This is a genomic window from Pseudomonas sp. H3_E04 (assembly GCF_054668915.1).
In genome coordinates this window covers 3,456,518-3,513,057 of the sequence record NZ_CP162797.1, presented here as the reverse complement: position 1 = coordinate 3,513,057, position 56,540 = coordinate 3,456,518, and the positions used below count along the sequence as shown (strand labels likewise).

The window sequence follows — 56,540 nt, the reverse complement described above, 5'->3', positions numbered from 1 at the left end:
GAAGTCGACCCCACCGATCAACAGGCCGATCGGCGGCATGATCACGTCGCCGACAAACGACGAAACAATCTTGCCGAACGCTGCGCCAATGATGATACCGACGGCCATATCGACCACATTGCCTTTGACCGCGAAGGCCTTGAACTCGCTAAGCACGCCCATAGTTATTTCCTTGTTACAGATGAGTTTGGTGTTGGCAGTGTAATTCAGCGAAACGCCTCCTGCGCGAAACACCTTCTTACAATGCCCGTTTTTATCGACACATCAATTGACGATTAGTTTGCAAAATGCCAGCAATCGCGCGCGAAATACGCGGTAAAGCGCTGATTGCACAGCCAATTTCCTCAATCATGGTGTTACGTTCTTTCTATTTATGTTCAGCGGCACAGGCCTCTAGCCTTGGTGTGGCGCACCTGGATGCGCCCAATAAAACCAGAGGAACCTGATATGACATCCATTCCTGGACTGGGGGCTTTTCCCCATCGCCGCACCTTCGGTGTGCTGACCGCCAGCCTGCTGACCTTTTCAGTCAATGCCGCTCCGCTGACTCGCGATAACGGCGCTGCGGTCGGTGACAATCAGAACTCGCAAACCGCTGGCGCCACCGGCCCGGTGCTGCTGCAGGATGTGCAGTTGATCCAGAAGCTGCAGCGCTTCGACCGTGAGCGCATCCCCGAGCGTGTCGTGCATGCACGCGGCACCGGCGCCCACGGCACCTTTACCGTGACCAATGACCTCAGCGATCTGAGCAAGGCCAAGGTATTCGCCGCCGGCCAGAGCACTCCGGTATTCGTGCGCTTTTCGGCGGTGGTGCACGGCAACCACTCCCCGGAAACCCTGCGTGATCCGCGCGGCTTCGCCACCAAGTTCTACACCGCTGACGGCAATTGGGATCTGGTCGGCAACAATTTCCCGACCTTCTTCATCCGCGATGCGATCAAATTCCCGGACATGGTGCACGCCTTCAAGCCCGATCCACGCACCAACCTCGACGACGATTCACGCCGGTTTGATTTCTTCTCCCATGTACCGGAAGCGACCCGGACACTGACCGAGTTGTATTCCAACTACGGTACGCCGGCCAGTTATCGCGAGATGGATGGTAATGGCGTTCATGCCTACAAGCTGATCAATGCAAAAAATGAAGTTCACTATGTGAAGTTTCACTGGAAGAGCTTGCAGGGGATTAATAATCTGCGGCCAAAACAGGTTGGCAAAGTTCAGGGTCAGGATTACAGCCATATGACCAATGACCTGGTCAGCAATATCAACAAAGGCAACTTTCCGAAGTGGGACTTGTACGTGCAAGTTCTCAAGCCGCAGGATTTGTCCAAGTTTGATTTCGATCCATTGGATGCAACCAAGATCTGGCCGGGTATTCCCGAACGCAAAGTTGGACAAATGGTCTTGAACCGCAATCCGGCGAATGTATTCCAGGAAACCGAACAAGTGGCCATGGCGCCGGCCAACGTAGTTCCGGGTATCGAGCCTTCGGAAGATCGTCTGTTGCAGGGTCGAGTGTTCTCTTATGCCGATACGCAGATGTATCGCCTCGGTGCCAACGCATTGCAATTGCCGATCAACGCACCGAAAACCGCAGTGAACAATGGCAATCAGGATGGTGCGATGAATTTTGGCGCCAGCCAGTCCGGCGTCAACTACCAGCCAAGCCGCCTGCAACCGCGTGAAGAAACGCCAGCGGCGCGTTACAGCCAGTCGGCGCTGGCGGGCAGCACCCAGCAGGCGAAGATTCAGCGTGAGCAGAACTTCAAGCAGGCCGGTGATCTGTATCGCTCGTACAGCAAGCAGGAACGCCGCGACCTGATCGACAGCTTCGGCGGCTCGCTCGCCACCACCGATGACGAAAGCAAGCACATCATCCTGTCCTTCCTGTACAAGGCCGACCCTGAGTACGGCAGCGGTGTGACCGAAGTGGCCAAGGGCGACCTCAGCCGTGTGAAAGCGCTGGCGGCCAAACTGACCGACTGATAGCGATGCGGCGCACGTGAGGGCTGTCCCGCCTCGCGTGCGCTCAAGGAGAGCCCGATGCGTATGTTTCTTTTAGGCCTGGCCGCGTGCCTGTCGCCCCTCACCTGGGCGGCACCGGTCGAGCAAAATCCCGAGGCGATCAAGGCGCAGTTGCAGGATTATTATTTCGACGCTGCCCGCCGCGGCGACGTGCCGATGCTCGAGACCTTTATCGAATCCGGCTATTCCCTTGATACCCGCGACAGCAAGGGTTACACCGCGCTGATTCTGGCGGCCTATCACGGTCAGGCGCCGGCGGTTGAGCGACTGTTGGCAGCGGGCGCGGACGCCTGTGCTCAGGATCAACGTGGCAACACGGCGCTGATGGGCGCGATATTCAAAGGCGAGTTGCAGATTGCCCGGCGCCTGATGGCCACCGATTGCAGCCCCGACCAACGTAACGGCGCCGGACAGACTGCGGCGATGTACGCCGGGCTGTTCAAACGTCTGGAATTACTTGATGCGTTGAAAGCCAAGGGCGCCGACCTTGATGCCGAGGATCCGCTGGGCAACAGTGCCGCGCGTCTGGCCAGCGGCGAAATCCGTACTGCCGCGCCGCGCTGATCGGCGATGGCTGCGTTATCATCGCGTCTTTTGTTCCGGGGGTTCTGATGGCCAAGGCCAAGCGCATGTACGGCTGCACCGAGTGCGGCGCAACCTTTCCCAAGTGGGCCGGGCAGTGCGGCGAATGCGGTGCCTGGAACACCCTGACCGAAACCATGATCGAAAGCGGCGGCGCCACGGCACCCACCGGGCGCACCGGTTGGGCCGGGCAGCAGGCACAGATCAAGACGCTCGCCGAAGTCAGCATCGAAGAAATCCCACGTTTTTCTACCGCCTCCGGTGAGCTTGATCGCGTGCTCGGCGGTGGTCTGGTCGATGGCTCGGTGGTGCTGATCGGCGGTGATCCGGGGATCGGCAAGTCGACCATTCTGCTGCAGACCTTGTGCAACCTGGCCAAGAGCATGCCGGCGCTGTACGTCACCGGTGAGGAATCCCAGCAGCAAGTGGCCATGCGTGCACGCCGTCTCGGCCTGCCGCAGGATCAACTGCGGGTGATGACCGAGACCTGCATCGAAACCATCATCGCCACTGCCCGCCAGGAAAAGCCCAAGGTGATGGTCATCGACTCGATCCAGACCATCTTCACCGAACAACTGCAATCGGCGCCGGGCGGCGTGTCCCAGGTACGTGAAAGTGCGGCGCTGCTGGTGCGTTACGCCAAGCAGAGCGGCACGGCGATTTTCCTCGTCGGCCACGTCACTAAAGAAGGCGCGCTGGCCGGTCCGCGTGTTCTGGAACACATGGTCGACACCGTGCTGTATTTCGAAGGTGAATCCGATGGTCGACTGCGTCTGCTGCGGGCGGTGAAGAACCGTTTCGGCGCGGTCAACGAGTTGGGCGTATTCGGCATGACCGACAAGGGTCTGAAAGAAGTCTCCAACCCGTCGGCGATTTTTCTCACCCGCGCTCAGGAAGAAGTCCCGGGCAGTGTGGTCATGGCGACGTGGGAAGGCACCCGGCCGATGCTGGTAGAGGTGCAGGCGCTGGTCGATGACAGTCATCTGGCCAACCCGCGTCGGGTGACGCTGGGGCTGGATCAGAACCGATTGGCGATGTTGCTCGCGGTGCTGCACCGTCATGGCGGCATTCCGACTCACGATCAGGATGTGTTCCTCAACGTGGTCGGTGGTGTGAAGGTGCTGGAGACCGCTTCGGATCTGGCGTTGATGGCGGCGGTGATGTCGAGTTTGCGCAACCGGCCGCTGCCACATGATCTGCTGGTGTTCGGCGAAGTCGGCCTGTCCGGCGAAGTGCGCCCGGTGCCGAGCGGGCAGGAACGTTTGAAGGAAGCGGCCAAGCACGGCTTCAAGCGCGCGATCGTGCCGAAGGGTAATGCTCCGAAGGAATCGCCGGCGGGGTTGCAGATCATTGCCGTGACGCGCCTCGAGCAGGCCCTCGACGCACTCTTCGAGTAACCACAATCCCCTATGTAGGAGCTGCCGAAGGCTGCGATCTTTTGATCTTGAAACAAAATCAAAAGATCGCAGCCTTCGGCAGCTCCTACAGGGGGCAAGTCAGATTTCGATCAGCGCACCCAGTTCGCGCTCCAGCTCGGCCTCATCCGCCAGATTCAGCTCGATCAGCCGCCGCAGGCGCTGGATCGATTCCAGGCTGATATGCCGGCAGATGAACCCCAAATGCCCGTTCTCCTCGTGAGCCAGATGCACATCCATTTCGATATCGACGTCTTCGCTCAGATGAATGTCGACGACGAAGTCCTGCTCTTTGTCCCCCAGCCACGGCTCCGGTCGCTCGATCAGCAGGCCCTTGAGCGACAGGTCGATCAGTTTGACCGGCCAGATGTACTCGCCCTGTTTCAGCTCGGTTCGGGCATCGAACGCAATACGTTTGAAACGACGTCGATTGGCAGGGTGCTCACTCATGGCGCAATCCTCATGAAGGTTCGCTGACTATAGACCGCGAATGCGGGCGCCAGCCAATCGCTCAAGCGTCTAGACCTATGTCGGGGTATGGCCTTTGGCGCCGTAAGCGCTAAACTCGGGGTGGCTGTCTTTCTTGTCCACCCTGGCTGGAATAATAAAATGAAAAATAATAATAGCCTGCTGCGCCACTTACCCTGGCTCGTGCTGGCAATCGTAGGAGCGTGCGCCCTGGGCGTAGTGGCATTGCGCCGCGGCGAGGCGATCAACGCCTTGTGGATTGTGGTCGCTGCCGTGGCCATTTATCTGGTTGCGTACCGTTACTACAGTCTGTTCATCGCCAACAACGTGATGCAACTGGATCCGCGTCGGGCCACCCCCGCCGTGCTCAACAACGATGGTCTGGACTATGTGCCGACCAACAAACACATTCTTTTCGGTCACCACTTCGCGGCCATCGCTGGCGCGGGGCCGCTGGTCGGTCCGGTGCTGGCGGCGCAGATGGGGTATCTGCCCGGCACACTCTGGCTGATTGCCGGTGTGGTGCTGGCGGGCGCGGTGCAGGACTTCATGGTCCTGTTCATGTCGACCCGACGCAACGGCCGTTCCCTGGGCGATATGGTGCGTGAAGAAATGGGCCGCATTCCCGGGACCATCGCGCTGTTCGGCTGCTTCCTGATCATGATCATCATCCTCGCGGTGCTGGCGCTGATCGTGGTCAAGGCCCTGGCCGAGAGCCCGTGGGGCATCTTCACCGTGATGGCGACCATCCCGATCGCGATGTTCATGGGCATCTACATGCGCTACATCCGCCCGGGCCGCATCGGCGAAATCTCTGTGGTCGGTGTGTTGCTGCTGCTCGGTTCGATCTGGCTGGGCGGGCAGATTGCTGCCGATCCGGTATGGGCCAAAGCCTTCACCTTCACCGGCGTGCAGATTACCTGGATGCTGGTCGGTTACGGTTTTGTCGCTGCATCGCTGCCGGTGTGGCTGATCCTGGCGCCGCGTGACTACCTGTCGACCTTCCTCAAGATCGGCACCATCGTCGCCCTGGCGATCGGCATCCTGATCACCATGCCCGAGCTGAAAATGCCGGCGCTGACCCAGTTCGTCGACGGCACCGGGCCGGTGTGGAAGGGCGGTCTGTTTCCGTTCCTGTTCATCACCATCGCCTGCGGCGCGGTATCGGGTTTCCACGCGCTGATCTCGTCGGGCACCACGCCGAAGCTGCTGGATAACGAAACCAACGCCCGCTACATCGGTTACGGCGGCATGCTGATGGAATCGTTCGTGGCGATCATGGCCATGGTTGCCGCTTCGGTGATCGAGCCGGGCGTGTACTTCGCCATGAACAGCCCGGCAGCAGTCGTCGGCAGTGACGTCGCTTCGGTGGCGCAGGTTGTCACGAGCTGGGGCTTTGCGATTACGCCGGAAGCGCTGCAAGCGGTTGCCCATGACATCGGCGAGACCACCATCCTGGCTCGCGCCGGTGGTGCGCCGACCCTGGCGGTCGGTATTGCGCAGATCCTGCACAGTGTCCTGCCGGGTGAAAACACCATGGCGTTCTGGTACCACTTCGCGATCCTGTTCGAAGCGCTGTTCATCCTCACCGCTGTGGACGCCGGCACCCGTGCCGGGCGCTTCATGCTGCAGGATCTGCTCGGCTCCTTCGTACCGGCGCTCAAGCGTACTGAATCGTGGGGTGCCAACCTGATCGCCACCGCCGGTTGTGTGGCGATGTGGGGCTGGTTGCTGTATCAGGGCGTGATCGATCCACTGGGCGGCATCAACACCCTGTGGCCATTGTTCGGCATCTCCAACCAGATGCTCGCCGGTATCGCGCTGATGCTCGGCACCGTGGTCCTGATCAAGATGAAGCGCCAGCGCTACATCTGGGTCACCCTGTTGCCGGCCACCTGGCTGTTGATCTGCACCACCACGGCTGGCTTCATCAAGCTGTTCGACGCCAACCCGGCGATCGGCTTCCTGTCCCTGGCCAAGAAGTACAGCGATGCGCTGGCCAATGGTCAGGTGCTGGCACCGGCGAAAAGCGTCGAGCAGATGCAGCACGTGATCTTCAACGCCTACACCAACGCCACACTCACCGCGCTGTTCCTGTTCGTGGTCTTCAGCATCCTGTTCTATGCGCTCAAGGTCGGCATCGCCGCCTGGGGCAAAAAAGAGCGTACGGATAAAGAATCGCCATTCCAGGCCCTGCCGGATGCGTAACCAGAGGATTGCACCATGTTCAATGACCTGAGTCGCCTCGGTAAATACCTCGGTCAGGCCGCGCGCCTGATGGTCGGCATGCCCGACTACGACACCTACGTCGAGCATATGCAAACCAAACACCCGGACAAACCGGTGATGAGCTACGAGATGTTCTTTCGCGAACGTCAGGAAGCCCGTTACGGTGGCAAGGGTGGGCCGAAGTGCTGTTGAGCTGACAGCGCAGAAGTTGAGGTAATCCCCTGTGGGAGCGAGCCTGCTCGCGAATACGGAGTGTCAGTTGATGAAGGATTTGACTGATACACCGCTTTCGCGAGCAGGCTCGCTCCCACATTTGTTTTTGTGTTCTTTTCAGGAGATCGGGTTTTGTCTTCTCCCATCCCGGTAACGGTACTCAGCGGTTTCCTCGGCGCCGGCAAGACCACCTTGCTGCGCCATTTATTGAAAGCCGAGCACGGCCTGAAAATCGCCGTGATCGAAAACGAATTCAGCGACGCCGGCATCGACACTCAGTTGCTGGGTGATGAGCCGGTGCAAGTCATGACCTTGGCCAACGGCTGCGTCTGCTGCACCATTCACACCGACTTGACCAAGGCGCTGTACTTGCTGCTCGAGCGCCTGGACAGCGGCGAGATCGCCTTTGACCGTCTGGTAATCGAATGCACCGGTCTGGCCGATCCGGCACCGGTGGCGCAGACGTTTTTCATCGACGAAGAGCTGCGCGAGCGTTACCTGCTCGACGGCATCATCACCTTGGTCGACGCGGCCCACGCCGACGTGCACCTGACCCAGACCATCGCCCAGGCGCAGATCGGTTTCGCTGATCGCTTGCTGGTGAGCAAGACCGATCTGGTCGACGCAGCGACATTCGACGCGCTGAGCGAACGCCTCACCCGAATCAACCGTCGTGCGCCGATCCGCGTGGTCGAGCATGGCAACATCGATCTGGCCGAACTGCTGGATGTGCGCGGCTTCAACCTAAACGCTGATCTGGGCGGCGGTTTGAGCCTGCGTCCGGTGAGCAAGGCGCCGTCGATCGATCGCATCTCCAGCCTGGTGCTGCGCACCGATCAGGCGCTGGATATCGATCAGCTCAGCGAGTTCATGAACGAACTGCTGGAAGAGCACGGCAAGCAATTGCTGCGCTACAAAGGCGTGCTGAACATTGCCGGCGAAGACCGGCGGCTGGTATTTCAGGGCGTGCTGAAACTCTATGGTTTCGACTGGGACACCGAATGGGCCGAGGGCGAGACGCGCGAGAGTGTGATCGTGTTTATTGCCGATGACTTGCCGCAAGAGAAGATTCGGGCGGGGTTTGCCAAAGTAGTGGCGGGCTGATGAGGCTGTGTTGTCATTGATGGCCCCTTCGCGGGCAAGCCCGCTCCCACAGTGGATTGCATTCCTCCTGACAGAATGCGGTCCACTGTGGGAGCGAGCCTGCTCGCGAAAGCGATCTAGCCAGCAGCACAATGCCCATGGTCTGAACCCAGCAGCATCTGCTCAAGATGATCCAGATGCCGATTCATCAACATGCCGGCCTTGGAAACATCACCTCGCTCCACTACCTCAACCAACGCCACATGCTCTTGCCACGCGCAGCAGCTTCGCGTCGGGCTATCACTTCGCGCAATCGCCAGCGACGTCAACGGCACCAGACTGCGCAGAAAATGCGCTAACGGCACATTCTCTGCCATTTGCGCCAATAGCAGATGAAACTCCCCAGACAAGCGAATCGCCGCCGCGCGCCGATCCTGCTCGACGGCGCGCTTCTCGCGTTCGATCAATGTACGCAGGCTAGTCAGTTGATCTGCACGCGGACGCTGACACGCCAACCGCACCAACGTGTTCTCGGCCAGCCGTCGCGCATGTAAGGTCTGCCGGATCAGCTCCCGATCAGGCGCGGCCACTCGCGGTCGATGATTGGCGCGCAATACCACGATCTGCTCATGGGACAATTGCGTCAGTACCCGCCGCACATCAGCGCGGCCGGCGCTGAACATCGCTTGCAGACTGTCCTCGGTAAACCGGCTGTCTTCATCAATACGCTGCTCGAGAATCGCGTCGAACACTCGCGGATACAGATCCTCCGTCGGCGTGACCAGGCGAGAGACGGGCAGGGCGGTCGAATGCGCATGCGAGGCTGAAGCAAAACTGTTCATGGCCGTTCTCCTGGCAGATCAGTTGGGCAGGTTGTCATCCGGAATATTCAGCTCGATGCCCATGCGCTGGCCTTCGCGCAGAATGTGCCGGCGCATTTCGGTGCTGGCCTGGGCGCTGTTCTTGCTGCGGATCGCGCGAACCACAGCTTCGTTTTCTTCCAGGCGTTCGGCCAGATGTTCCGGTGAATTACGCAACACTTCGGCGCTTTGCTTGAGCGCGTTGCTGGTCTGCTGTACCACGCTCTGGAAAATCGGGTTGGAGGTCAGCGTGAACAGTTCTTCGTGAAAAGCGATGTAGGCACTGACTCCGGCTTCACTGTCACCGGCCTCGAGGGCTTCGCGCATGTCCATCAGGGTCAGGCGCAACTGGCCGACTTCCTTGCTGCTGATCGATTGCGCGACCAGCCCGACAATGAACGGCTCAAGGGTGTAGCGCAGTTGCAGCACGTCTTCGAGACTGGCGCCGGCTACCGCGCTGTCGTGGCTCTGGCTGTCACTGAGTTGCGCATCGAGCACGATCACGCCTTTGCCCGGCATCGAGCGCACCAGACCAAGGGTTTCGAGGACGATCACCGCTTCGCGCAGGCTCGGTCGGCTGATGCCCAGTTGTTCGGCCAGTTCACGCTGGCCCGGCAGCATATCGCCGGAGCGCCACTGGCCACGGGCCAACGCGGCGCGGAGTTTTTCCACCACTGAGTTGACGACGGTTGAAGTTGTAATCACGTATTGGCTCCCTGCGCCGTGCCTGCGCATTGGCAGGCACGGCACTCATTCAGAATTCTTTGGCCGCCGCCTGAGCGACGGTTTTTCGCGGTTGAAAGTTATAGCCCTGCTCGCCGTTGAGCACCTTGTTCGCGCGCTGCACGTCGATGTCCTTTTCCCAGCGGGCGATGGCCACGGTGGCGACGCAGTTGCCGATCAGATTGGTCAGCGCCCGGCCGATGCCCATGAACCAGTCCACGGCCAATACCAGCACCAGACCGACCACCGGAATCGCCGGGATCGCCGTCAGCGTCGCGGCGAGAATCACCAGCGCCGAACCGGGAATGCCATGGGCGCCTTTGGAGGTGATCAGCGAAACCAGCAGAATCGTCAGCAAATCGGTCATCGCCAGCGGTGTGCCGGTGGCATTGGCGATGAACACGATGGCCAGGGTCAGATAGATCGAGAAACCGTCGAGGTTGAACGAGTACCCGGTTGGAATCACCAGACCGACCGTCGAGCTGCCGATACCGAGGTGTTCGAGCTTGCGCATGATCTGCGGCAGCACGGCGTCGGAAGAGGCGGTGCCCATCACGATCAGCAGTTCTTCACGCAGGTACTTGAGCAGCGGCCACATGCGCAGACCGGAGACGCGCATCACCAGACCGAGGATCAGCGCGACGAAGGCGATGCAGGTCAGGTAGAACAGACCGACCAGACTGCCCAGGTGCTGCAGCGAATCGAGGCCGTATTTACTGGTGGTGAAGGCGATGGCGCCGAACACGCCGATCGGCGCCAGACGCACGATCATGCCCATGATGCGGAAGATCACGTGGCTGAGTTCGTTGATCAGCCGCGAGATTCCCGAAGCGGCTTCGCCAACCAGATTCAGCGCACTGCCGAACAGCACCGAAAACAGCAGCACCTGCAGAATATTGTTGTCAGCGAAGGCACCGATCACCGAGGTCGGGATCAGGTCCATCAGGAATTGTGTAGTGGTGTGCATGTGCTGGCCACGCTCGGCGAGGTCGCCCATGTCGGCGCTGGAGAGTTGCTCCAGATGAATGTTCGCGCCGCTGCCAATGCCGGTGCTGAAGGCGAACACCAGGCCGATCACCAGAGCGATGGTGGTCAGCACTTCAAAGTAGATCACCGATTTGAGGCCAATGCGCCCGACCTTCTTCAGATCGCCCGCGCCGCTGATGCCGCTGACCACCACGCAGAACACGATCAGGCCGATGAGCATCTTGATCAATTTGATGAAGCCATCGCCGAGCGGTTTCAGTTGGGCGGAGTATTCAGGAAGGGTCAGCCCGCAGACGATGCCGAGCATCAGTCCGAGAACCACTTGGAGGAAGATTGAACGCGAGCACCATCTGAGCATGGGAGGAATCCTGGTCGGTGTCCTGGCTGCCGTGCGCGTGGCGCATCAGATTCAGGACTTAATTATTGTGGTCTTACCGGTATGTCCAGTGCAGGCGCAGTCTAGGCTTGGTTTTTTCCTGATTACAAGGGGGAAACATGAAATTGGCATGACCGGTCTGACCAGTGGCCAAAGCCGCGTAGGCGCTGCCGAAGGCTGCGATCTTTTGATCTTGTTTTTAAAATCCAGATAAAAAGATCGCAGCCTTCGGCAGCTCCTACAGGTGAATTGCAGGCGAAAAAAAACCGGCCAATCACTTGGCCGGTTTTTCATGCTGCGGATTTAACGTCGCATCAAGCGCCGTATACCGGCAGTTTCTTGCAGATGGCTTTGACTTTCTCGCGAACGGCGTCGATCACCGCTTCGTTGTTCAGGTCAGCCAGGATGTCGCAGATCCAGCCGGCCAGCTCTTTGCACTCGGCTTCTTTGAAACCGCGAGTGGTGACAGCCGGAGTACCGAAGCGCAGGCCGGAAGTCACGAACGGCGAGCGTGGATCGTTAGGCACGGAGTTCTTGTTCACGGTGATGAACGCTTTGCCCAGTGCGGCGTCGGCGTCTTTACCGGAGATGTCCTGCTTGATCAGCGACAGCAGGAACAGGTGGTTTTCAGTACCGCCCGATACCACGTCAAAACCGCGCGCGATGAACACTTCGGCCATGGCCTTGGCGTTCTTCACCACTTGTTGCTGGTAAGTCTTGAACTCAGGCTGCAGCGCTTCCTTGAAGCAGATCGCTTTAGCAGCGATCACGTGCTCCAGTGGGCCACCCTGGGCGCCCGGGAATACTGCGGAGTTGAGCTTCTTCTCGATGTCGGCATTCGCCTTGGCGAGGATCAGACCGCCACGTGGACCGCGCAGGGTCTTGTGGGTGGTGGTGGTCACGACGTCGGCGAACGGTACCGGGTTCGGGTAGACGCCAGCGGCGACCAGACCGGCGACGTGAGCCATGTCGACGAACAGGTAGGCGCCAACCTTGTCAGCGATTTCGCGGAAGCGCGGGAAGTCGAGGATCTGCGAGTAGGCCGAGAAACCGGCGACGATCATTTTCGGCTTGTGCTCGACCGCCAGGCGCTCGACTTCGTCGTAGTCGATCAGGCCGTTGGCGTCGATGCCGTACTGGATGGCGTTGTACAGCTTGCCCGAGGAGGAAACGCTGGCGCCGTGGGTCAGGTGACCGCCGTGTGCCAGGCTCATGCCCAGAATGGTGTCGCCAGCCGACAGCAGCGCCAGGTACACCGCAGCGTTGGCTTGGGAGCCGGCGTGCGGCTGAACGTTGGCGTAATCGGCGCCGAACAGTTCCTTGGCGCGGTCGATGGCCAGTTGCTCAACCACGTCAACGTATTCGCAACCACCGTAGTAACGCTTGCCCGGATAGCCTTCGGCGTACTTGTTGGTCAGGACCGAGCCTTGAGCTTCCATCACCGCTGGGCTGGTGTAGTTTTCCGAAGCGATCAGCTCAATGTGTTCTTCCTGACGCTGAGCTTCTTGCTCCATGGCGGCAAAAAGGTCGGCGTCGTACTTGGCAATAGTCAAATCACGGCTGAACATGGCGGTCCTCAAGGATCGGGGGCAGAAAAGGGGGGCATTCTAACCCAACCGCTTTTGGATGACATATGAAACGACATCATGTCGCAGACAAGCGGCGTTCATGACAGATGTGCGGTGCTTTTACCGGCCTCTTCGCGAGCAGGCTCGCTCCCACATTTGAGATGCATTCCCCTGCTGCAATGCATTCTCCTGTGGGAGCGAGCCTGCTCGCGAAGGGCGCGCCGCAGATGTTCAGTCGAACATGAACAATGCGTCGTTACAGAACTGCGCTGCAAACCGTCCCGCCGGCATCGGCCGACCAAACAGATATCCCTGCACCTCATCGCAGCCATGCTCGCGCAGGAAGTCCAGTTGCTCATGGGTTTCCACGCCCTCGGCGATCACCGCCAGGTTCAGGCTGTGGGCCATGGCGATGATGGCGCGGGCGATCTGCGCGTCCTGTTCGCCGGACGGCAGCCCATCGACAAAGGTGCGGTCGATCTTCAGCACGTCGATCGGGAATTGCTTGAGGTAGTTGAGCGATGAATAACCGGTGCCGAAGTCGTCGACCGCGATGCTCAGGCCGAGGTTTTTCAGCCCGGCGAGAATCTGCATCGCTTCGCTGACTTCGCGCATCAGGATACTTTCGGTCAATTCCAGCTCCAGACACGCCGGGGGCAGGCCGGTTTCGCGCAGGATCGTCGCGATCCGCGTGCCCAACTGGCCGTCGGAGAACTGCCGTGCGGAGATGTTCACCGAGACCTTCGGCACCCGCACCCGCTGCTGGTGCCAGGTTTTCAGCTGTCGACAGGCCTCGCTGATGACCCAGTCGCCAACGTCCACCACCAGGCCGAGCTCTTCCAGCACCGGAATGAAATCCCCCGGTGGCACCAGTCCGCGACGGGGATGGCGCCAGCGCAGCAGCGCTTCGGCGCCGGTCAAACGTTTGCCGTCGCCGCTGAACTGCGGTTGGTAGTACAGGACGAATTCGTTCTGCTCCAGCGCATGGCGCAAATCGCTTTCCAGCTCCAGACGTTCCAGCGCACTGGCGTTCATGTCGGCCTGATAGAACTGGAAGTTGTTCTTGCCGCGTTCCTTGGCGTGGTACATCGCCGTGTCGGCGTTCTTCATCAACTGGCTGAGTTCGTTGCCGTCCTGCGGGCTCAGGGCGATGCCGATACTGGCGGTGACGAAAAACTCGCGACCCTCAAGCACGAACGGCCGCACCAGGCTGGCGAGAATCTGCTCGGCGACATGAATCGCCCGGTTCAGCGCCAGTTCGCGGTTGGAGCGATGCTGCAACAGCAAGGTGAATTCGTCGCCGCCCATGCGCGCCACGGTGTCATCGTCATCGACGCAGGCCAGCAGGCGCGTGGCCATGTCCTTGAGCATGCGGTCGCCGGCGGCGTGGCCGAGGGAGTCGTTGATCGGTTTGAAACGGTCGAGGTCGAGGAACATCAACACCACCCACGACTTCTGCCGCTCGGCCGCTTGCAGGGCGGTGTGCAGACGATCCTGGAACAGCGTGCGGTTCGGCAGGTGGGTGAGGGCGTCGTAATAGGCGAGGCGGTGAATGCGCTGCTCGCTGGCCTTGCGCTCGCTGATGTCGCTGAAGAAGCACACGTAACTGGCCAGATCGCCCTCATCGTCGAGCACGGCAGTAATGCCGACCCACGCCGGGTAATGCTCGCCGTTGCGGCGCTTCATCCACACTTCGCCTTCCCAGGTGCTGTGCTCGTGCAATTGCTTGAGCACGTAGCGCAGGTGCGCATCCTGCTGCTCGTCGACAGTGAGCATGTTCGGCAACTGGTCGAGCACTTCGCCGACGCTGTAGCCGCTGACCCGACTGAACGCTTCGTTGGCCTGGACGATGTACCCAGCGGGGTCGGTGATCAGGATCGCCGAAGTCGAGTGCTCGAATACCGTGGCGGCCATGCGCAGATCTTTTTCCGCACGGCGCTGCTGGCTGATATCGCGGCCAACGCCGAGCACACCTTCGAATGCGCCGAGTTCGTCCCACACCAGCACCAGGCGCAGTTCGATCGGAATCTTGCGGCCGTCGGCACGCAGGCAATCGAAGAGGAACAACTGGGTTTGCACCTGACTGCGCAGCAATGCCAGTTGCTCGGGCTTGTCCAGCGCCTTGCTGACGCGGTCCATCAGCACATGAATGCCGTTCAGTTGCCCGGGATTGGCGATGATCGATTGCCAGCCGTTCTGGAAAATCCATTCGGCGTTGTAACCGAGCACGGCCTGCACCGACGGGCTGACGTAGTTCAGCGAGAGCTTGCTGTCAGTGGAGAAAATCACGTCGCTGATGCTTTCTGCGAGCATGCGGTAACGCTGCTCGCTGTCACGCAGCGATTCGCTGGCCTCGATCTGTTCGGTGATGTCCTTGGCGACGCCGATGATCCGCGTGACCTGATCGTGCTTGTCCCGCGCCAGTGCCTGTTCACGAATGTCAAAGCGCCGCCACTTGCCGTCGCGATGGCGGAAGCGCAGCTGGCATTGCAACAGCTGGCTGTAACCGGCGTGGCGCTGCAACTGCCGGGAACGATGGTAATAATCGGCGTCTTCCGGGTGCAGGAGGATTTCCCAGAAGTATTCGCCCATCTGATGCAGTTCAGTGCGGTTGTAGCCCAAAGTCTGGCCGAGGTGGTGGTTGCTGAAAATCATCCGCTGGCTGATCACGTCCTGCACATACAGATGATCCGGCACGGTGCGCACCACGTCCGACCAGAAGCCTTCGCGCTCCAGCAACGACAGTTCGATCAGCTTGCGGCTGGTGATGTCGTTGATGCTGAGGATCACCGCTTTATAGTCGTGCTGCTCGCTCGGCAGGCGCAGGACCATCCACAGGTGCTGGTCGCGGCCATTGCTGTTGGGCAATTTGATTTCCAGTTCCAGCTGCTTCTGCTGCTGCAGGACAGCGTCGAGAATCTGCTGGCCGATCGCGCACTGCGGATGGCGCTGGCCGTCGATCAGCAGTTGCCAGGCATCGTCGCAGGAATGCACATCGAGCAGTTGCAGGGCGACCTGATTGACTTCGGTGACGCGCATTTCCGCCAGCAACTGTTGGCGCTGCTGCGGTTGGTCGAGCCAGGCCTTGAGCTGGTCGCTGGTCTGGATCTGCGCCTTGTCGAACATCTGCTTGAGGCCGGACAGGTCAAGCACGCACAAGGCCACGCCGGTGCCTTCGAAAATATCCTGATAACGCCGCCGACCTTCATGCACCTGGCGCTGGCGCCGACGCATGTTCAGCAGCGCGATCACCGGCAACATCGAGAGCGCCAGGCCGAGCAGGCACTTGCCGATGAACGCCGGTAGCAACTCTTCCAGTACGCGCTGGCGGTCGAACAGCCCGCGCAATTGCCAGTCGCTGCTGCTCAGCGGCACGGTCAGTACGGTGTTGGCGACATCGTCAGGCGTCAGCCCGCCAGCCTTGTTTGACGGCAGCCCGGCCTCGCGACTGATGATCTGGTGGTTGAGGCGGTTTTCCACCAGCCACAGCGGGCGCAGAGCGGTGGCGTCCTGTTTGGTCAGCGAGTCGAAGAAGGTCGGCGTCAGGCGCAAGGCCCAGTAACCGCGACTGCTGCCGCTGGCCTGATGCAGCAGCAGATGCACCACCGAGCCATCATCGGCATTGCTGAAGTAATGCGCCTGGGCGCGGCTGCGGCGCACCAGTTCGGTCAGGTAATCGGCGTCGGCGCTGTCAGTGGCGCTGTCGCTGATGATCCGGCCGGAAGGCGAGAGCAGGGCCATGCTGCGCAGGTCGGGCAGCGAGCGTTGCAACTTGCGCAGCAACATCTGCTGTTCGTCGGCAGTTTGCGGTTGTTCGACGATCGGTAGCAGATTGAGGGCGATTTGCGCATTCAGTGCCATGTTCAGGCTGACCTGAGCGGCGAGGTCGGCGGTGTAATCGATGGTGTACTGGCGCTGGTTTTTCTGGGTTTCGCGCAATTGATCGAGCAGTTGCCAGAACAGCAACGCGAGCAATAACAGCACGAGGGTGGCCAGCGCACCCTTTAATGTCCCGCGCAGGGGCGAGCCGGGCGCCGGTGGGGTGCTGCTCACAGAGGCTGGCGGAGTGACATTGGTCAAGCTGTGATCCTGCGATTTGGCTGGACTGGCGCGACGTGCACTATAAGCCGGACGCCCGAAGGGCGGCTAGCATGCCTTGAGTTGTGGCGAAGTGCCAGCCCCTCCCGGCTGGACTGCCTTCCAGCATTAAGGTAGCTTTGCCGGTTAGACCGGGGGCGTTCCAGCCCCTACAATCAGACTTTTTCCAGCGCGCACGCATTGATCGCGATCAAGTGAACGACGCGCACAGTCTGGCCAGGCATCGCCTGCGCTCCAATCATTCATCTGTCACTGACCCAAGGTTCTCCATGGCTCAATACGTCTTCACCATGCATCGGCTGGGCAAAGTTGTTCCGCCGAAGCGGGAAATCCTCAAGAACATTTCGCTGTCCTTCTTCCCCGGCGCCAAGATCGGCGTGCTCGGCCTTAACGGTTCGGGTAAGTCCACGCTGCTGAAAATCATGGCCGGCGTCGACACCGAGTTCGAGGGCGAAGCCCGTCCGATGCCAGATTTGAACATCGGTTACCTGCCGCAAGAGCCGCAGCTCGATCCTGCCAAGACCGTGCGTGAAGTGGTTGAGGAAGCGGTCAGCGTGATCAAGGATGCGCAAGCGCGTCTGGACGAGGTCTACGCGGCCTACGCCGACCCGGACGCCGACTTCGACAAGCTTGCTGCTGAACAGGCCAAGCTCGAAGCGATCCTGCAGGCCAGCGACGGCCACAACCTCGAGCGCCAACTGGAAGTCGCCGCCGATGCGCTGCGTCTGCCGGCCTGGGACGCGAAAGTCGAACACCTGTCCGGTGGTGAAAAACGTCGTGTCGCCCTGTGCCGTCTGCTGCTGTCCGCTCCGGACATGCTGCTGCTCGACGAACCGACCAACCACTTGGACGCCGATTCGGTGGCGTGGCTGGAGCATTTCCTCCACGATTTCCCGGGCACCGTGGTCGCGATCACGCACGACCGTTACTTCCTCGACAATGTCGCCGGCTGGATTCTGGAACTTGACCGCGGCGCGGGCATTCCTTACGAGGGCAACTATTCGGGCTGGCTCGAAGCCAAGTCCGATCGTCTGGCCCAGGAATCCAAGCAGCAGTCGGCTCATGAAAAAGCCATGAAAGAAGAACTGGAATGGGTGCGCAAAGGCGCCAAGGCCCGCCAGTCGAAGTCCAAGGCCCGTCTGCAACGCTTCGAAGAAATGCAATCGCAGGAATTCCAGAAGCGCAGCGAAACCAACGAGATCTACATCCCGGCCGGTCCACGCCTGGGTGACAAGGTCATCGAATTCAAGAACGTCACCAAGGGCTATGGCGATCGCGTGCTGATCGACAACCTGTCGTTCTCGATGCCGAAGGGCGCCATCGTCGGCGTGATCGGCGGTAACGGTGCCGGTAAGTCGACGCTGTTCCGCATGCTGATGGGCAAGGAAACCCCGGATTCGGGCAGCATCGAAATCGGTGAAACCGTGCAGCTGGCCTGCGTCGACCAGAGCCGCGAAGACCTCGACGGCAGCAAGACCGTGTTTCAGCAGATTTCCGACGGCTCCGACCAGATCCGCATCGGCAACTACGAGATCCCGTCGCGCACCTACGTCGGTCGCTTCAACTTCAAGGGCGGCGACCAGCAGAAGTTCGTCAAGGATCTGTCCGGCGGTGAGCGCGGTCGTCTGCACCTGGCATTGACCCTGAAGGAGGGCGGCAACGTCCTGCTGCTCGACGAACCGTCCAACGACCTCGACGTGGAAACCCTGCGTTCGCTGGAAGAAGCCCTGCTGGACTTCCCGGGCGCCGCCATTGTGATCTCCCACGATCGGTGGTTCCTTGACCGTGTCGCCACGCACATCCTGGCATACGAAGACGACTCGCAAGCGGTGTTCTTCGAAGGCAACTACACCGAGTACGAAGCCGACCGCAAGAAGCGCCTTGGCGAAGCAGCGGCCCAGCCACACCGGGTACGTCACAAGAAACTGGCCTGATTTCAGGTTGGTTGCATGAGAGAGCGGAGCCTTCGGGCTCCGTTTTTTTTGCCCTGGGTTTTTCCTGATAAACCGAGTTGCGGCTTTCGCGAGCAGGCTCGCTCCCACAGGGGTAGCGCATTCCAAATGTGGGAGCGAGCCTGCTCGCGAAGACGGTGTAACTGTTGGTGCAAGTCTTGAATCTGTACTCCCCACTCAGGTGCAAAAACGGATCAAAAAACCCTAGGATTTATATCCTGTGCACCATTTAATTTCATAACTGCGACATTTTGCTCTGTTCCTGTGCGCAATTCGTTTGTTACAGTCCGGCCCAATCTCCTCCAACGACAATAAATTTGCCGAGACTTTGCCCATGATCGAATCCGTCGAATCCTTCCTTGCGCGCCTGAAAAAACGCGACCCGGATCAGCCCGAATTTCACCAGGCAGTCGAAGAGGTCCTGCGCAGTCTGTGGCCATTTCTTGAAGCCAATCCGCATTACCTGACTTCGGGCATTCTCGAGCGCATCTGCGAGCCGGAGCGCGCGGTGGTGTTCCGGGTGTCGTGGGTCGACGATCAGGGCATGGTTCAGGTCAATCGCGGATTCCGTATCCAGATGAACAGCGCCATCGGCCCGTACAAGGGCGGCTTGCGTTTTCATACGTCAGTGAATCTCGGCGTGCTGAAATTCCTCGCCTTCGAGCAGACCTTCAAAAACTCGCTGACCTCCCTGCCCATGGGCGGCGGCAAGGGCGGTTCGGACTTCGATCCAAAGGGCAAGAGCGACGCTGAAGTCATGCGTTTCTGTCAGGCGTTCATGAGCGAGCTGTACCGCCACATCGGCGCCGATGTTGACGTACCGGCCGGTGACATCGGCGTCGGTGCGCGGGAAATCGGCTTCCTCTTTGGCCAGTACAAGCGCCTGAGCAACCAGTTCACCAGCGTCCTCACCGGCAAGGGCATGACCTACGGCGGCAGCCTGATTCGCCCGGAAGCCACCGGGTTCGGTTGCGTGTACTTCGCTGAGGAAATGCTCAAGCGCCGCGGGCAGAGCGTGGAAGGCAAGCGCGTGGCGATTTCCGGTTCCGGCAACGTTGCCCAGTACGCGGCGCGCAAAGTGATGGACCTGGGCGGCAAAGTGATCTCGCTGTCCGACTCCGAAGGCACGTTGTACTGCGAAGCAGGACTGAGCGAAGAACAGTGGCTGGCGCTGTTGGATCTGAAGAATGTAAAACGCGGGCGCATCAGCGAACTGGCGAGCGCCCATGGTCTGGAATTCCGCGCCGGGCAGCATCCATGGTCGCTGCCGTGCGACATCGCGCTGCCCTGCGCGACGCAAAACGAACTCGACGCCGAAGCCGCACGCACGCTGCTGCGCAATGGCTGCGTCTGCGTGGCCGAAGGCGCGAACATGCCGACCACGCTGGAGGCTGTGGATATCTTTATCGAGGCCGGCATTCTGTTTGCGCCGGGCAAAGCTTCGAATGCCGGCGGCGTGGCCGTGAGTGGTCTGGAGATGTCGCAGAACGCCATGCGCCTGCTGTGGACGGCGGGCGAGGTCGACAGCAAGCTGCACGCGATCATGCAGGCGATCCACCACGCCTGCGTGCATTACGGCGAAGACAACGGTCAGGTCAATTACGTCAAGGGCGCGAACATCGCCGGCTTCGTCAAAGTCGCCGATGCGATGCTGGCGCAAGGCGTGGTTTAAGCCGGTTCGATGCGGATCACTTCGATCTGTTGATCGCCGGCCGGTCGCTGCCACAGCACTTCATCGTTGAGCCGGGCGCCAAGCAAAGCCCGGCCCAGCGGTGAAGCCCAGTTGATCAGGCCCTGACTGGCGTCGGCCTGATCCTCGCCGACCAATTGCACGCGGTGTTCAGTGTCGTGTTCATCGGCAAAAGTCACCCAGCTACCGATCTGTACCTTGTCGGTGGAGGTCGCGGCGACTGCGACTTGGGCGCTGCTCAGGCGTTGAGTGAAATACCGCAGATCCCGTTGCAGATCCGCCAGGCGTTGCTTGTCGGCCTGCTCGCCCTTGGCCGTTTGCTCGGCGTGCAGGCTCTGCAACTCGGCGACTTTCGTCTGCAACTGCGCCAAACCTTGCGGGGTGACGTAATTGGGCTGCGTGCTGACCTGGCGTTCGACCGGCTGATCGGCCTGCGCGGCGGCGTTGTCTTCGTTGACGAATGCGCGACTCATGAAGTCCTCCTCTTAAAGGATTTGGGCCATGGTTGCCGGCATTTGGTTTCAACGGATGTCTGCAAGCGACCTATTGCGAGCGATAAGCCCGTCCGGCGCCCTGGTCCTTCTGCTGCTGCCAGGCGCGTTCGCGTTCGTCCCAATGCTCGTTGCGATATTGCTCGCGATTCCTGTTTTCGAGCATCGCCTGACATTGGCGGAAGCCATCGACCCAGCCGTCGGCGTATTGCTGGTCCTTGAGATAGCGCGGCACGTTCTTGCGAAACTCGCCGCTGATCGAGCCCGCCGCTTGCCGGCCGCTGACGCAACCGTCATCGAAACCGTCGGCGAATGCCGGTGGATAACCCTTGGCAATCAAGTCTTCATGGGTGGTCTGGCAACCGCCCAGCGCCAATACAACGCCCAACAACCCCACGCACCGCCACATCGCACTCTCCCGCGCCGGTTTTCGGCTGATAGGGAAAGTCTAGAAGGGGATTCATGAGGCGGCTGTCGAAGGCCTGTGAAAAATCCATTGCACACCACAAAGCCCTGTGGGAGCGAGCCTGCTCGCGAAGGTGTCGTGTCAGGCAACACTACTATTGTCTGACCCACCGTTTTCGCGAGCAGGCTCGCTCCCACAGGGCGATTTACACAGGCTCGGGATCAGTAGTGATACCACTTCACTTCAAGCATGACTTCGGTTTCCGGGCTGGCGAGCTGGCTGAATTCACGCTGAGCACTCAAGCGCAAACCGAGGTTGCGCGACAGCTCCCACTGCTGATTCAGGCTCAGGCTGCGGCGCACTTCACCGTTGAAGAAGTAATCGCCCTTGGCTTCCAGGCTCAGATTGCCCAGCGGGTTTTTCCACAGTACGCCGGTATTGAAGCCACCGGCCGGGGAAACAAACTCGGCGAAGTCGTTGTTGTGTTCCACGCGCACCGTGCCCAGGGCAAAGCCGAGCACGTCTTCGCCCAATTGCCAGGTACCACCGCCGCCGCCGTTGACATGGCTGACCAGTGTTTCGTCGTCATGCTTGCCCGGCACGCGCTCGAGGCCGCCGGTGACTTGCCACGACAGCGGTTGCAGCAGCTCGTTGCGCGGGGTCAGCGAACGAATGGTCGCCAGATCCAGTTGCTGCAACTGCCAGTCATTGCCTTCGTACTGACGCAGCTTCAGTTGCAAAATTTCGATCTGCGCGCCGAGGGGGAAGCTTTCGGCGTTGTCGTTGAGGTCGTGATAAGCCATGCGCAGGCCGTACTCGCCGAACGCGCGATCGCCGCGCGTACCGAGGCCGGCCTGCCAGGTGCGGGACTCGTGGCCATCTTCGGGCAGACCGGGTTGCGGAATTTCCAGCTCCGGCGCCGGGTTCTTGTTGATCGCCCGCAGCAGTTCGAAACTGCGCTGCGCTCGTTGCGGGTCGCGCTCCTGGCCATTGGCGCGGTAGCGCTCCAGACGATAGGCGGCGTCGACGATCAACGCCTGACGCGCGCGCGGCAGCGCTTTGAACGTAGGCTCTTGCAGGACTTTTTGATCGGCGCTGACCTTGAGCACCCATTGCTGTTCGTCATCGCTTAACGGCTCGGCGCGGCTGAGCAGTTCACGTTCGCGGGACGGGCGATATTCGATGTGCTCGACCAGCCCGGCCTCTTTCACCGCTTTGACGGTGTCGGTCGGGATCGCGGTCAGCGGAAATTGTTCGGTCAGGCGTAAACTCGGCCGCGCCACTTGCAGCAACTCCAGCAAGCGATACGAGCAGTTTTCGTCGAAGAAGAAATAGTCGAACTGGATCTGCTTGAGCTCCCACACATGCTCGACCATGCGCGCGGTTTCTTCCTGAGTCAGGTTGAGGCGGTATTCCCACAGATCGCGGTTTTCCAGGCTGCGGTATTCCGACAGTTTTTCTTGATACGGCACCAGTGCGAACAGCCCCGGGTAGCCGCCCATCAAGCCTTTCCAGGCATACAGAATGCTGTTGTCCGAGCCTTCGATGTAAGCGCCGAAGTTGATCGCATAGCTGAGCAGCGAGGTCTTGTCAGCCTGCACGTCCGCCTGATCGATGCGCAGCAGGGTGTGGCCGAACATCGACGAAGGGCTGTTGAGATACGCCGCCGGGAAGATCATCACAGCACTGTGCGGCGAGACGTCCTTGAACCATTTCTTGTATTCGGCGCATTCCGGCGCTGGCAAATCGGAGAGGTTGAGTTGCGCTTTCAGCCAGCGCGTGCGCGCCGGATAGACGCACTGTGCATGTTGCTCGCCGAGGCTGGCCGGGGCGTACAGCGCCTGCACGGTGGCGGCCAGTTCGCGGTCCGGATGCTCGTTGCCATCGGGGGCGAGAAAGAACTTCTTGTCGCTGACATAGCTGCGCCAGCCGCCGAGCTTGGCGGTTTCGTAATGACCCAGAGAAATCCAGAAGCGGTCGTTGGCCAGTTGCTGCAAACGTTGAGGATCGATGTGAGGCGCGGCGGACAGCGGGGCGCAGACACAGAGCGCCAGCCAGGCAAGGCGTTTGAGCATAGTCGGCAACTTAAGTCGAAAGAAAAAATTCAATACCAACAAACTGTAGGAGCTGACGAGTGCAACGAGGCTGCGATCTGTTGATCTTCAAAAGCAAAGATCGCAGCCTCGTTGCACTCGTCAGCTCCAACAACGGGTCATTTGGCAAAAAATAAAAACCCGCTTCCCGAAGGAAGCGGGTGGGGTCGAGCTTAAGCCTGAGTTGCGTACTTGGCCAGACGTGGGTCCGATTTCAGTACTGCCAGGGTGTTGGTATGCACGTCTTCAGCGGTCACGTCAGCCTTGCTGAAGATCTGCTGGAAGTGCTCGTGGGTCACGGCCGCAAAGTGCGCGCGGTCTTCCGGTGCTACGCCCAGTACCACGGCATAGGTGGTCAGCGCTTCGCCGTTGCCTTTGGCCATGTCTTCGGACAGCTCGTTCATCATGCCATTCATGGCGAACCAGGACTTGCCGCCATAAGTCAGCGACGCGTTGGTCGAGCAGCCGTTGGTGCCGGAGGTCATACCGAAGGTAGCGTTACCGGAAGTGCCGTTGGTGGTGGAAGCAAGGAAGTGCGCCGGGGTGCCACGCTGACCTTCGAACAGCATGTTGCCCCAACCGCAATCCGGGCCGCCCGGGGCTTGCGCCATTGCGTTGATGGATACAGCGGTGAAGAGAGTACCGAGAAGAATCCGTTTCATAGCTTTGTTCTCTTTATGTGCATACCAATGGACAGGGTTCTGGCCTTTCGCACTCTGCCCGAGGACAGCGCCGAAAGTGTCAGTGGGCCGGTATTAGTTCCAGCCGCGCAGTTTGGAGTTTAGGCACGTTCCAGCGGTTCCGTGACTTTTTGCAAAATATTTGGAATAAACCTCTGATTTATCGGGACGCGTCGGCCGGCCGCGCGCTTGTCTATGCTTTGTCATGTGGCGCGCCTTGCCAGTGGGGCACGGGCAGCGCCAGAATGCCGCTACCTGCCCCGCCTGATTGTTAAGGAAGCCCGATGCCTGATCCTGTTGCTGCCAGCCTGCGTCTTGCGCCCGAAGCGCTGACTCGTCCGTTTTCCGCTGAACAGTTCAGCTTCACTACCACCAATGATCTGGAGCCCTTTCGCGGTGTGCTCGGCCAGGAACGCGCGGTCGAAGCCTTGCAGTTCGGTGTGGCGATGCCACGCCCCGGTTACAACGTATTCGTCATGGGCGAGCCCGGCACCGGCCGTTTCTCGTTCGTCAAACGCTACCTGAAGGCCGAAGGCAAGCGCCTGCAGACCCCGGCGGACTGGGTCTACGTCAACAACTTCGATGAGCCCCGCGAACCGCGCGCACTGGAGCTGCCATCGGGCACGGCGGGCTCGTTCATCGGCGACATCAACGGCTTGATCGACAATCTGCTGGCGACCTTCCCGGCAGTCTTTGAACACCCGTCCTACCAGCAGAAAAAAAGCGCCATCGACCGCGCCTTCAATCAGCGCTACGACAAGGCGCTGGACATCATCGAGCGCCTGGCGCTGGAAAAAGACGTCGCCCTGTACCGCGACAGCAGCAACATCGCCTTCACCCCGATGCTCGAAGGCAAGGCCCTGGACGAAGCTGAATTCGCCCAGTTGCCAGAAGCCGAGCGTGAGCGTTTTCACGATGACATTTCCGGCCTCGAAGAGCGCCTGAACGAAGAACTCGCCAGCCTGCCGCAGTGGAAGCGCGAGTCGAACAATCAACTGCGTTCGCTCAACGAAGAAACCATCACCCTGGCCTTGCAGCCGTTGCTGGCGCCGCTGTCGGAGAAGTACGCGGAGAACGCCGGGGTCTGCGGTTACTTGCAGGCCATGCAGGTCTACCTGCTGAAAACCGTGGTCGAGCAACTGGTCGACGACAGCAAGACCGACGCCGTCGCGCGCAAGTTGCTGGAAGAGCAATATGCACCGAGCCTGGTGGTCGGGCATCCGGCCAGCGGCGGTGCGCCGGTGGTGTTCGAGCCGCATCCGACCTACGAAAACCTTTTTGGCCGCATCGAGTACACCACCGATCAGGGCGCGCTTTATACGACCTATCGACAGTTGCGCCCGGGCGCGCTGCATCGCGCCAATGGCGGTTTCCTGATTCTTGAAGCGGAAAAAATGCTCAGCGAGCCGTTCGTGTGGGATGCGCTCAAACGCGCCCTGCAATCGCGCAAGCTGAAAATGGAATCGCCGCTGGGCGAGATGGGCCGCTTCGCCACCGTGACCTTGAATCCGCAGCACATTCCGCTGCAAGTCAAAGTCATCATCATCGGTGCGCGGCAGCTGTATTACACGCTGCAGGACCTCGATCCGGACTTCCAGGAAATGTTCCGTGTACTGGTCGATTTCGACGAAGACATTCCGATGGTCGACGAGAGTCTGGAGCAATTCGCCCAGCTATTGAAAACCCGCACTTCGGAAGAAGGCATGGCGCCGCTGACCGCCGATGCGGTGGCGCGTCTGGCCACTTACAGTGCACGACTGGCCGAGCATCAGGGGCGCTTGTCGGCGCGCATTGGCGATCTGTTCCAACTGGTCAGCGAGGCGGATTTCATTCGCCATCTGGCCGGCGATGAAATGACCGACGCCGGCCACATCGAACGCGCCCTGAAAGCCAAGGCCACCCGCACCGGGCGCGTCTCGGCACGGATTCTCGACGACATGCTCGCCGGGATCATCCTCATCGACACCGATGGCGCGGCTGTCGGCAAGTGCAACGGGCTGACGGTGCTGGAGGTCGGTGATTCGGCGTTCGGCGTGCCGGCGCGGATTTCCGCCACGGTGTACCCGGGCGGCAGCGGTATCGTCGACATCGAGCGTGAGGTCAACCTCGGCCAGCCGATTCACTCCAAAGGCGTGATGATCCTCACCGGTTATCTGGGCAGCCGTTATGCCCAGGAATTCCCGTTGGCGATCTCGGCGAGCATTGCGCTGGAGCAGTCGTACGGTTACGTCGATGGTGACAGTGCGTCGTTGGGCGAGGCGTGCACGCTGATTTCGGCGCTGTCGAAAACCCCGCTCAAGCAATGTTTTGCCATCACCGGTTCGATCAACCAGTTTGGCGAAGTGCAGGCGGTCGGCGGGGTCAACGAGAAGATCGAAGGCTTCTTCCGCCTCTGCGAAGCGCGCGGCCTGACCGGCGAACAGGGCGCGATCATTCCCCAGGCCAACGTCGCCACGCTGATGCTCGATGAAAAAGTCCTGGCCGCCGTGCGCGCCGGGCAGTTCCATGTCTACGCGGTGCGTCAGGCTGATGAGGCACTGAGCCTGCTGGTGGGCGAGCCGGCCGGTGAGCCGAACGCCGATGGCGAATTCCCCGAAGGCAGCATCAATGCGCGAGTAGTCGAACGCCTGCGCGATATCGCCGAGATGATCAGCGAAGAAGACTTGAAGGAGGCTGAGAAGGAACTGGCGCAGGAGGCTCTCGCCGAAGCCAAACCGGCCTGACAGGCTTGCAATAAACCCTGTGGGAGCGAGCCTGCTCGCGAATGCGGTGTTTCAGTTGACGAATGAGTCGGCTGATCCATCGTCTTCGCGAGCAGGCTCGCTCCCACAGTGGTTTTCCAGATTGATCTCTGCGGGGATCTTCGGGGAATGTGCCACTACTCTGACGCCAATATTCACACAATGACCATTCGGCGCCTTCTGGTTCCATTTGGCTTGCGCAGGACACTTTTCTTCTATTCTCAGGTCAAGGATATCGACAGTATCACTGGATCGAGCCAGTCCTCCCGTGGGGGCTGAATACCGGCTTTACCGAGGGTCGCCGCCATGTCGCGCAACCTCTGTCTCACCCGTCAATGCCTGGGTCTGGTGACCCGGATCGAATGCGCCGTAAAGCCGCTGGCCGGCGACAACGGCATGTGGACGCTGCTCTTCGCGGCCGGCATGGCCGGCGAACAACCTTCCGCGATAAAAGCCCAAGGCCCGTTCCACGGCCCGGTCGCGGCCGAGTCGATTCTCGACACGATTGTTGAAAGCCTGACTTTGCACGGCTACGAACTGGCCGATGATCCGCAGATATGGAGCCTGCACCTGCAAGCGCAGTTGCGGCAGATCAACGGCGGCCGTGGGCGCAGTCTCAACGGTTAAGGCGCCGTCTGGTCCACCTGCGCCTTGTCGAGCTTGACCTCAAAGCCGTATTGCACGGTGGTGAGGTCGGTGCGCTGATAGGTTTCCACGCGAGTCGGGCGACCGTAAAAATAGTGCACGCCAAGCAGCGCCGGGCCTTCGGTGCTGGCGTCGTGGCTGACCGAGAGAATCTGCTTGAGGTAGTGGCCGCTGTCGTCCTTGACGAAGAAACGCCACTCGTTGGCCGGGAAGGTTTTCAAGTCGACCACCAGCGTGTTGTCCTTGATCGCCAGGCCTTTGGGCAATGACTGCGCCTCGTAGGACTGCTTGGCCACCGTGGCCAGAAACAACGGCATCGAACCTACGGCAATCGCCGGGGTTTCCGGAAACAGATTCAGATCATAAGTAATCGTCGCTTGCAGTGGATCGACCTGATACGCCTCGGGCGGCAGTTCGATCGGCTCGTCGAGCTTGCCGCCGCGCTTTTCCGTGAAAAAGGTCACCGGGCTGACGCCGGGGTTGAGTTCGTCGCCGAGCAATTCGTCGTTGAAGGTGCGGCGGTGGGAAAACTCGATACGCGCCGCGCTCGGCTCTTCCACCGATTGATGAATGCGCACGCCGGCCTTCAATTGTTCCTCGCTCAGGTCCGCGCCTTTTAGCCAGTTGGCTGCGAGGTCGTCATACACCACAACTGGCAGATCCAGCGGCTGCACGGCTTTGGCCGTGGTGTGCGGATTGAAGGTGCGCACCGGCAGGTCCAGGGTTTTGCGCGTCACCGTCGCCGAAGAGAAGTCGAGCACGCTGACTTCGAGGGTCTCGATCGGGCCGTGAAAGTAGACCTTGTTGTAGCGGCGTGGGTGATCTTTCTCGAAGGCTTGCTGGTCGTCGCTGAGCTGTTTCTCCAGGGTGTCGCTCCAGCTCGTTTGCTTCTGTAGTTGCGCCAGTTGTTTCTGATAAAACTCGACCTGCTCCGGGCTTTCATTGATCGAACCGGCGCGTACCAGGTATTGACCGCTGGCGTCGCGGGCCTGAATGATCAGCGGATTGATGCGGGTTTCGGCGACTTCTGCGGCCAGCGGCCGGCTGTTGCTGACTTCGACTTCGGCGTAGTTCTTTTCCAGCTTGAGCAGTTTGACGCTGAGGTTGTCGTTGCTGCGGGTCTGGCCGACGTCTTTCTGCGTCAGGTCGAAACTGTACAAGCGACGCGGCGCGATGACCTCGATCTGGCCTTGCAGGCTGACCGGTTGCGGCAGGCTTTTTTTGTCGACGTTAAGGCCATCGATAAATGGGTAGGTCACCGTCAGGTCATCGGGATTGGTCACGTTGGAACTGGACGGGCTGAGCTGGATGCCCGGATCGGTTTCCGACCACTCCGGTTGCCAGGCGATGACACGTTTGTTGCTCAGCGTCACCGAATGCCATTCGATGCCGTGCGGAAACAGGAAACCGCCGGGAATGTTCAGGTTGAACGGGAATACCGGTTGCAGATCGGTGAGGTAATCCGAGCTGGCGTCCTTGTGCAGCACGAACAGGCCGTTGATGAAGGTATCGACCAGCGCCTGCGGGGTGGGGTAGTGCTTGAGCACAGCGAGGGCGTCGGCGCCGTATTCGGTATGCGGTGCGATGTCGTCGAGCTTGAGCCGGGCCCGTTCCAGTAACAGCAGCGAGCCGCCGAGTTCGGTGACGGCGTCCTTGAGCTTGGGATCGCTGATCGTCTCCAGTGACTGTTCGAAGGTGGCGGTCTTTTCGTCGAGGTTGGCGACGTGCTTTTCATCGCCGGGCGAGCAACCGCCGATGAGCAAGGCGAGGCAGATACCGGCAGTCGTCAAGGCTGATCGCACATCCATTTCCACGCGTCCTGTCCACTGTCATTGGGCTGTCAATGCTTTGGACACTAGCAGAAAAACTTTGTCACACACACGCAGGTGGCGGATTTTCCGGCGGTTTCTGGCTGTCACAGCGGGCTGTTATACTCGCCGCCATTTCCAGCCCCTTGTGTGAGAGTCAATGGAACGCTTTATCGAAAATGCAATGTACGCCACCCGCTGGCTGCTGGCGCCGATCTACATCGGCCTGTCCCTCGGTCTGCTGGCGCTGGCATTGAAGTTCTTCCAGGAAATCATTCACATCCTGCCCAACGTGTTCGCCATGGCCGAGTCGGACTTGATTCTGGTGCTGCTGTCGTTGATCGATATGGCGCTGGTGGGTGGTCTGCTGGTGATGGTGATGATTTCCGGCTACGAAAACTTCGTCTCGCAACTGGACATCGACGAAGGCAAAGAGAAGCTCAGCTGGCTGGGCACCATGGACTCGTCGTCGCTGAAGATGAAAGTCGCGGCGTCGATCGTGGCGATCTCCTCGATCCACTTGCTGCGCATCTTCATGGACGCCAAGAACGTCGATCCCGAGCACTTGATGTGGTACGTGATCATCCACATGACGTTTGTGGTGTCGGCGTTTGCCATGGGTTATCTGGACAAGGTCACCAAGCACTGATCGGCCGATCAAGGCAAAAGAGCCGCCCGTCTGTTGCGAAACAGACGGGCGGTTTCGTTTGTGGCTTGTGCTTTCAAGCGCACCGGCCTATCCCTGTAACGGTGCGATTCGCCACGGTGTGAGGTGCTTCCATGAACCTGCAAGAGTTGAACGCGTTTGCTGTTGCCAGGAAGATCGACGAGTTGAACCTGATCTCCATGGAAGGCGGCATTTACCTGTTGGAAGCGAGGATGCATGGGGCGGCGTATCCGTTGAGCGATCTCAAGGGCAATATGCTGACGCTGCGCTCAGTTGAGCATGCGCGGGATCTGCTGCATGCCTTTCCGGTTCTGCCCTTCAATCTTGTGCATACCTCGGTTCATGACGAAATGTGTGGGCTGGTCGGTGACCTCGATGAAAGCCTGAAAGTACCGCTGGCCTGGCGCTCGGCCCTGTAGGCCCGGCCCCAACCCCAGGTATCTGTGCTAGTCTGCTCGCCCTTTTGGTTCCGGGCGCGCCGGGACGAGCTGTGCACGCACGGCTAGTCCTGTGGCCGTCCGCACAGCGGAGCAGTGTCATGTCCGAAGTAAATCTGTCCACCGACGAAACCCGCGTCAGCTACGGTATCGGCCGTCAACTTGGCGACCAGCTGCGCGATAACCCGCCACCGGGTGTCAGCCTGGACGCGATCCTGGCCGGTCTGACCGACGCTTTCGCCGGCAAGCCAAGCCGTGTTGGCCAGGAAGAAATGTCCGCCAGCTTCAAAGTGATCCGCGAGATCATGCAAGCCGAAGCAGCTGCCAAGGCTGAAGCCGCGGCTGGCGAAGGCTTGGCCTTCCTCGCCGAAAACGCCAAGCGTGACGGCATCACCACTCTGGCCTCCGGCCTGCAATTCGAAGTGCTGACTCAGGGCGAAGGCGCCAAGCCGACCCGTGAAGACCAGGTGCGTACGCACTACCACGGTACCCTGATCGACGGCACTGTGTTCGACAGCTCCTACGAGCGCGGCCAGCCTGCAGAATTCCCGGTTGGCGGCGTGATCGCTGGCTGGACCGAAGCGCTGCAACTGATGAATGCCGGCAGCAAATGGCGCCTGTACGTGCCGAGCGAACTGGCTTACGGCGCCCAGGGCGTTGGCAGCATCCCGCCGCACAGCGTTCTGGTATTCGACGTCGAGTTGCTGGACGTTCTGTAAGGCCTGATGGTTGGAGCGGGCTCGCGGTCATGTGGGAGCGGGCTTGCTCGCGAAAGCGGGGTGTCATTCAACGATGATGTTGAACGTTATGGCCTCTTCGCGAGCAAGCCCGCTCCCACAGGGCTCGCTCCGACATGTTGCGGTTTCATATTTCGATCTTGTTGTGCAGCTCACTGGTCGGGCGCAACGCCCGGGCATAGCAGAACAGGAACAGATTGCGCACCAGCTCCTTGAGTACCAGCGGCTCGCTGGAATTGAGGCTGCTGACGTCCAGATCACCTTGATCCTGCAACTCATGCAAGGCTTCTTCTTCAAGCACCGCACAGACTTCGCCGGTTTCCCGATGGAGGATTCTGAGGTAAGGGTGTGGGCGATCCAGCCAGGCGTCGATCAAATAAGTCATGGGTATCATCTCCTTGAAGGGTTTCAATGAGAATAATTCTTATTCATCAAATAGCAAGTGCCTATTGGCGGATCGTGGAGTTTTCCGGGTAAAGGTTGTGTCAGGTCAAAATGGCTGGCTGATGGCCATGCGCGGATTCATTGAGCTGAAGCGGGGAGGGCAAAGCTCCATCCCACGGCTGGCGCGGGATGGCTGACGCAAGGCTCAGACTTTTCTGACGAACTCGGATTTGAGCTTCATCGGGCCGATGCCGTCGATCTTGCAGTCGATGTCGTGATCGCCATCGCACAGGCGGATGTTCTTGACCTTGGTGCCGACCTTGACCACCAGCGATGTGCCCTTGACTTTGAGGTCCTTGATCACGGTGATGGTGTCGCCGTCCTGCAGGACGTTGCCGACCGAATCTTTCTTCACCGCATCATCGGCCGCCACTTCGGCTTCGCCACTGGCAGACCACTCGTGGGCACACTCGGGGCAGACCAGTTGGGTGCCGTCTTCATAGGTGTATTCGGAATTGCATTTCGGGCAGGGTGGCAACGTGCTCACTAAGGTTCCTTGGGTATCAGGAGGGCTAAAGGGCGCACATTGTATAGGGTTTTAGCTTTTGAGGCAGTCAAAAGCAAAAGATCGCAGCCTTCGGCAGCTCCTACGGTGATGTGTAGGAGCTGCCGAAGGCTGCGATCTTTTGATCTTGTTTCAGCAATATCAGTGCGTGCGGGCTACCGCGAACTCGCTCAGTTCCACCAGCGCATCGCGGTATTCGCTGGCCGGCAGCGCCTCGAGGCACTTGATCGCGCGGGCCACGTAATCGCGGGCCAGTTGCGCGGTGTACTCCAGCGAGCCGGACGCTTCGACGGCGATGCGGATGCTTTCCAGGTCTTCGATCCCACCTTTCTGGATCGCCTGACGCACCAGTGCCGCCTGTTCGGCGGTGCCTTCGCGCATGGTGTAGATCAGTGGCAGGGTCGGCTTGCCTTCGGCCAGATCGTCACCGACGTTCTTGCCCAGGGTTTCCGCGTCGCCTTTGTAGTCGAGCAGGTCATCAACCAGCTGGAACGCCACACCCAGATGATCGCCGAAGGTGCGCAGGGCTTCGCTCTGCTCGGCGGTCGCGCCAGCCAGGGCGGCGGCGCTGTGGGTCGACGCTTCGAAGAGCATTGCGGTCTTGCCGCGGATGACTTCCATGTAGGTTTCTTCGCTGGTGCTGGCGTCACGCACCTTGGACAGCTGCAACACTTCGCCTTCAGCGATGATGCGCGTGGCCTGGGAGAGGATCTTCATCACCGGCATCGAGCCGAGTTCGACCATCATTTCGAACGAGCGCGAATACAGGAAGTCGCCGACCAGCACGCTCGGGGCGTTGCCCCACATGGCGTTGGCGGTCGAGCGGCCACGGCGCATGCCGGACATGTCGACGACGTCATCATGCAGCAGGGTCGCGGTGTGCAGGAATTCGATGGTGGCGGCCAGCAGGCGCATGTCGTCGCCTTCGCGACCCAGGGCCTTGCCACACAGCAACACTAATAAAGGACGCAGACGTTTGCCGCCGGCCGACGTGATGTAATCGCCGATTTTCGATACCAGCGGCACTCGAGACGTCAGCTGCTTCTTGATGATGCCGTCGACGGCGCTAAAATCGTCCGCCACCGCGCGGTAGAAAGCTTGGGGTTGCATCAGCGAGAGTCGCTCCAGAAGGGTTGCGCGGCATGCTAGGACCCCCGTCCAGACCTGTCAAGGCGCGATGGACGGCCACTTGCGCGAGGCAGATTGCTTGCGTACAATCGCGCACCCTGAACTTCCTGGGCAGCACCTGCCTTACGCAATTGCACTTGGGCCGTTCCAGCCCCATGCAGCCATGCCAGCCAATACCTCTTCTTATAAAGAGCTGGGTGAGCAGGATTATCGGAGAAATACCATGTACGCAGTAATCGTTACCGGCGGTAAGCAATACAAGGTCGCTGAAGGTGAATACCTGAAGATCGAAAAACTGGAAATCGCTACTGGCGAATCCGTGACTTTTGATCGCGTTCTGCTGGTCGCCAACGGCGACGACGTGAACATCGGCGCACCAGTTGTTGCTGGCGCAACCGTCAAGGCTGAAGTGATCTCCCAAGGTCGTCACGATAAAGTCCGCATCATCAAGTTCCGTCGCCGTAAGCACCACATGAAGCGTATGGGCCACCGCCAGTGGTTCACCGAGATCAAAATCACCGGTATTCAGGCTTAATTACAGCCTAATTCCTCACTAGGAGAATTGAACTCATGGCACACAAAAAAGCTGGTGGTAGTACCCGTAACGGTCGCGACTCAGAAGCCAAACGCCTTGGCGTGAAGATGTATGGCGGCCAGGTCATCAAGGCCGGCAACATCATCGTGCGTCAGCGCGGCACCCAATTCCACGCTGGCTACGGCGTTGGCATGGGCAAGGATCACACTCTCTTCGCTAAAATCGAAGGCGTGATCAAGTTCGAAGTAAAGGGCGCCTTCGGTCGTCGTTACGTGAGCGTAATCGCGGCTTAATCGCGAGATCGCTGGAGAAGCCCTGTCTTGCGACGGGGCTTTTTCGTTTGTGGGGTGAGTCTCTTGCAAAGCTGTTTGTATGGGCTGTCGGCGTGCGATGCAGGTCGTGTCTTGGGGTCGCTGCGCTCATTTTTGCAAGAGTCTTATGTCTTGATTGTTTTTCGGCTCGTCCGTACGGCGAGAGGCGTTGGTTATGAAGTTTGTTGATGAAGTATCGATTCGCGTAAAGGCCGGTGACGGTGGCAACGGTGCCATGAGTTTCCGTCGGGAAAAATTCATTGAAAACGGCGGCCCGAACGGCGGTGATGGCGGTGACGGCGGTTCCATCTACATGATGGCCGACGAAAACCTCAACACCCTGGTCGACTACCGTTACACCCGTCACTTCGATGCCGAGCGTGGCTCCAACGGTGGCAGCACCGACTGCACCGGCAAGAAGGGCGAAGACCTGATCCTGCGTGTGCCGGTCGGCACCACTGTGATCGACTCCGCCACCCAGGAAGTCATCGGCGACCTGACCAAGGCTGGTCAGAAACTGATGGTGGTGCAGGGCGGCTGGCACGGTCTGGGCAACACTCGTTTCAAATCCAGTACCAACCGTGCACCGCGTCAGACCACGCCAGGCAAGCCGGGCGAGCAGCGCGACCTGAAACTGGAAATGAAAGTGCTGGCCGACGTCGGTCTGCTGGGTTTGCCGAACGCCGGTAAAAGTACCTTTATCCGTTCGGTCTCGGCCGCCAAGCCGAAAGTCGCCGACTACCCGTTCACCACGCTGGTGCCGAACCTCGGTGTGGTCAGCGTCGATCGCTGGAAGAGCTTCGTCATTGCCGACATTCCGGGCCTGATCGAAGGCGCTTCCGACGGTGCCGGTCTGGGCATTCGCTTCCTCAAGCACCTGGCGCGTACGCGTCTGCTGCTGCACCTCGTCGACATGGCGCCATTGGATGATTCCAGTGCTCCGGACGCGGCTGAAGTGATCGTCAACGAGTTGATCAAATTCAGCCCGTCGCTGGCCGAGCGTGATCGCTGGCTGGTGCTGAACAAATGCGACCAGATCCTTGAAGAAGAGCACGATGCTCGCGTCAAGGAAATCGTCGATCGCCTTGAATGGACCGGTCCGGTGTACGTGATCTCGGCCATCGCCAAGATCGGAACCGAGCGTCTGTGCCACGACATCATGCGTTACATGGAAGACCGTGCCGATCGCCTCGCCGCAGACCCTGCGTACAAGGAAGAGCTGGCCGATCTCGATCAGCGCATCGAAGACGAAGCTCGCGCCCAGTTGCAGGCGCTGGACGACAAGCGTGCCCTGCGTCGCAGTGGCGTGAAGTCGGTCCATGACATCGGCGACGATGACTGGGATGAAGAAGATGTGGATGACGAAGACGGTCCGGAAATCATTTACGTGCGTGACTGATCCGTTGCGATAAACTTGAACGCCGCTCAATCGAGCGGCGTTTTAGTATCCGGAAATCGATCGTTGGTCAGCAATCGCCACGATTAACGTCACGGGCAGTGCCAGGTCGCGCTGCCCTCAAGCTAAGGTTGAAGATGATGCGGAGCAAGGTGACAGGTGCGCAGCGTTGGGTCGTGAAGATCGGCAGCGCTTTGCTGACAGCTGACGGCAAAGGGCTGGATCGCGCGGCAATGAGTGTCTGGGTCGAGCAGATGGTGGCGCTGCATGAAGCGGGCGTCGAGCTGGTGCTGGTGTCCTCCGGGGCGGTGGCGGCCGGCATGAGCCGCTTGGGCTGGACCGCGCGACCCAGTGCCATGCACGAGCTTCAGGCGGCCGCTGCAATCGGTCAGATGGGGTTGGTGCAGGCCTGGGAATCAAGCTTCGCCGAACATGGCCGGCACACCGCGCAGATTCTCCTGACCCACGACGACCTGTCCGACCGCAAGCGCTACCTGAATGCTCGCAGTACCTTGCGTGCGCTGGTCGAGCTGAAAGTCATTCCGGTGATCAACGAAAACGACACCGTGGTCACCGACGAAATCCGTTTCGGCGACAACGACACGTTGGCGGCGCTGGTGGCCAATCTGGTCGAGGCCGATCTGCTGGTGATCCTCACTGATCGCGATGGCATGTTCGACGCCGACCCGCGCAATAACCCCGATGCGCAGCTGATTTACGAAGCGCGCGCCGATGATCCGTCGCTTGATGCGGTTGCGGGCGGTACCGGCGGGGCGCTGGGGCGTGGCGGCATGCAGACCAAGCTGCGCGCGGCGCGTCTGGCGGCGCGTTCCGGTGCCCACACCATCATCGTCGGCGGGCGCCTTGAGCGCGTGCTCGATCGTCTCAAGGCGGGCGAGCGCATCGGCACGCTGCTGTCGCCTGAGCGTGGCATGCTTGCGGCGCGCAAGCAGTGGCTGGCCGGGCATCTACAAACCCGTGGCACCCTGGTGCTGGATGAGGGGGCGGTGTCGGCGTTGTCCAAGGGCAATAAAAGTCTGCTGCCGGTGGGGGTGAAACTGGTTCAAGGCAGCTTCCGTCGCGGTGAGATGGTTGTCTGTGTGGCGCCGGATGGTCGAGAAATCGCTCGGGGTCTGGCCAATTACAGCGCCCTGGAAGCGCAAAAAATCATCGGTCAGTCGTCGGATGCGATTGTCGGTTTGCTCGGTTACATGGCGGAGCCGGAACTGGTTCACCGTGACAACCTGATTCTGGTCTAAGGAAAATTCGATGCGCGTAGCGAAAGGATTGTTGGGCCTGCTGATGGCCATGCCATTGCTGGTCTCGGCCGAGGAAATCGGTCAGGTGTCGACCGTGTTCAAGTTTGTCGGGCCGAATGACCGGATTGTGGTCGAGGCGTTCGACGATCCGAAAGTCGAAGGCGTGACCTGCTACCTGTCGCGCGCCAAGACTGGCGGAGTGAAGGGTGGTCTTGGTCTGGCAGAGGATCGTGCCGAGGCCTCGATCGCCTGTCGCCAGGTCGGGCCGATCAAGTTCAAGGGTGAGCTGAAGGATGGCGATGAGGTGTTCAAGGAGCGCACTTCGCTGGTGTTCAAGACCATGCAGGTGGTGCGTTTCCTCGACAAGAAGCGCAACACGCTGGTGTACCTGGTCTACAGCGATCGCTTGATCGAGGGTAGCCCACAGAATGCTGTGACGGCCATCCCGATCCTGCCGTGGGTGCCTGTTCAGCAATAAGTGCCACCTATCCGAATTGTGGGAGCGAGCCCGCTCGCGAATGCGATCTGTCAGTTGATGTTTGTATCGACTGACGTGACCTCTTCGCGAGCAGGCTCGCTCCCACATTTTTTTGCCCGTAGCTTGTTAAATCACAGGCAATAAAAAACCGACCCTGAGGTCGGTTTTTTAATGACTACGTCGATTAAGCGGCTTCTTTCAGCGCTTTGACGTGGCCATTCAGACGGCTCTTATGACGAGCAGCCTTGTTCTTGTGGATGATGCCTTTATCGGCCATACGGTCGATAACTGGCACAGCCAGAACGTATGCAGCTTGAGCTTTTTCAGCGTCTTTTGCGTCGATGGCCTTAACTACATTCTTGATGTAGGTACGAACCATGGAACGCAGGCTGGCGTTGTGGCTGCGACGCTTCTCAGCCTGTTTTGCACGTTTTTTGGCGGAAGGTGAGTTGGCCACCGTCGAGCTCCTCGAAAGACTTTTTAGGAAATAGCAAACAAAATAGGCCGCGAATCATGCCGATGAAGACTTGTCTTGTCAAGGGCACTTGAATCGTTCCGCTAAGTGGTAGGTATAAAGAGGCGGGATATTTATTTCCGGCGCTTGACCTGTAAACTCGCGAGCTTTGGCTCTGTGCTGTTGCGGCGCGGAGTATCGCACAAGTAGGCGCATTGTTCGCCTGCTGTTTATCGACAGGCACAAACTCTCTCAATGAATCTGCTCAAATCGTTGGCCGCCGTCAGCTCTATCACGATGCTTTCCCGGATTCTGGGTTTTGTTCGTGACACGCTGATCGCGCGAACATTCGGCGCCGGGATGGCCACGGATGCCTTCTTTATTGCGTTCAAACTGCCCAATCTGCTGCGGCGGATCTTTGCCGAAGGGGCTTTTTCCCAGGCGTTCGTGCCGATCCTGGCCGAATATAAAAGCCAGCAGGGCGAAGAAGCGACGCGCACCTTTATTGCCTATGTGTCGGGCCTGCTGACGCTGGTATTGGCGGTTGTGACGGCGCTGGGCATGATCGCCGCGCCCTGGGTGATCTGGGCCACGGCCCCTGGTTTCACCGATACCCCGGAAAAATTCCAGCTCACCTCCGATCTGTTGCGGGTGACCTTTCCTTATATATTGCTGATCTCGCTGTCCTCGCTGGCCGGCGCGATTCTGAATACCTGGAACCGCTTCTCGGTGCCGGCCTTCGTGCCGACTCTGCTCAACGTCAGCATGATCGTGTTTTCGCTGTTCCTCACGCCCTACTTCGATCCACCGGTCATGGCGCTTGGCTGGGCGGTATTGGTCGGCGGTCTGGCGCAATTACTTTATCAACTGCCACACCTGAAAAAGATCGGCATGCTGGTGCTGCCGCGCCTGAACCTGCGCGACAGCGGCGTGTGGCGGGTGATGAAGCAGATGCTGCCGGCCATCCTCGGTGTATCGGTCAGTCAGATTTCGCTGATTATCAACACCATCTTCGCCTCGTTTCTGGTCGCAGGCTCGGTGTCGTGGATGTACTACGCCGACCGTTTGATGGAGTTGCCGTCGGGCGTGTTGGGCGTGGCACTCGGCACGATTCTGCTGCCGACGCTGGCCAAGACCTACGCCAGCAAGGATCGTCATGAGTATTCGCGAATCCTCGATTGGGGGCTGCGCCTGTGCTTTGTGCTGGTGCTGCCGTGCGCGCTGGCGCTGGGGATACTTGCCGAACCGTTGACCGTTTCGTTGTTCCAGTATGGCCAGTTCAGCGGCTTTGATGCCGAGATGACCCAGCGTGCGCTGATTGCCTATTCGGTCGGCCTGCTCGGAATTATCGTGATCAAAGTGCTCGCGCCGGGCTTTTATGCGCAACAGAACATTCGCACGCCGGTGAAAATCGCAATTTTCACGCTGGTCTGCACGCAGTTGTTCAACCTGGCGTTGATCGGTCCGCTGGCCCACGCCGGCCTTGCGTTGGCGATCAGTGCTGGCGCCTGTCTAAACGCCGGGCTGCTGTTCTATCAACTGCGCAAGCAGAAGATGTATCAACCGCAGCCGGGCTGGGGCAAATTCGGCTTCAAGCTGGTGGTTGCAGTGACCGTGATGTCGGCGGTGTTGCTGGCCGGCATGCATTTCATGCCGGCATGGGATGAGGGCCATATGCTCGAGCGCCTCCTGCGTCTGGGCGCGCTGGTGGTGGCCGGTGTGGTGGCGTATTTCGGTATGTTGCTGCTGCTGGGTTTCCGTCTGCGCGACTTCAATCGCAAGGCCTTGAGCTGAGGTTTCAGCCTTCATGAGCAGGCATGAGCCGGCGGTTTTGTCGGCTCGTTCACTTTGCGTTACGGTGTTGCCTGTCGTCGGCCGTCGGGTGTGGTTATAATCGACCACTTTATGAGCAAGAAGCGCGTTATGCAGCTGGTTCGAGGCCTCCACAACTTGCGCCCCCAGCATCGGGGCTGCGTCGCCACTATTGGCAACTTTGACGGTGTTCACCGTGGTCACCAGGCTATCCTGGCCCGGCTGCGTGAGCGTGCGCTCGAGTTGGGCGTACCCAGCTGCGTGGTGATTTTCGAGCCGCAGCCACGGGAGTTCTTTGCGCCCGACACCGCGCCGGCGCGTCTGGCGCGGTTGCGTGACAAGCTGCAACTGCTGGCCGCTGAAGGCGTCGACCGGGTCTTGTGCCTGGCCTTCAACCAGCGCTTGAGCAAGCTCAGCGCCAGTGAGTTTGTCGACACCATCCTCGTTGATGGCCTTGGCGTGCAGCATCTGGAGGTCGGTGACGATTTCCGTTTCGGTTGCGACCGCCTCGGCGATTTCGATTTTCTGATGCAGGCCGGGCAGGTTCACGGTTTCACCGTCGAAGCCGCGCAAACCGTCGAGCTGGACGGCATTCGCGTCAGCAGCACGCAGGTGCGCAACGCCTTGGCTGCGGCCGATTTTGCCTTGGCCGAACGCTTGCTCGGCCGTCCGTACCGCATCGCCGGGCGCGTACTGCATGGCCAGAAACTGGCCCGGCAATTGGGAACGCCCACTGCCAATATTCAACTCAAGCGTCGTCGCGTGCCGTTCACCGGGGTCTATCTGGTGAATGTCGACATCGACGGCAAGACCTGGCCCGGTGTCGCCAATATTGGCGTGCGTCCCACGGTGCAAGGGGATGGCAAAGCCCACCTCGAGGTCCATTTGTTAGATTTTGCCGGCGATCTGTATGACCGGCGTTTGACGGTGGTTTTCCACCAAAAGCTGCGTGAAGAGCAGCGCTTCGCCTCTCTGGAGGCATTGAAAACGGCGATCAATGCGGATGTCGCCACCGCCCGTGCACTAGCCGCACCTAGCGCCCATCGCTAATGAAGAGCCTTAAATGACCGACTATAAAGCCACGCTAAACCTTCCGGACACCGCCTTCCCAATGAAGGCCGGCCTGCCACAGCGCGAACCGCAGATCCTGCAGCGCTGGGACAGTATTGGCCTGTACGGAAAGTTGCGCGAGATTGGCAAGGATCGTCCGAAGTTCGTCCTGCACGACGGCCCTCCGTACGCCAACGGCACGATCCACATCGGTCACGCACTGAACAAGATTCTCAAGGACATGATCATTCGCTCGAAGACCCTGTCGGGTTTCGACGCGCCGTACGTCCCGGGCTGGGACTGCCATGGCCTGCCGATCGAGCACAAGGTTGAAGTGACCCACGGCAAGAACCTCGGCGCGGATAAAACCCGCGAGCTGTGCCGTTCCTACGCCACCGAGCAGATCGAAGGGCAGAAGTCCGAGTTCATCCGTCTCGGTGTGTTGGGCGATTTCGCCAATCCATACAAGACCATGGACTTCAAGAACGAGGCCGGTGAAATCCGCGCCCTCGCCGAGATCGTCAAGGGCGGTTTCGTCTTCAAGGGCCTCAAGCCCGTGAACTGGTGCTTCGATTGCGGTTCGGCGCTGGCTGAAGCTGAAGTCGAGTACGAGAACAAGAAGTCCTCGACCATCGACGTCGCGTTCCCGATCGCTGATGAAGCCAAACTGGCTGCCGCGTTCGGTCTGGCCTCGCTGAGCAAACCTGCTGCGATCGTGATCTGGACCACCACCCCGTGGACCATCCCGGCCAACCAGGCGCTGAACGTGCACCCGGAATTCAACTACGCCCTGGTCGATATCGGCGACAAGCTGCTGGTGCTGGCTGAAGAGCTGGTCGAAGCCTGCCTGGCGCGCTATGGCGTGGAAGGTTCGGTCATCGCCACCACCACCGGTAAAGAACTTGAGCTGATCAACTTCCGTCACCCGTTCTACGATCGTCTGTCGCCGGTGTACCTGGCTGACTACGTCGAACTGGGCGCTGGCACCGGCGTGGTTCACTCCGCCCCGGCCTACGGCGTGGACGACTTCGTGACCTGCAAGAAATACGGCATGGTCAACGACGACATCCTCAACCCGGTGCAGAGCAACGGCGTGTACGTGCCGTCGCTGGAATTCTTCGGCGGCCAGTTCATCTGGAAGGCCAACCCGGCCATCGTCGAAAAACTGACCGAAGTCGGTGCGCTGATGCACACCACCGTCATCGAACACAGCTACATGCACTGCTGGCGCCACAAGACCCCGCTGATCTACCGCGCCACCGCGCAGTGGTTCATCGGCATGGACAAGGAGCCAACCAGCGGCGACACCCTGCGCGTACGTTCGCTCAAGGCCATCGAAGACACCAAGTTCGTTCCGGCCTGGGGCCAGGCGCGTTTGCACTCGATGATCGCCAACCGTCCGGACTGGTGCATCTCGCGTCAGCGCAACTGGGGCGTGCCGATCCCGTTCTTCCTCAACAAGGAAAGCGGCGAGCTGCACCCGCGTACCGTCGAGCTGATGGAAGAAGTCGCCAAACGCGTTGAAGTCGAAGGCATCGAAGCCTGGTTCAAACTCGACGCTGCCGAGTTGCTCGGTGATGAAGCGCCGCAGTACGACAAGATCAGCGACACCCTCGACGTCTGGTTCGACTCGGGCACCACGCACTGGCACGTCCTGCGCGGTTCGCACCCGATGGGCCACGAAAGCGGCCCGCGTGCCGACCTGTACCTGGAAGGTTCCGACCAGCACCGTGGCTGGTTCCACTCGTCCCTGCTGACCGGTTGCGCCATCGACAACCACGCGCCTTACCGCGAGCTGCTGACTCACGGTTTCACCGTCGATGAGTCCGGCCGCAAGATGTCCAAGTCGCTGGGCAACGTGATCGCGCCGCAGAAGGTCAACGACACCCTGGGCGCTGACATCATGCGTCTGTGGGTCGCTTCGACCGACTACTCCGGCGAAATGGCGGTCTCCGAGCAGATTCTGCAGCGCAGCGCGGATGCCTACCGTCGTATCCGTAACACCGCGCGCTTCCTGCTTTCCAACCTGACCGGTTTCAGTCCGGCCACCGACCTGCTGCCGGCCGAAGACATGCTGGCGCTGGATCGCTGGGCGGTGGATCGTACGCTGCTGCTGCAACGCGAGTTGCAAGAGCACTACGGCGAATACCGTTTCTGGAACGTGTACTCGAAGATCCACAACTTCTGCGTGCAGGAGCTGGGTGGTTTCTACCTCGACATCATCAAGGACCGCCAGTACACCACCGGCGCCGACAGCAAGGCCCGGCGCTCGTGCCAGACCGCGCTGTTCCACATCTCCGAGGCGCTGGTGCGCTGGATCGCGCCGATCCTCGCTTTCACTGCCGATGAGCTGTGGCAATACCTGCCGGGGGAGCGTAACGAGTCGGTCATGCTGAACACCTGGTACGAAGGCCTGACCGAGCTGCCGGAAGGCTTCGAGCTGGGTCGCGCCTACTGGGATCGCATCATGGAAGTGAAAGTCGCGGTCAACAAAGAGATGGAAATCCAGCGTGCGGCGAAAGCTGTCGGTGGCAACCTGCAGGCCGAAGTGACGCTGTTTGCCGAAGAGGCGCTGAGCGCCGACCTGGCCAAGCTGAGCAACGAGCTGCGCTTTGTCCTGATCACCTCGACTGCCAGCGTTGCGCCATTCGTGCAGGCTCCGGCCGATGCAGTGGCCACCGAAGTCAGCGGTCTGAAACTGAAGATCGTCAAATCGGCGTTCCCGAAATGCGCACGTTGCTGGCATTGCCGCGAAGACGTCGGCGTGAACCCGGAGCATCCGGAAATCTGCGGGCGTTGCGTCGACAACATCAGCGGCGCTGGCGAGGTTCGTCACTATGCCTGATGCCATTGGCCGTTTCGGACGGCTGAGCTGGCTGTGGTTGAGCCTGCTGGTTCTGGTTATTGACCAGGCCAGCAAGTTCTACTTCGAAGCCAGGCTCGAAATGTTCCAGCAGATCGTGATCATTCCCGATCTGTTCAGCTGGACTCTGGCTTACAACACTGGCGCTGCCTTCAGCTTCCTCGCGGACAGCTCCGGCTGGCAGCGCTGGCTCTTTGCGCTGATCGCGATTGTGGTCAGTGCCGTGCTGGTGGTCTGGCTCAAGCGCCTGGGCCGCAACGACACCTGGCTGGCCGTCGCCCTGGCGCTGGTGCTGGGTGGTGCGCTGGGCAACCTGTATGACCGCGTTGCCCTGGGCCATGTGATCGACTTCATCCTGGTGCACTGGCAGAACCGCTGGTATTTCCCGGCGTTCAACATTGCCGACAGCGCGATCACCGTTGGCGCGATCATGCTGGCACTGGACATGTTCAAATCGAAGAAAACCGAAGAGGCTGCTCATGACTGAACCGCTATCGACTGAGCAACGCATCGGCCAGAACACCGAAGTCACTCTGCACTTTGCCTTGCGCCTGGAAAACGGTGACACCGTCGACAGTACCTTCGACAAGGCCCCGGCGACGTTCAAGGTCGGCGATGGCAACCTGCTGCCGGGTTTCGAAGCCGCACTGTTCGGCTTCAAGGCCGGTGACAAGCGCACCCTGACCGTTGAGCCGGAAAACGCCTTCGGTCAGCCGAACCCGCAGAACGTGCAGACCATCCCGCGTTCGCAGTTCACCGACATGGAGTTGTCACCGGGTCTGCTGGTGATCTTCAACGATGCGGCCAATACTGAATTGCCAGGTGTGGTGAAAGAGTTCGACGACACGCAAGTGACCGTCGACTTCAACCACCCGCTGGCCGGCAAGACGCTGACCTTTGACGTGGAAATCATTTCCGTCAAAGCGCTATAACTGCCTGTATAAGGTCAAATGTGGGAGCGAGCCTGCTCGCGAAAGCGGTGTGTCAATCAACAGAAATGTTGCAGGTGATGGCCCCTTCGCGAGCAGGCTCGCTCCCACAGTCTGTTTTCCATTGTTTTCGCGCGCAAGACACGAGGCACAGCATGCAAATCAAACTCGCCAACCCCCGTGGCTTCTGCGCCGGTGTGGACCGGGCGATCGAAATCGTCAACCGCGCCCTGGAAGTCTTCGGGCCGCCGATCTATGTGCGTCATGAAGTGGTGCACAACAAGTTCGTCGTCGAAGACCTACGCAGCCGTGGCGCGATTTTCGTCGAAGAGCTCGATCAGGTACCCGATGACGTGATCGTCATCTTCAGCGCCCACGGTGTTTCCCAAGCTGTGCGCAACGAAGCCGCCGGTCGTGGCCTGAAAGTCTTCGATGCAACCTGCCCGCTGGTGACCAAGGTGCACATCGAAGTCGCCAAATACAGCCGCGACGGTCGCGAGTGCATCCTGATCGGCCACGCCGGTCACCCGGAAGTCGAAGGCACCATGGGCCAGTACGATGCCAGCAATGGCGGTGCGATCTACCTCGTCGAAGACGAGAAGGACGTGGCCGAGTTGCAGGTGCGCGATCCGGAAAGGCTCGCCTTCGTCACCCAGACAACCTTGTCGATGGACGACACCAGCCGTGTGATCGATGCCCTGCGCACGCGCTTCCCGGCGATCGGTGGTCCGCGCAAGGACGACATCTGCTACGCCACGCAAAACCGCCAGGACGCCGTCAAGCAACTGGCCGACGAGTGCGACGTGGTGCTGGTGGTCGGCAGCCCGAACAGTTCCAACTCCAACCGTCTGCGTGAACTGGCTGAGCGCATGGCGACCCCGGCCTATCTGATCGACGGTGCCGAAGACCTGCAACAAAGCTGGTTCGCCGGCGTCGAGCGTATCGGCATCACCGCTGGCGCCTCGGCGCCGGAAGTGCTGGTCCGGGGCGTGATCCAGCAATTGCAGGCCTGGGGCGCGACCGGTGCCGATGAGTTGGCCGGCCGTGAAGAGAACATCACGTTCTCGATGCCGAAAGAGCTGCGCGTCCGTTCGATCTGACGCTTCTGTTTTTGTCGCACAGCGCCTGCTCGGTTTCCTGACTGTTCAGGCGCACGCGACCGGTCGCGGCCAGCACGATCTGGCGCTGGCTGGCCGGTTCGCGAGGCGAGCAGATGTGTATCGTCCCCGCCTGAAATCGCCGCCCCGGCATCAGCGGCTGCCCCAGATGACTGAAGCGCACATAGCGGCTCACCCACCAGTTGCCGACAATCGGCACCTTCGCCTCACTGGCGCGTTCAACCAGCAGCGGATTGCTGCTGTCCTCCGGCCCCTTGCCGCTTCGATCCAGAATGATCCGCCAACCCTGACTCCAGTCACCGCCGATGCCGTGGATCACCACGCTCTGATTGTGCGTAATGGCCAAGGTGCGAGCGTGGCGGATACCTTCGAGTAGCGACTGCGCTGCGTGATCGCGGTGAGTCGCTTGCTTGAGCGCAGCGAACGCCGGGCTGACCAGCAGCAGAACAATTGCGCCAATTGCCAGTCCCATAAGCAGTTCAATCAGGCTGAAACCGTGTTGCGGCATGAAAAATCCCTCCGTGGAATGGTATGAGCAGCTCAATCCGTGCGCCGCGCAGGGCAAATCAGTCGGCGCGTGCCGAGCGAATGTTCTAGCGTGTAAAAGCAGGTATAGCCGACAGCAACGGAGGGCATCGATGGATCTTCGTACAAAAGGTTTCACGCTGGTCGAGTTGCTGGTCGCCATCGCGGTGTTCCTGGTACTGATCACGCTGGCGGTGCCGGCCTTTACCCGTACGATCCAGAGCAGCAAGGCAGATACTGAAGTCGGTGACTTGCAGCGGGCAATCAATTTCGCCCGGCTCGAAGCGATCAATCGTGGCGTGACCACGCGTCTGCGTCCGACCGCTGGCGGCAGTGTCTGGACCGGAGAGCTGGCGGTCTACGACAGCACTGGCAATCCGGCCAATGTGTTGCGGGTTGTTCCAGCAATGAGCAGTGGCGCGACTCTGACGCTACCCTCAGGAGTGACCGCACTGGATTTCAACAATCTTGGTGGTCTGGCGGCACCGTCGACGGCGGTGGTCATCGGTTACACGCTGGGCACGCAAAGCAGGACGCTGAACGTGTGTTTGAACGGACGCATTCAATTGGGTGGAAATTGCGGATGAGGGCAGGGAGCAAAGTCGCACAGGAGGGCATGACGCTGATCGAAGTGCTGGTCGCGTTGCTGATTCTCACCGTCGGGCTGTTGGGCGCAGCAGCGGTGCAGCTCAATGCGCTGAAGTACACCGACAGTTCGCGGATGACCAGTCAGGCGAGCTTCATTGCCTATGACATGATGGATCGCATTCGCGCCAACTCTGGCGCCAACTACACCGTCACGCCGCCGACCTCGGGCAACCTCAGTGTTGCTCGGGATCAGGATCTCTACGACTTCACCACCAATATCGCCAACTTCGGCGGCCCGACCGCGACGGGCAACATCACCCTCAATCAACGGGTCTACACCATCACCATTACCTGGAGCGATGCGCGCGCGGCGAACGCTGCCAGTGCCCAGCGCAGTTTCGTTCTGACCAGCCGGGCGGCGGTCGATCCGGTGGCCACACCATGAAGCGTTCCAGCCGTGGTTTCGGCCTGATCGAGTTGCTGATTGCTCTGGCTTTGGGGCTGATCGTCGTACTCGGTGTGGTACAGATTTTCATCGCCGCGAAAAACACTTACGTCAGTCAGAACAGCGCCGCAGCGATGCAGGAAGATGCGCGCTTTGTCTTGAGCAAAATGATTCAGGAAATCCGCATGGTCGGCATGTTCGGCTGTCTCGGCACCATCGTTGACTCCAGTTCGGCAGGGGATTTCAACGCTGCGCAGATCGCCCCGATCAGTTGGGATAACGCCAATCTGAAATTGACCCTGGTCACTGCTGATGTCGGTAGCGGGGGAGGGACGCCAACCTGGACGGTGGTTTCCGATTGTCGCAACAGTGCGGTCGCCTACACTGGATTGCGCAGCCCGACCACGGGGCAGATCGCGTTCCCGATCCGCCGCCTGATCTACAGCTTCAGCAATAACCAGATCCTCATGGGCACTGGCAGCGGCAATCCGGCGCAGCAAGTGCTGGTGAACAACGTCAGCGCCTTCAACGTCACCTTTGGTCTTGCCAGCTCGGCGACCGACGTGGCGGCCTCCACTTACAGCAGCAACCCCGGCGATCCCGCGCGCATCCGCAGTGTGCGCCTGAGCCTGACCCTCACCGACCCGAACAATCGGGTGCGCAATCAAACCTTCAACGTGGTTGCGGCATTGCGCAACCGCTTGCCATGAGGGGGCGGCGATGAGGATCTCCCTGCAACAACGTCAGTCCCAGCGCGGTATGGTCTTGCTGGTCAGTCTGGTGTTTCTGCTGTTGCTCACATTGATCGGTTTGTCCTCGATGCAGAGCGCCAACCTGCAAGAGAAAATGGCCGGCAGCGTCAGCCTGCGCAATCAATCGTTTCAGGCGGCCGAAGCGGCATTGCGTGTCGGTGAAAGCGCAGTGCAACTGGACAGTTACTCGTTGGCGGTGTGCAGCGGCACGAGCCAATGTCTGCCGCCGGCTGAATCGTCATCAGTCAGCTCGGCCGGTTTCAATTCGACCTCCGGGGTGACCTGGATCGCTGCCGGTAATGGCTTTTATGGCGTGCAGAACATCGGCACGACCCTGACAGCGGTGAACGTGCCGAGCAACACTTCGGCAACCTTGTATCGAGTGACTGCGGTCGGCATCGCCGGCAATTCGCGTAGCGTGGTGGAGAGTGTCTATGCGAAGTATTGAGCGCTGCGCGTCGCTGCTGATCGGCATGCTGATGAGTTTCTATCTGGCGGCGCCGGCCTGGGCGTTCACGCCGTCTGATTCGCCGCTGCTGAGCGCGGCAGCGGTGGCGCCGAACGTGATGCTGCTGATCGACGACTCGGGGAGCATGAACAGCATCATCTACGCCGCCGGATTCGACCCGAACGTCAACCGCACTCCCGCCCGGCAGTGCAATGCCTTCCTCGGCTTGTGCTCTGCACTCAATGCGCCGCAGATTACCGGCGACACAGTATTTCTATCGAGCCTGCCAACCTCCGGCTGCTCTGGAGGCGCCTACGCGTTCTACAACAACAGCGTGGCGCCGTTATGTCTGAAACTGCCCGACCCGGTAGGCAACGAGAACACTCGCTATTCCGCCGATTACATTTCCTACATAGTCAGCCTGGCCATCAGCAACGGCACCCGCGACTTCACCACTGGGGCGATTCCCAACGATTACCGGATGAACGTGGCGCGCAACGTTTCCACCGCGCTGGTGAGCAGCAACCGCACCTTGCGCATGGGCCTGTCGACATTCAATCCGGCGACCAGCAGCAACCCGGGCAACGGCGGGTTTATCGCTCGCTCGATCACCGATTTGTCACCAGTCGCGGGCAGCGTCACCCAGGCCCAGGCAGACACTAACTACAACGCGCTGATTTCATCGATCAACGGCCTGAACGCTGTGGCCAACACGCCGTTGGCCGAGAGCTACTACGAAGTCACGCGCTACATGCGCGGCCTGGCGCCTTACTACAACGGCGCGCCGGCGACCTATACCAGCCCGATCCAATATCGCTGCCAGAAAAACTACGGCGTGGTGATTACCGATGGCTTGCCGACCTATGACCGTACCTTCCCGACCAACGATCCGCTGGGAGGCAGTCGGCTACCAAACTGGGATGGCGTGAATAACGATGGCGACAACCTCAACGGTGACGGCGAAGGTGACACCCTGTATCTGGATGACATTGCCAAATTCGCCTTCGACATCGACATGCGCTCGACCGGCACCGACGCCGCCGGCAAGAGCTGGAATGCGGTGGATTTTCCCCGGCAGTATATGAACACCTACACCGTCGGTTTCGCTGCGGACAACGACATGTTGTCCGACGCCGCCAGTTATGGGCAGGGCAGGTATTACCAGGCGACCGACAGCTCCGGGCTCAATGCGGCGTTATCGTCGGCACTGAGCGATATCACTTCCAAGGCCGGCTCCGGTGGTGCCGGCGTCGCCAGCAGCAGTACGTTGACCAGTGGCAGCAGTTTCTACCAGACCACTTACGATCCCAAGGATTGGCGCGGCACGATCAGGTCGTTCGGCTTTACCTCGACAGGCACGGTGAATACCTCGGCGGCGCAATGGTCGACCGACACCACTATCGTGCCCTCTGCCACTGCGCCGACTTTCCAGTCATGGAACACCGCGAGCAACACGCCCATTGCCCTGGCACTCCTCAACTTTTCCCCGGCGCAGCAGACTACGCTGAATCAGGGGTTGCCCAGCGGCATCAACGGCAATGATCTGCTGGAGTGGAGCAAAGGGACCAACAAGGCCGGGCTCAAAGTGCGCACTGCGCTGCTCGGCGACATCATCAATTCGCCACTGGTACTCGCGTCGCCTTCGGACAAGACCGCATCCGATCTGACGGGTGACAGCAGTTACACCAACTACCTGACCACCAAGGCTGCGAACATGAATACCAGCCTGGTGGTGAACGCCAACGACGGTTTCGTCAACGTGATCAATTCGGCGAACGGCACCCGCCGTTATGCCTACATGCCCTCCAGCGTGCTGCCTTCCTTGCGTCTGATCGCGGATACAAACTACGTCAACGGCGTCAGCCACAAGTTTCTGGTGGACGGTCAGGTCGGCGTGTTCGATGCGCAGGCTGGCTCTACTTGGAAAACGTTAGCCATTGGCGGAACGGGGGCCGGTGGCAAAACCTTCTATGGGCTGCAACTGTTCGATGCCTCGGCGGGCAATGTCATCAAGGCATTGTGGGAGGTCAGTGCGCCGGCCACGGCCAACACGTCGAACGCTTTCAATGATCTGGGTTACGCCTACGCGCGTCCGGCAGTGGCACGCTTGGCCAACGGTCGCTGGGCGACTTTCATCGCCAATGGCTACGGCAGCAATTCGGGGGTTGCAGCGTTGTATGTGCTGGATGCGCTGGATGGTTCGCTGATCAGGAAAATCGTCATTGACAGTACGGAAACCAGCAACGGTCTGTCATCTGTGGAACTCAGGGTCAATTCCTCGAACGTGGTGCAGGCTGCCTACGGTGGCGACCTGAAGGGGCGTATGTGGAAATTCGACTTGAGCGCACCCGGGGCAGAAAGCTGGGGCGTGGCGTTTGCCGGCAAGCCTTTGTTCACCGCCCCGGGTGGGGCAACGCAGCCGATCACCGCGCAACCGCTGCTGGCGGATAACCCACAGGGCGGCAAGCAGGTGTTTTTCGGCACCGGCAAGTTCAACGAAACCGTCGACAAGAGCAACAAGGATCTGCAGGCGTTCTATTCAATCTGGGATGCAGAGGGTGGGGCCGGACAAATCACCGTCAGCAGTTTGCAGGCACAGGCGATCACCGGTTCGTTCTCCGGCAGTTCCGGGCAGTTCTTGACCACCAGCCAGAATGAAACGACGTATCCGGGTGAAAAGGGCTGGTACCTGCCGCTGGTGTACAACAACGTGCTGACCGGTGAGCGCGTGATCAATCAGGCCAGTATTGTGTTGGGGCGGGTAGTTTTTACCACTGCCAGCGTCGATACCACCGACCCTTGTTCGAGCTTTGGTACGGGCCGACTCGTCGAACTCGATGCGTTCAACGGTAAGATGCTCAACTACGCCGTGATTGACACCACTGGCGACCGTTTGGTCGACAGCAATGACATGATATCCAGTGGCGTGATTTTTACCGGCGGCATTCCGACCCTGAACTTCATCTCCGCTAACGGCGAGCGCAAGGGCACGACTGACACCAGCGGCGCGGTCACGGTCATTGTGGAAAAAGGTGGCGGCGGCAGCCGTCGTATCATGTGGCGACAAATCCAGTAAGCGAGAATTTGAGGCATGCGCAGAACCAGCCGAGGTTTTACCCTGATCGAGATCATGATCGTTATCGCGATTATCGGGATCATCCTCACCATCAGCATTCCCAGCTACAACGAATACGTGAAGAAGGGCCGTCGCGCCGAAGTGGTTTCGCTGCTCTCGGAGCAGGCGCAGACCCTCGAACGCTTCTACACCCGCAACAATGTCTACACCGGCGTCACCGGGCTGAGCACGGGCAATGATTTCTACACCATCACCCCGACGCTGACCGACCAGAGCTTTGTGCTCACCGCGCTGCGTAAAACCGGCTCGGCCATGGCGACCGACAAATGCGGGGATTTCACCCTGACCAACACCGGCGTACGAAGCATGAACAACGCGACCACCGGAGTGACCGCCAAGGATTGCTGGGGCCGCTGACGCATTCTTTTTCGGGCGCCTTTTGCGCTCACTGTCTTTTTTACGGTTGGATCAAACATGACCAGGCAACAGCAAGTGGTGATTGTCGGTGGCGGGGTGATTGGCCTGCTCACTGCCTACAATCTTGCCTCCGAAGTGCGCAGCGTAGTGCTGCTGGATCGCTCGAATGTCGGCCAGGAGTCGTCCTGGGCTGGGGGCGGCATCGTCTCGCCGTTGTACCCGTGGCGCTACAGTCCGGCAGTCACCGCGCTGGCGCATTGGTCGCAGGATTTTTATCCACAGCTCGGCCAGCGCTTGTTTGCCGACACTGGCGTTGATCCTGAAGTGCACACCACCGGCCTGTACTGGCTCGACCTGGACGATGAAGCCGAAGCCCTGGCCTGGGCCGAGCGGGAAAACCGGCCGCTGCGGGCTGTGGATATCTCGGCGGCGCATGACGCGGTGCCGGTGCTCGGCAGCGGTTTCAGCCGGGCGATCTATATGGCCGATGTCGCCAACGTGCGCAATCCTCGACTGGTCAAATCGCTGAAGGCCGCGTTGCTGGCGCTGCCGAACGTGACGATTCATGAGCAATGCGAAGTCAGTGGCTTCGTCCGCGAGGGTGAGCGCGTGGTCGGCGTGGAGACTTCGACGGGGGTGATCAATGGCGACCAGATTGTGCTGACGGCGGGGGCGTGGAGCGGTGATCTGCTCAAGACGCTGAGCCTGACGCTGCCGGTCGAGCCGGTCAAAGGCCAGATGATTCTCTACAAGTGCGCGGCTGATTTCCTGCCGAGCATGGTGCTGGCCAAGGGGCGTTATGCGATCCCGCGTCGCGACGGTCACATTCTGATCGGCAGCACGCTGGAGCACGAAGGTTACGACAAGACCCCGACCGACATAGCGCTGGAAAGCCTCAAGGCCTCGGCGATCGAATTGTTGCCGGCGCTGGCGGATGCCGAAGTGGTCGGGCACTGGGCCGGGCTGCGGCCGGGGTCGCCTGAAGGCATTCCCTTTATTGGCCGGGTGCCGGGGTTCGAGGGGTTGTGGCTGAACTGCGGGCATTATCGCAATGGGCTGGTGCTGGCGCCGGCGTCATGCCAGCTGTTTGCCGACGTGATGCTGGGGCGGGCGCCGATTATTGATCCGGTGCCGTATGCGCCTGAGGGCCGTATTTAGTCAGAGGCTGGTAGACCGCCTTCGCGAGCAGGCTCGCTCCCACAGGAATACTCATTCCAAATGTGAGAGCGAGCCTGCTCGCGAAGGGGCCTTTAATCCAGGCCCAATTTCTTCAGCCGATAGCGCATCGACCGAAACGACAGACTCAACCGCTGCGCCGCCGCCGTGCGGTTCCAGCGGGTTTCCTCCAGCGCCTGCAAAATCAGTTTGCGTTCGACGCTCTCCAGATAATCCTCGAGATTGTCGATCTGTGTCAGATCGGCCAATGCGCCATCCGCCGAGCAATTGCCTTCGCTCAAACGCAGATCCTGCGCTTCGATCGTACGGTTTTCACACAAGGTGTGCGCGCGTTCGAGCACGTTCTCCAGTTCGCGCACATTGCCGGGGAAGCGATAGTTCTTCAGCGCCTCCAGCGCTTGCGGGTGCAGGCGTGCTTCGGGTTGTCCGGTGTCTTTGGCCAGACGCTTGAGCAGGTGCATGGCAAGCGCCTCGATGTCGTCGCGGCGTTCGCGCAGGGACGGCACGCGCAGTTCGATGACGTTGAGCCGGTAATACAGATCCTGGCGGAAGCGCTCGGCCGAAACTTCGGCTTCAAGGTCTTTGTGCGTGGCGCAAAGGATGCGTACGTCAACCACCGTTTCCTGCTGGCCGCCGACGCTGCGCACGGCTTTTTCCTGAATCGCTCGCAGCAGTTTCACCTGCATCGACAGTGGCAGATCGGCGACCTCATCGAGAAACAGAGTGCCGCCATGGGCCGCCTGGAACAGCCCCGGTTTGTCCTCGACGGCACCGGTGAAACTGCCTTTGCGGTGCCCGAAGAATTCGCTTTCCATCAGCTCCGACGGAATCGCCCCGCAGTTCACCGGCACGAAGGGGTGGTTGGCGCGCGGGCCTTGTTCGTGGATCAGACGCGCGACGAGTTCTTTGCCGCTGCCGGATTCACCACTGATGTACACCGGCGCCTGACTGCGTGCGAGCTTGTCGATCTGCTTGCGCAGATTGGCCATCGGCGGCGAGTCACCCAGCAACCGTCGCTCGATTGCCGTGCTCAGGCCGCCCGCTGTCGGCATGCGCAGCGCCGAGCTGACCAGTTCGCGTAGTCGCGGCAGCTCCACCGGTTTGGTAAGGAAATCGAACGCCCCGGCCTTCAACGCATTGATGGCCGTTTCCAGGCTTCCGTATGCAGTGATCATCGCCACCGGCAGGTGTGGATCGCGTTGCTGGATGTGCTGCACCAGTTCCAGCCCGGTGCCGTCGGGCAGGCGCATGTCGGTCAGGCACAGATCAAAGTGCTCGCGCTGCAACAGCGCCTGCGCCTCGCCCAGATTGCGTGCGCTGAAGGTATCGAGTTTCATCCGTCCCAGGGTAATTTCCAGGAGCTCGCGGATATCCGGTTCGTCGTCGACGATAAGAATTTTCTGCCGTGGGCTTGTATTCAACTTTGTTTCCGTCCGTGAGCAAAAGTGATGCAAAAGCAGCCGCCGCCTTGGCGTGATTTGAAGTCTAGGCGTGCCTGGTTGCTTTCGCACAGCTCACGGGACAGATAAAGGCCAAGACCGGTGCCTTGGCTGCTGGTGGTGAAGAACGGCTCAAAGAGATGTACCTGTTCGTCGGCCGACACGCCGGGGCCGTTGTCCTGCACTTCGAGCACTGCCAATTGGCTGTCGGGGTCGACGAACAGTGCCAGCCAGACGTCGGCCTGCTCGTGCAGTTGCGCACTGTGTCGCCAGGCGTTGCGTATCAGGTTGTCGAGAATCTGCCGCAGCTGGTTGGGGTCCATCAGCGTGGTGAATTCCCCGGAATTGATCCGCAGATGAATGTGCTGGCGCTCGTTGGCCTGCTCGCGGGTTTCGCCGACGAAGTCTTCCAGCCACGGCTTGAGGTCCAGCCGTTGCGGCGCGCTTTGCTGGCGGCGGGACAGTTGCAGGACGTTTTCGATGACTCGGTTCATGCGCTGGGAGTGGTCTTGAATAATCTGCGTCAGACGCCGATCTGCGCTATCGAGTTCCTCGGACTCGGCCAGCAGCTGAGCGGCATGACTGATGGCGCCCAGTGGATTGCGAATTTCATGGGAGATGCCGGCGGTCAAGCGTCCGAGCGCAGCGAGCTTGAGTTGCTGCGCCTGTTGGGTGATTTGCGCCAGATCTTCGAGAAACACCAGCGTCTGCTGGTTCGGGCTCTGCTCGAGGGCGATGAAGCTGGGTTGCAGCTCAAGGCCATTACCGGGAATTTTCAGGCTCTGCGGGCGCAAGGTCGGGTTGTTGCGCCACAGTTGCAGACGCTCGACCAGCGCTGGCGAATATTCGTCGATCAAATGACCTTGCAGGTGACTATGGCCGAGCAGACTTTGCGCGCTGTGATTGGCCAGTTGCACCCGACGCTGTTCGTCGAGCACCAGAATGCCGGTGCGCATGCGTTGCAGGATCAACGCGTTGAGCGCCTCCAGGCCGACCACTTCGCTGGCGCGCTGTTCGGCCAGGGTCTCACTGACTTCGAGTCGGCGGACCAGCCCCTGTACCAGCAATGAGGCGGCAAAGCACAGCGCGCCAAGAGTGCCGGCTTGCAAGTAGGCGTTGGCGCTCAAGGGGCGGCTGAAACCCAGCACAAAGCTCAGGCCGACAATGCCGATCGCCGCGATCGCGGCAATCGACAGGCCGATGCGCCTTCGCAGCAAAGTGTTGCTGATCGCCACCGAGACGACCAGCAAGTTGCCCAGCGCACTGGCCACGCCGCCGGCCGCGTAGAACAGACCGCACAACAACAGCACATCGACCAACGCTAAAGTGAACAGTTGCGCCGGGCGCCGGGTGTTTTCGAGGAACACCACCAGCAGCATGTTGATGATCAGGTACAGCCAGCTGCCGCCGCGCAGCAGATCGTCGTTGGCCGACGTCAGCAGGCGGTTGTCCATGTTGCTGGAGATCAGCAGCACCAGGGTGATGCCGACACTTAACCGGTAAAGATGATAAAGGCGCAGCAGACGCTGAGCCTGTTTTTGGTCGGTCTCAGCGACCACTGGCGCCCGGGCCTTGCTCAAGATGAGCCTGGCTGCAATACCACTGCTGCTGGTTGCCCAGGGCGCGGTCGCGTGGCAAATGCACGCCGCAGTGGGCGCAGCGCACCATCGGCGGCGCGTCCTGTTCGCGCGACGATCGGGTGGACGAGGCGGGGGCCTTGAATTTGCGCCAGAGCCAGATGGCGGCGAAGATCAGGGCAATCCAGAACAATAAACGAAGCATGATGAGCGGCTTTTCGGCTGATGATCCGGCAGTTTAGCCAAGGACCCGATCAGCGCACAGCCTATTAAAGCGCGGCAATAAAAAAGGGAGATCCGCAGATCTCCCTTTTTCGTACCGCCGGTGTGATCAGTCGAACACGCCGAAGGTCATGTAGCTGAACCACGAGCGGTCGGTGTCGCTGGATTCCGGCTCTGGCTCTTCGATCACGTCGCCGTTTTCGTCTTTAGGCTTGAGCTCGTTCGGGATCGCATCTTTCGCGTCCTGGAACTGCTTCTGCACGTCCTGGTTGGCGCGGGTTTCGCCCGGCGGCAGCGGTGGACGCGATTCGATCAGGCCCAGAGTCGCCTTGCTCAGGAACGAACGGTTGTCGGCCTCGGCTACGCGCGGCACGAACTGGCCGTCCTGCAGGCTCGGGTGATCCGGGTAGTTGAGCTTGAGGGTTTCCAGACTGGTGGCCGCCAGGTCGTCGAGATGCAGACGCTGGTAAGCCTCGGTCATCACCGCCAGGCCGTCGCCGACCGATGGGGTTTCCTGGAAGTTCTCCACAACGTACTTGCCACGGTTGGCAGCGGCTACATAAGCCTGACGGGTCAGGTAGTAATCGGCGACGTGGATTTCGTAGGCGGCCAGCAG

The 56,540-nt window shown here is 60.1% G+C and carries 52 protein-coding genes (2 of these 52 running past the window's edge); 31 read left to right on the top strand and 21 right to left on the bottom strand.

Going from position 1 to position 56,540, the window contains the following annotated elements; translation table 11 throughout:
• Window positions 1–162 carry the 5' end (the start) of a large-conductance mechanosensitive channel protein MscL gene (gene mscL / locus AB4N53_RS15815; RefSeq protein ID WP_024014404.1) on the bottom strand. 252 nt of this gene lie to the left of the window's left edge, so 162 of the gene's 414 nt are visible here — the first part of the coding sequence; the start codon lies at window positions 160–162; its stop codon lies beyond the left edge, outside the window.
• Window positions 163–447: 285 nt separating this feature from the next.
• Between mscL and katB the strand changes: the two genes are divergently transcribed.
• From katB to radA, 3 genes are read left to right on the top strand one after another with little or no spacing between them, the layout of a single operon-like run.
• Window positions 448–1,989 carry a catalase KatB gene (gene katB / locus AB4N53_RS15810; RefSeq protein WP_460121586.1) on the top strand — a complete coding sequence of 514 codons (1,542 nt, stop codon included), beginning with the start codon at window positions 448–450 and terminating at the stop codon, window positions 1,987–1,989.
• Window positions 1,990–2,046: 57 nt separating this feature from the next.
• Window positions 2,047–2,592, top strand: coding sequence for an ankyrin repeat domain-containing protein (locus AB4N53_RS15805; RefSeq protein WP_460121584.1), 546 nt, complete (start codon window positions 2,047–2,049; stop codon window positions 2,590–2,592).
• Window positions 2,593–2,639: 47 nt separating this feature from the next.
• The gene (gene radA / locus AB4N53_RS15800) at window positions 2,640–4,007 is read left to right on the top strand and encodes a DNA repair protein RadA (protein ID WP_095181861.1); all 1,368 of its coding nucleotides are present in this window, start codon (window positions 2,640–2,642) and stop codon (window positions 4,005–4,007) included.
• 99 nt (window positions 4,008–4,106) lie between these two features.
• Here radA and AB4N53_RS15795 read toward each other — a convergent pair whose 3' ends face one another.
• A complete protein-coding gene (locus tag AB4N53_RS15795; protein ID WP_460121582.1) occupies window positions 4,107–4,475 on the bottom strand; it encodes a PilZ domain-containing protein in 369 nt (122 codons plus the stop codon).
• A gap of 159 nt (window positions 4,476–4,634) precedes the next feature.
• On the opposite strand from AB4N53_RS15795, the gene AB4N53_RS15790 reads away from it, so the two are divergent.
• The 3 genes from AB4N53_RS15790 (at window position 4,635) to yjiA (ending at window position 8,039) form a co-directional block, all read left to right on the top strand.
• Window positions 4,635–6,701 carry a carbon starvation CstA family protein gene (locus AB4N53_RS15790; protein ID WP_016773099.1) on the top strand — a complete coding sequence of 689 codons (2,067 nt, stop codon included), beginning with the start codon at window positions 4,635–4,637 and terminating at the stop codon, window positions 6,699–6,701.
• A 15-nt stretch (window positions 6,702–6,716) separates the two neighbouring features.
• Complete coding sequence (locus AB4N53_RS15785; RefSeq protein ID WP_003228401.1) at window positions 6,717–6,914, top strand: YbdD/YjiX family protein; 198 nt, start codon at window positions 6,717–6,719, stop codon at window positions 6,912–6,914.
• 153 nt (window positions 6,915–7,067) lie between these two features.
• Window positions 7,068–8,039, top strand: a complete 972-nt coding sequence (gene yjiA / locus AB4N53_RS15780; protein ID WP_460121580.1) for a GTPase — start codon at window positions 7,068–7,070, stop codon at window positions 8,037–8,039.
• A gap of 116 nt (window positions 8,040–8,155) precedes the next feature.
• Here the strand turns inward: yjiA and AB4N53_RS15775 are convergent, their stop codons facing one another.
• The 5 genes from AB4N53_RS15775 to morA form a co-directional block, all read right to left on the bottom strand.
• Window positions 8,156–8,860: a GntR family transcriptional regulator gene (locus AB4N53_RS15775; RefSeq protein ID WP_460121578.1), complete on the bottom strand. Its 705-nt coding sequence runs from the start codon at window positions 8,858–8,860 to the stop codon at window positions 8,156–8,158.
• A gap of 18 nt (window positions 8,861–8,878) precedes the next feature.
• Window positions 8,879–9,583: a FadR/GntR family transcriptional regulator gene (locus AB4N53_RS15770; RefSeq protein ID WP_460121576.1), complete on the bottom strand. Its 705-nt coding sequence runs from the start codon at window positions 9,581–9,583 to the stop codon at window positions 8,879–8,881.
• A 49-nt stretch (window positions 9,584–9,632) separates the two neighbouring features.
• On the bottom strand, window positions 9,633–10,946 hold the full coding sequence (locus tag AB4N53_RS15765; RefSeq protein WP_258603721.1) for a C4-dicarboxylate transporter DctA: 1,314 nt from the start codon (window positions 10,944–10,946) through the stop codon (window positions 9,633–9,635).
• A 332-nt stretch (window positions 10,947–11,278) separates the two neighbouring features.
• A complete protein-coding gene (gene glyA / locus AB4N53_RS15760) occupies window positions 11,279–12,532 on the bottom strand; it encodes a serine hydroxymethyltransferase (RefSeq protein WP_460121574.1) in 1,254 nt (417 codons plus the stop codon).
• A gap of 231 nt (window positions 12,533–12,763) precedes the next feature.
• The gene (morA, locus tag AB4N53_RS15755) at window positions 12,764–16,612 is read right to left on the bottom strand and encodes a cyclic di-GMP receptor MorA (protein WP_460121572.1); all 3,849 of its coding nucleotides are present in this window, start codon (window positions 16,610–16,612) and stop codon (window positions 12,764–12,766) included.
• Between the two features lie 287 nt (window positions 16,613–16,899).
• Here morA and ettA point away from each other — a divergent pair, with 287 nt between their 5' ends.
• Both ettA and gdhA read left to right on the top strand, forming a co-directional pair.
• Complete coding sequence (gene ettA / locus AB4N53_RS15750) at window positions 16,900–18,564, top strand: energy-dependent translational throttle protein EttA (protein ID WP_016773108.1); 1,665 nt, start codon at window positions 16,900–16,902, stop codon at window positions 18,562–18,564.
• A 352-nt stretch (window positions 18,565–18,916) separates the two neighbouring features.
• Complete coding sequence (gene gdhA, locus AB4N53_RS15745) at window positions 18,917–20,254, top strand: NADP-specific glutamate dehydrogenase (RefSeq protein WP_460121570.1); 1,338 nt, start codon at window positions 18,917–18,919, stop codon at window positions 20,252–20,254.
• Here the strand turns inward: gdhA and AB4N53_RS15740 are convergent.
• The 4 genes from AB4N53_RS15740 to AB4N53_RS15725 form a co-directional block, all read right to left on the bottom strand.
• Window positions 20,251–20,745, bottom strand: coding sequence for a GreA/GreB family elongation factor (locus AB4N53_RS15740; RefSeq protein WP_460121568.1), 495 nt, complete (start codon window positions 20,743–20,745; stop codon window positions 20,251–20,253). The two genes, gdhA and AB4N53_RS15740, sit on opposite strands and share 4 nt — an antisense overlap.
• Window positions 20,746–20,815: 70 nt before the next feature.
• Window positions 20,816–21,172: a hypothetical protein gene (locus AB4N53_RS15735; RefSeq protein WP_460121566.1), complete on the bottom strand. Its 357-nt coding sequence runs from the start codon at window positions 21,170–21,172 to the stop codon at window positions 20,816–20,818.
• Window positions 21,173–21,390: 218 nt separating this feature from the next.
• Window positions 21,391–23,244 (bottom strand): Lnb N-terminal periplasmic domain-containing protein, encoded by a 1,854-nt coding sequence (locus AB4N53_RS15730; RefSeq protein ID WP_460121564.1) that lies wholly within the window; start codon window positions 23,242–23,244, stop codon window positions 21,391–21,393.
• Between the two features lie 191 nt (window positions 23,245–23,435).
• Window positions 23,436–23,924 (bottom strand): DUF3015 domain-containing protein, encoded by a 489-nt coding sequence (locus tag AB4N53_RS15725; RefSeq protein ID WP_007909797.1) that lies wholly within the window; start codon window positions 23,922–23,924, stop codon window positions 23,436–23,438.
• 302 nt (window positions 23,925–24,226) lie between these two features.
• On the opposite strand from AB4N53_RS15725, the gene AB4N53_RS15720 reads away from it, so the two are divergent.
• Both AB4N53_RS15720 and AB4N53_RS15715 read left to right on the top strand, forming a co-directional pair.
• Entirely contained in the window at window positions 24,227–26,665 is a 2,439-nt protein-coding gene (locus tag AB4N53_RS15720) for a Lon protease family protein (protein ID WP_460121562.1), read from the top strand.
• 324 nt (window positions 26,666–26,989) lie between these two features.
• Window positions 26,990–27,310 (top strand): PA4575 family protein, encoded by a 321-nt coding sequence (locus AB4N53_RS15715; protein WP_016773114.1) that lies wholly within the window; start codon window positions 26,990–26,992, stop codon window positions 27,308–27,310.
• Here the strand turns inward: AB4N53_RS15715 and AB4N53_RS15710 are convergent.
• Window positions 27,307–29,136 carry a hypothetical protein gene (locus AB4N53_RS15710; RefSeq protein WP_460121560.1) on the bottom strand — a complete coding sequence of 610 codons (1,830 nt, stop codon included), beginning with the start codon at window positions 29,134–29,136 and terminating at the stop codon, window positions 27,307–27,309. The two genes, AB4N53_RS15715 and AB4N53_RS15710, sit on opposite strands and share 4 nt — an antisense overlap.
• A 160-nt stretch (window positions 29,137–29,296) precedes the next feature.
• Here AB4N53_RS15710 and AB4N53_RS15705 point away from each other — a divergent pair, with 160 nt between their 5' ends.
• The 3 genes from AB4N53_RS15705 (at window position 29,297) to AB4N53_RS15695 (ending at window position 30,959) form a co-directional block, all read left to right on the top strand.
• Window positions 29,297–29,785: a TIGR00645 family protein gene (locus AB4N53_RS15705; RefSeq protein ID WP_016773116.1), complete on the top strand. Its 489-nt coding sequence runs from the start codon at window positions 29,297–29,299 to the stop codon at window positions 29,783–29,785.
• A 131-nt stretch (window positions 29,786–29,916) separates the two neighbouring features.
• Window positions 29,917–30,222, top strand: coding sequence for a DUF6482 family protein (locus tag AB4N53_RS15700; protein WP_252878921.1), 306 nt, complete (start codon window positions 29,917–29,919; stop codon window positions 30,220–30,222).
• Between the two features lie 119 nt (window positions 30,223–30,341).
• Entirely contained in the window at window positions 30,342–30,959 is a 618-nt protein-coding gene (locus AB4N53_RS15695) for an FKBP-type peptidyl-prolyl cis-trans isomerase (RefSeq protein WP_039761705.1), read from the top strand.
• A 145-nt stretch (window positions 30,960–31,104) separates the two neighbouring features.
• Here the strand turns inward: AB4N53_RS15695 and AB4N53_RS15690 are convergent, their stop codons facing one another.
• The 3 genes from AB4N53_RS15690 to AB4N53_RS15680 form a co-directional block, all read right to left on the bottom strand.
• Window positions 31,105–31,362, bottom strand: coding sequence for a PA4570 family protein (locus tag AB4N53_RS15690; protein WP_039761704.1), 258 nt, complete (start codon window positions 31,360–31,362; stop codon window positions 31,105–31,107).
• A 204-nt stretch (window positions 31,363–31,566) separates the two neighbouring features.
• Window positions 31,567–31,908 (bottom strand): zinc ribbon domain-containing protein YjdM, encoded by a 342-nt coding sequence (locus AB4N53_RS15685; protein ID WP_016773119.1) that lies wholly within the window; start codon window positions 31,906–31,908, stop codon window positions 31,567–31,569.
• Window positions 31,909–32,067: 159 nt separating this feature from the next.
• Window positions 32,068–33,036, bottom strand: a complete 969-nt coding sequence (locus AB4N53_RS15680; RefSeq protein WP_016773120.1) for a polyprenyl synthetase family protein — start codon at window positions 33,034–33,036, stop codon at window positions 32,068–32,070.
• A 241-nt stretch (window positions 33,037–33,277) separates the two neighbouring features.
• Here AB4N53_RS15680 and rplU point away from each other — a divergent pair, with 241 nt between their 5' ends.
• The 5 genes from rplU to AB4N53_RS15655 all read left to right on the top strand — a co-directional run bounded on the left by rplU (window position 33,278) and on the right by AB4N53_RS15655 (window position 37,033).
• Window positions 33,278–33,589, top strand: a complete 312-nt coding sequence (gene rplU, locus AB4N53_RS15675) for a 50S ribosomal protein L21 (protein WP_007924746.1) — start codon at window positions 33,278–33,280, stop codon at window positions 33,587–33,589.
• 35 nt (window positions 33,590–33,624) lie between these two features.
• Window positions 33,625–33,882 (top strand): 50S ribosomal protein L27, encoded by a 258-nt coding sequence (gene rpmA / locus AB4N53_RS15670; RefSeq protein WP_016773121.1) that lies wholly within the window; start codon window positions 33,625–33,627, stop codon window positions 33,880–33,882.
• Window positions 33,883–34,075: 193 nt separating this feature from the next.
• Window positions 34,076–35,299, top strand: a complete 1,224-nt coding sequence (gene cgtA / locus AB4N53_RS15665; RefSeq protein WP_016773122.1) for an Obg family GTPase CgtA — start codon at window positions 34,076–34,078, stop codon at window positions 35,297–35,299.
• A gap of 137 nt (window positions 35,300–35,436) precedes the next feature.
• Window positions 35,437–36,555, top strand: a complete 1,119-nt coding sequence (gene proB / locus AB4N53_RS15660) for a glutamate 5-kinase (RefSeq protein ID WP_026000682.1) — start codon at window positions 35,437–35,439, stop codon at window positions 36,553–36,555.
• Window positions 36,556–36,565: 10 nt separating this feature from the next.
• The gene (locus AB4N53_RS15655; protein WP_041477794.1) at window positions 36,566–37,033 is read left to right on the top strand and encodes a CreA family protein; all 468 of its coding nucleotides are present in this window, start codon (window positions 36,566–36,568) and stop codon (window positions 37,031–37,033) included.
• Window positions 37,034–37,217: 184 nt separating this feature from the next.
• Here the strand turns inward: AB4N53_RS15655 and rpsT are convergent, their stop codons facing one another.
• Complete coding sequence (rpsT, locus tag AB4N53_RS15650) at window positions 37,218–37,490, bottom strand: 30S ribosomal protein S20 (RefSeq protein WP_003228351.1); 273 nt, start codon at window positions 37,488–37,490, stop codon at window positions 37,218–37,220.
• 252 nt (window positions 37,491–37,742) lie between these two features.
• Here rpsT and murJ point away from each other — a divergent pair, with 252 nt between their 5' ends.
• The 6 genes from murJ (at window position 37,743) to ispH (ending at window position 45,241) form a co-directional block, all read left to right on the top strand.
• The gene (gene murJ / locus AB4N53_RS15645; protein ID WP_460121557.1) at window positions 37,743–39,281 is read left to right on the top strand and encodes a murein biosynthesis integral membrane protein MurJ; all 1,539 of its coding nucleotides are present in this window, start codon (window positions 37,743–37,745) and stop codon (window positions 39,279–39,281) included.
• Window positions 39,282–39,410: 129 nt separating this feature from the next.
• A complete protein-coding gene (ribF, locus tag AB4N53_RS15640) occupies window positions 39,411–40,349 on the top strand; it encodes a bifunctional riboflavin kinase/FAD synthetase (protein ID WP_016773125.1) in 939 nt (312 codons plus the stop codon).
• 13 nt (window positions 40,350–40,362) lie between these two features.
• Window positions 40,363–43,194 (top strand): isoleucine--tRNA ligase, encoded by a 2,832-nt coding sequence (gene ileS, locus AB4N53_RS15635; protein WP_460121555.1) that lies wholly within the window; start codon window positions 40,363–40,365, stop codon window positions 43,192–43,194.
• The gene (gene lspA / locus AB4N53_RS15630) at window positions 43,187–43,699 is read left to right on the top strand and encodes a signal peptidase II (RefSeq protein ID WP_039761690.1); all 513 of its coding nucleotides are present in this window, start codon (window positions 43,187–43,189) and stop codon (window positions 43,697–43,699) included. Before ileS ends, lspA begins: the two co-directional genes overlap by 8 nt.
• Window positions 43,692–44,144 (top strand): FKBP-type peptidyl-prolyl cis-trans isomerase, encoded by a 453-nt coding sequence (gene fkpB / locus AB4N53_RS15625; RefSeq protein ID WP_064364108.1) that lies wholly within the window; start codon window positions 43,692–43,694, stop codon window positions 44,142–44,144. Before lspA ends, fkpB begins: the two co-directional genes overlap by 8 nt.
• Before the next feature lie 152 nt (window positions 44,145–44,296).
• Window positions 44,297–45,241 carry a 4-hydroxy-3-methylbut-2-enyl diphosphate reductase gene (ispH, locus tag AB4N53_RS15620; RefSeq protein ID WP_460121552.1) on the top strand — a complete coding sequence of 315 codons (945 nt, stop codon included), beginning with the start codon at window positions 44,297–44,299 and terminating at the stop codon, window positions 45,239–45,241.
• Here ispH and AB4N53_RS15615 read toward each other — a convergent pair.
• Window positions 45,198–45,767 carry a GspH/FimT family pseudopilin gene (locus AB4N53_RS15615; RefSeq protein ID WP_460121550.1) on the bottom strand — a complete coding sequence of 190 codons (570 nt, stop codon included), beginning with the start codon at window positions 45,765–45,767 and terminating at the stop codon, window positions 45,198–45,200. The genes ispH and AB4N53_RS15615 overlap by 44 nt on opposite strands.
• 130 nt (window positions 45,768–45,897) lie before the next feature.
• Between AB4N53_RS15615 and AB4N53_RS15610 the strand changes: the two genes are divergently transcribed.
• The 7 genes from AB4N53_RS15610 to thiO are packed head-to-tail and all read left to right on the top strand — an operon-like array spanning window position 45,898 to window position 52,668.
• Window positions 45,898–46,371 (top strand): GspH/FimT family pseudopilin, encoded by a 474-nt coding sequence (locus AB4N53_RS15610; protein WP_064364110.1) that lies wholly within the window; start codon window positions 45,898–45,900, stop codon window positions 46,369–46,371.
• On the top strand, window positions 46,368–46,817 hold the full coding sequence (pilV, locus tag AB4N53_RS15605) for a type IV pilus modification protein PilV (RefSeq protein WP_460121548.1): 450 nt from the start codon (window positions 46,368–46,370) through the stop codon (window positions 46,815–46,817). The genes AB4N53_RS15610 and pilV overlap by 4 nt, the downstream gene beginning before the upstream one ends.
• A complete protein-coding gene (locus AB4N53_RS15600; RefSeq protein ID WP_460121546.1) occupies window positions 46,814–47,527 on the top strand; it encodes a PilW family protein in 714 nt (237 codons plus the stop codon). Before pilV ends, AB4N53_RS15600 begins: the two co-directional genes overlap by 4 nt.
• 10 nt (window positions 47,528–47,537) lie before the next feature.
• Window positions 47,538–48,017 carry a pilus assembly PilX family protein gene (locus tag AB4N53_RS15595; RefSeq protein ID WP_460121544.1) on the top strand — a complete coding sequence of 160 codons (480 nt, stop codon included), beginning with the start codon at window positions 47,538–47,540 and terminating at the stop codon, window positions 48,015–48,017.
• Window positions 48,004–51,093, top strand: coding sequence for a pilus assembly protein (locus tag AB4N53_RS15590; protein WP_460121543.1), 3,090 nt, complete (start codon window positions 48,004–48,006; stop codon window positions 51,091–51,093). The genes AB4N53_RS15595 and AB4N53_RS15590 overlap by 14 nt, the downstream gene beginning before the upstream one ends.
• 15 nt (window positions 51,094–51,108) lie before the next feature.
• On the top strand, window positions 51,109–51,510 hold the full coding sequence (locus tag AB4N53_RS15585; RefSeq protein WP_460121541.1) for a type IV pilin protein: 402 nt from the start codon (window positions 51,109–51,111) through the stop codon (window positions 51,508–51,510).
• Window positions 51,511–51,567: 57 nt separating this feature from the next.
• Window positions 51,568–52,668, top strand: coding sequence for a glycine oxidase ThiO (gene thiO / locus AB4N53_RS15580; protein ID WP_460121539.1), 1,101 nt, complete (start codon window positions 51,568–51,570; stop codon window positions 52,666–52,668).
• Between the two features lie 92 nt (window positions 52,669–52,760).
• On the opposite strand, the gene AB4N53_RS15575 is transcribed toward thiO, so the two are convergent.
• The 4 genes from AB4N53_RS15575 to AB4N53_RS15560 all read right to left on the bottom strand — a co-directional run.
• Window positions 52,761–54,107, bottom strand: a complete 1,347-nt coding sequence (locus AB4N53_RS15575; RefSeq protein ID WP_460121537.1) for a sigma-54-dependent transcriptional regulator — start codon at window positions 54,105–54,107, stop codon at window positions 52,761–52,763.
• The gene (locus AB4N53_RS15570) at window positions 54,104–55,705 is read right to left on the bottom strand and encodes a sensor histidine kinase (RefSeq protein WP_460121535.1); all 1,602 of its coding nucleotides are present in this window, start codon (window positions 55,703–55,705) and stop codon (window positions 54,104–54,106) included. Before AB4N53_RS15570 ends, AB4N53_RS15575 begins: the two co-directional genes overlap by 4 nt.
• A complete protein-coding gene (locus AB4N53_RS15565; RefSeq protein WP_460121534.1) occupies window positions 55,674–55,907 on the bottom strand; it encodes a PP0621 family protein in 234 nt (77 codons plus the stop codon). The genes AB4N53_RS15570 and AB4N53_RS15565 overlap by 32 nt, the downstream gene beginning before the upstream one ends.
• A gap of 126 nt (window positions 55,908–56,033) precedes the next feature.
• A protein-coding gene (locus AB4N53_RS15560; protein WP_016773139.1) for an outer membrane protein assembly factor BamD crosses the window boundary here: on the bottom strand, window positions 56,034–56,540 show its end. 510 nt of this gene lie beyond the right edge of the window; the window shows 507 of its 1,017 coding nt (coding positions 511–1,017); its start codon lies off the right edge, out of view; it ends in the stop codon at window positions 56,034–56,036.

What these genes read in the sequence shown, in the direction of transcription:
- katB (WP_460121586.1), top strand. Translation starts at nt 448, where the DNA reads ATGACATCCATTCCTGGACTGGGGGCTTTTCCCCATCGCCGCACCTTC.
- AB4N53_RS15805 (WP_460121584.1), top strand. Translation starts at nt 2,047, where the DNA reads ATGCGTATGTTTCTTTTAGGCCTGGCCGCGTGCCTGTCGCCCCTCACC.
- radA (WP_095181861.1), top strand. Translation starts at nt 2,640, where the DNA reads ATGGCCAAGGCCAAGCGCATGTACGGCTGCACCGAGTGCGGCGCAACC.
- AB4N53_RS15795 (WP_460121582.1), bottom strand. Translation starts at nt 4,475, where the DNA reads ATGAGTGAGCACCCTGCCAATCGACGTCGTTTCAAACGTATTGCGTTC.
- AB4N53_RS15790 (WP_016773099.1), top strand. Translation starts at nt 4,635, where the DNA reads ATGAAAAATAATAATAGCCTGCTGCGCCACTTACCCTGGCTCGTGCTG.
- AB4N53_RS15785 (WP_003228401.1), top strand. Translation starts at nt 6,717, where the DNA reads ATGTTCAATGACCTGAGTCGCCTCGGTAAATACCTCGGTCAGGCCGCG.
- AB4N53_RS15775 (WP_460121578.1), bottom strand. Translation starts at nt 8,860, where the DNA reads ATGAACAGTTTTGCTTCAGCCTCGCATGCGCATTCGACCGCCCTGCCC.
- AB4N53_RS15765 (WP_258603721.1), bottom strand. Translation starts at nt 10,946, where the DNA reads ATGCTCAGATGGTGCTCGCGTTCAATCTTCCTCCAAGTGGTTCTCGGA.
- glyA (WP_460121574.1), bottom strand. Translation starts at nt 12,532, where the DNA reads ATGTTCAGCCGTGATTTGACTATTGCCAAGTACGACGCCGACCTTTTT.
- ettA (WP_016773108.1), top strand. Translation starts at nt 16,900, where the DNA reads ATGGCTCAATACGTCTTCACCATGCATCGGCTGGGCAAAGTTGTTCCG.
- gdhA (WP_460121570.1), top strand. Translation starts at nt 18,917, where the DNA reads ATGATCGAATCCGTCGAATCCTTCCTTGCGCGCCTGAAAAAACGCGAC.
- AB4N53_RS15740 (WP_460121568.1), bottom strand. Translation starts at nt 20,745, where the DNA reads ATGAGTCGCGCATTCGTCAACGAAGACAACGCCGCCGCGCAGGCCGAT.
- AB4N53_RS15735 (WP_460121566.1), bottom strand. Translation starts at nt 21,172, where the DNA reads ATGTGGCGGTGCGTGGGGTTGTTGGGCGTTGTATTGGCGCTGGGCGGT.
- AB4N53_RS15730 (WP_460121564.1), bottom strand. Translation starts at nt 23,244, where the DNA reads ATGCTCAAACGCCTTGCCTGGCTGGCGCTCTGTGTCTGCGCCCCGCTG.
- AB4N53_RS15725 (WP_007909797.1), bottom strand. Translation starts at nt 23,924, where the DNA reads ATGAAACGGATTCTTCTCGGTACTCTCTTCACCGCTGTATCCATCAAC.
- AB4N53_RS15720 (WP_460121562.1), top strand. Translation starts at nt 24,227, where the DNA reads ATGCCTGATCCTGTTGCTGCCAGCCTGCGTCTTGCGCCCGAAGCGCTG.
- AB4N53_RS15715 (WP_016773114.1), top strand. Translation starts at nt 26,990, where the DNA reads ATGTCGCGCAACCTCTGTCTCACCCGTCAATGCCTGGGTCTGGTGACC.
- AB4N53_RS15710 (WP_460121560.1), bottom strand. Translation starts at nt 29,136, where the DNA reads ATGGATGTGCGATCAGCCTTGACGACTGCCGGTATCTGCCTCGCCTTG.
- AB4N53_RS15705 (WP_016773116.1), top strand. Translation starts at nt 29,297, where the DNA reads ATGGAACGCTTTATCGAAAATGCAATGTACGCCACCCGCTGGCTGCTG.
- AB4N53_RS15700 (WP_252878921.1), top strand. Translation starts at nt 29,917, where the DNA reads ATGAACCTGCAAGAGTTGAACGCGTTTGCTGTTGCCAGGAAGATCGAC.
- AB4N53_RS15695 (WP_039761705.1), top strand. Translation starts at nt 30,342, where the DNA reads ATGTCCGAAGTAAATCTGTCCACCGACGAAACCCGCGTCAGCTACGGT.
- AB4N53_RS15690 (WP_039761704.1), bottom strand. Translation starts at nt 31,362, where the DNA reads ATGACTTATTTGATCGACGCCTGGCTGGATCGCCCACACCCTTACCTC.
- AB4N53_RS15680 (WP_016773120.1), bottom strand. Translation starts at nt 33,036, where the DNA reads ATGCAACCCCAAGCTTTCTACCGCGCGGTGGCGGACGATTTTAGCGCC.
- rplU (WP_007924746.1), top strand. Translation starts at nt 33,278, where the DNA reads ATGTACGCAGTAATCGTTACCGGCGGTAAGCAATACAAGGTCGCTGAA.
- rpmA (WP_016773121.1), top strand. Translation starts at nt 33,625, where the DNA reads ATGGCACACAAAAAAGCTGGTGGTAGTACCCGTAACGGTCGCGACTCA.
- cgtA (WP_016773122.1), top strand. Translation starts at nt 34,076, where the DNA reads ATGAAGTTTGTTGATGAAGTATCGATTCGCGTAAAGGCCGGTGACGGT.
- proB (WP_026000682.1), top strand. Translation starts at nt 35,437, where the DNA reads ATGCGGAGCAAGGTGACAGGTGCGCAGCGTTGGGTCGTGAAGATCGGC.
- AB4N53_RS15655 (WP_041477794.1), top strand. Translation starts at nt 36,566, where the DNA reads ATGCGCGTAGCGAAAGGATTGTTGGGCCTGCTGATGGCCATGCCATTG.
- murJ (WP_460121557.1), top strand. Translation starts at nt 37,743, where the DNA reads ATGAATCTGCTCAAATCGTTGGCCGCCGTCAGCTCTATCACGATGCTT.
- ribF (WP_016773125.1), top strand. Translation starts at nt 39,411, where the DNA reads ATGCAGCTGGTTCGAGGCCTCCACAACTTGCGCCCCCAGCATCGGGGC.
- ileS (WP_460121555.1), top strand. Translation starts at nt 40,363, where the DNA reads ATGACCGACTATAAAGCCACGCTAAACCTTCCGGACACCGCCTTCCCA.
- lspA (WP_039761690.1), top strand. Translation starts at nt 43,187, where the DNA reads ATGCCTGATGCCATTGGCCGTTTCGGACGGCTGAGCTGGCTGTGGTTG.
- fkpB (WP_064364108.1), top strand. Translation starts at nt 43,692, where the DNA reads ATGACTGAACCGCTATCGACTGAGCAACGCATCGGCCAGAACACCGAA.
- ispH (WP_460121552.1), top strand. Translation starts at nt 44,297, where the DNA reads ATGCAAATCAAACTCGCCAACCCCCGTGGCTTCTGCGCCGGTGTGGAC.
- AB4N53_RS15615 (WP_460121550.1), bottom strand. Translation starts at nt 45,767, where the DNA reads ATGCCGCAACACGGTTTCAGCCTGATTGAACTGCTTATGGGACTGGCA.
- AB4N53_RS15610 (WP_064364110.1), top strand. Translation starts at nt 45,898, where the DNA reads ATGGATCTTCGTACAAAAGGTTTCACGCTGGTCGAGTTGCTGGTCGCC.
- pilV (WP_460121548.1), top strand. Translation starts at nt 46,368, where the DNA reads ATGAGGGCAGGGAGCAAAGTCGCACAGGAGGGCATGACGCTGATCGAA.
- AB4N53_RS15600 (WP_460121546.1), top strand. Translation starts at nt 46,814, where the DNA reads ATGAAGCGTTCCAGCCGTGGTTTCGGCCTGATCGAGTTGCTGATTGCT.
- AB4N53_RS15595 (WP_460121544.1), top strand. Translation starts at nt 47,538, where the DNA reads ATGAGGATCTCCCTGCAACAACGTCAGTCCCAGCGCGGTATGGTCTTG.
- AB4N53_RS15590 (WP_460121543.1), top strand. Translation starts at nt 48,004, where the DNA reads ATGCGAAGTATTGAGCGCTGCGCGTCGCTGCTGATCGGCATGCTGATG.
- AB4N53_RS15585 (WP_460121541.1), top strand. Translation starts at nt 51,109, where the DNA reads ATGCGCAGAACCAGCCGAGGTTTTACCCTGATCGAGATCATGATCGTT.
- thiO (WP_460121539.1), top strand. Translation starts at nt 51,568, where the DNA reads ATGACCAGGCAACAGCAAGTGGTGATTGTCGGTGGCGGGGTGATTGGC.
- AB4N53_RS15565 (WP_460121534.1), bottom strand. Translation starts at nt 55,907, where the DNA reads ATGCTTCGTTTATTGTTCTGGATTGCCCTGATCTTCGCCGCCATCTGG.